The 55,355-nt window shown below is 71.0% G+C and carries 54 protein-coding genes and 1 pseudogene (1 of these 55 running past the window's edge); 27 read left to right on the top strand and 28 right to left on the bottom strand.

Annotation, left to right across the window (positions count from 1 at the left end; translation table 11 throughout):
* Nucleotides 1-117, top strand: a 117-nt coding sequence (locus tag AB0F52_RS43720; RefSeq protein WP_360175011.1) for a fasciclin domain-containing protein, incomplete at its 5' end; no start/stop codon positions are given.
* Between the two features lie 112 nt (nucleotides 118-229).
* Here the strand turns inward: AB0F52_RS43720 and AB0F52_RS43725 are convergent.
* Entirely contained in the window at nucleotides 230-1,687 is a 1,458-nt protein-coding gene (locus AB0F52_RS43725; protein WP_360183986.1) for a cellulose binding domain-containing protein, read from the bottom strand.
* Nucleotides 1,688-1,891: 204 nt separating this feature from the next.
* Here AB0F52_RS43725 and AB0F52_RS43730 point away from each other — a divergent pair, with 204 nt between their 5' ends.
* A complete protein-coding gene (locus AB0F52_RS43730; protein WP_360183988.1) occupies nucleotides 1,892-2,329 on the top strand; it encodes a hypothetical protein in 438 nt (145 codons plus the stop codon).
* Here AB0F52_RS43730 and AB0F52_RS43735 read toward each other — a convergent pair.
* Nucleotides 2,326-2,901, bottom strand: a complete 576-nt coding sequence (locus AB0F52_RS43735) for a TetR/AcrR family transcriptional regulator (protein WP_360183990.1) — start codon at nucleotides 2,899-2,901, stop codon at nucleotides 2,326-2,328. The genes AB0F52_RS43730 and AB0F52_RS43735 overlap by 4 nt on opposite strands.
* Nucleotides 2,902-2,963: 62 nt before the next feature.
* Here AB0F52_RS43735 and AB0F52_RS43740 point away from each other — a divergent pair, with 62 nt between their 5' ends.
* Complete coding sequence (locus tag AB0F52_RS43740) at nucleotides 2,964-3,638, top strand: alpha/beta hydrolase (RefSeq protein WP_360184230.1); 675 nt, start codon at nucleotides 2,964-2,966, stop codon at nucleotides 3,636-3,638.
* A gap of 275 nt (nucleotides 3,639-3,913) precedes the next feature.
* Nucleotides 3,914-4,213, top strand: a complete 300-nt coding sequence (locus AB0F52_RS43745; protein ID WP_360183992.1) for a TetR-like C-terminal domain-containing protein — start codon at nucleotides 3,914-3,916, stop codon at nucleotides 4,211-4,213.
* A 38-nt stretch (nucleotides 4,214-4,251) separates the two neighbouring features.
* Here the strand turns inward: AB0F52_RS43745 and AB0F52_RS43750 are convergent, their stop codons facing one another.
* Nucleotides 4,252-4,548, bottom strand: coding sequence for a cellulose binding domain-containing protein (locus AB0F52_RS43750; protein ID WP_360184233.1), 297 nt, complete (start codon nucleotides 4,546-4,548; stop codon nucleotides 4,252-4,254).
* Here AB0F52_RS43750 and AB0F52_RS43755 point away from each other — a divergent pair.
* Entirely contained in the window at nucleotides 4,460-4,705 is a 246-nt protein-coding gene (locus tag AB0F52_RS43755; RefSeq protein WP_360183994.1) for a hypothetical protein, read from the top strand. The two genes, AB0F52_RS43750 and AB0F52_RS43755, sit on opposite strands and share 89 nt — an antisense overlap.
* 809 nt (nucleotides 4,706-5,514) lie before the next feature.
* On the opposite strand, the gene AB0F52_RS43760 is transcribed toward AB0F52_RS43755, so the two are convergent.
* The gene (locus AB0F52_RS43760; RefSeq protein WP_360183996.1) at nucleotides 5,515-6,093 is read right to left on the bottom strand and encodes an IclR family transcriptional regulator C-terminal domain-containing protein; all 579 of its coding nucleotides are present in this window, start codon (nucleotides 6,091-6,093) and stop codon (nucleotides 5,515-5,517) included.
* A gap of 87 nt (nucleotides 6,094-6,180) precedes the next feature.
* A pseudogene (locus AB0F52_RS43765) lies at nucleotides 6,181-6,393 on the bottom strand (hypothetical protein); the annotation flags it as partial.
* Nucleotides 6,394-6,471: 78 nt separating this feature from the next.
* Here AB0F52_RS43765 and AB0F52_RS43770 point away from each other — a divergent pair.
* The 5 genes from AB0F52_RS43770 (at nucleotide 6,472) to AB0F52_RS43790 (ending at nucleotide 10,239) form a co-directional block, all read left to right on the top strand.
* On the top strand, nucleotides 6,472-6,996 hold the full coding sequence (locus AB0F52_RS43770; RefSeq protein ID WP_360183998.1) for a formaldehyde-activating enzyme: 525 nt from the start codon (nucleotides 6,472-6,474) through the stop codon (nucleotides 6,994-6,996).
* On the top strand, nucleotides 6,993-8,102 hold the full coding sequence (locus tag AB0F52_RS43775) for a mandelate racemase/muconate lactonizing enzyme family protein (protein ID WP_360184000.1): 1,110 nt from the start codon (nucleotides 6,993-6,995) through the stop codon (nucleotides 8,100-8,102). Before AB0F52_RS43770 ends, AB0F52_RS43775 begins: the two co-directional genes overlap by 4 nt.
* A 130-nt stretch (nucleotides 8,103-8,232) precedes the next feature.
* The gene (locus AB0F52_RS43780; RefSeq protein ID WP_360184002.1) at nucleotides 8,233-8,469 is read left to right on the top strand and encodes an NAD-binding protein; all 237 of its coding nucleotides are present in this window, start codon (nucleotides 8,233-8,235) and stop codon (nucleotides 8,467-8,469) included.
* A gap of 11 nt (nucleotides 8,470-8,480) precedes the next feature.
* A complete protein-coding gene (locus AB0F52_RS43785; protein WP_360184004.1) occupies nucleotides 8,481-9,617 on the top strand; it encodes an iron-containing alcohol dehydrogenase in 1,137 nt (378 codons plus the stop codon).
* Nucleotides 9,618-9,684: 67 nt separating this feature from the next.
* Entirely contained in the window at nucleotides 9,685-10,239 is a 555-nt protein-coding gene (locus AB0F52_RS43790) for a DUF305 domain-containing protein (RefSeq protein ID WP_360184006.1), read from the top strand.
* Nucleotides 10,240-10,448: 209 nt separating this feature from the next.
* Here the strand turns inward: AB0F52_RS43790 and AB0F52_RS43795 are convergent, their stop codons facing one another.
* Complete coding sequence (locus AB0F52_RS43795) at nucleotides 10,449-11,291, bottom strand: DUF1996 domain-containing protein (RefSeq protein WP_360184008.1); 843 nt, start codon at nucleotides 11,289-11,291, stop codon at nucleotides 10,449-10,451.
* Between the two features lie 943 nt (nucleotides 11,292-12,234).
* On the opposite strand from AB0F52_RS43795, the gene AB0F52_RS43800 reads away from it, so the two are divergent.
* The gene (locus AB0F52_RS43800; RefSeq protein ID WP_360184010.1) at nucleotides 12,235-12,924 is read left to right on the top strand and encodes an SDR family oxidoreductase; all 690 of its coding nucleotides are present in this window, start codon (nucleotides 12,235-12,237) and stop codon (nucleotides 12,922-12,924) included.
* Nucleotides 12,925-13,048: 124 nt separating this feature from the next.
* Here the strand turns inward: AB0F52_RS43800 and AB0F52_RS43805 are convergent, their stop codons facing one another.
* A complete protein-coding gene (locus AB0F52_RS43805) occupies nucleotides 13,049-16,183 on the bottom strand; it encodes a LamG-like jellyroll fold domain-containing protein (protein ID WP_360184012.1) in 3,135 nt (1,044 codons plus the stop codon).
* 406 nt (nucleotides 16,184-16,589) lie between these two features.
* Here AB0F52_RS43805 and AB0F52_RS43810 point away from each other — a divergent pair, with 406 nt between their 5' ends.
* Nucleotides 16,590-17,903 (top strand): GH25 family lysozyme, encoded by a 1,314-nt coding sequence (locus tag AB0F52_RS43810; protein ID WP_360184014.1) that lies wholly within the window; start codon nucleotides 16,590-16,592, stop codon nucleotides 17,901-17,903.
* Nucleotides 17,904-17,938: 35 nt separating this feature from the next.
* Nucleotides 17,939-18,667 carry a D-Ala-D-Ala carboxypeptidase family metallohydrolase gene (locus tag AB0F52_RS43815; RefSeq protein ID WP_103341817.1) on the top strand — a complete coding sequence of 243 codons (729 nt, stop codon included), beginning with the start codon at nucleotides 17,939-17,941 and terminating at the stop codon, nucleotides 18,665-18,667.
* A gap of 52 nt (nucleotides 18,668-18,719) precedes the next feature.
* Here the strand turns inward: AB0F52_RS43815 and AB0F52_RS43820 are convergent, their stop codons facing one another.
* Nucleotides 18,720-19,676 carry a helix-turn-helix domain-containing protein gene (locus tag AB0F52_RS43820; RefSeq protein WP_360184017.1) on the bottom strand — a complete coding sequence of 319 codons (957 nt, stop codon included), beginning with the start codon at nucleotides 19,674-19,676 and terminating at the stop codon, nucleotides 18,720-18,722.
* 339 nt (nucleotides 19,677-20,015) lie between these two features.
* Nucleotides 20,016-21,986, bottom strand: coding sequence for a BTAD domain-containing putative transcriptional regulator (locus tag AB0F52_RS43825; RefSeq protein WP_360184019.1), 1,971 nt, complete (start codon nucleotides 21,984-21,986; stop codon nucleotides 20,016-20,018).
* 112 nt (nucleotides 21,987-22,098) lie between these two features.
* On the opposite strand from AB0F52_RS43825, the gene AB0F52_RS43830 reads away from it, so the two are divergent.
* Nucleotides 22,099-22,977 carry an alpha/beta hydrolase gene (locus tag AB0F52_RS43830; RefSeq protein WP_360184021.1) on the top strand — a complete coding sequence of 293 codons (879 nt, stop codon included), beginning with the start codon at nucleotides 22,099-22,101 and terminating at the stop codon, nucleotides 22,975-22,977.
* Here AB0F52_RS43830 and AB0F52_RS43835 read toward each other — a convergent pair.
* The 3 genes from AB0F52_RS43835 to AB0F52_RS43845 are packed head-to-tail and all read right to left on the bottom strand — an operon-like array spanning nucleotide 22,916 to nucleotide 24,938.
* Nucleotides 22,916-23,338, bottom strand: coding sequence for a hypothetical protein (locus tag AB0F52_RS43835; protein ID WP_360184023.1), 423 nt, complete (start codon nucleotides 23,336-23,338; stop codon nucleotides 22,916-22,918). The two genes, AB0F52_RS43830 and AB0F52_RS43835, sit on opposite strands and share 62 nt — an antisense overlap.
* Nucleotides 23,339-23,378: 40 nt before the next feature.
* Nucleotides 23,379-24,368, bottom strand: coding sequence for an amidohydrolase family protein (locus AB0F52_RS43840; RefSeq protein WP_360184025.1), 990 nt, complete (start codon nucleotides 24,366-24,368; stop codon nucleotides 23,379-23,381).
* A gap of 6 nt (nucleotides 24,369-24,374) precedes the next feature.
* Nucleotides 24,375-24,938, bottom strand: coding sequence for an NAD(P)H-dependent oxidoreductase (locus tag AB0F52_RS43845; RefSeq protein WP_360184028.1), 564 nt, complete (start codon nucleotides 24,936-24,938; stop codon nucleotides 24,375-24,377).
* A gap of 98 nt (nucleotides 24,939-25,036) precedes the next feature.
* Between AB0F52_RS43845 and AB0F52_RS43850 the strand changes: the two genes are divergently transcribed.
* Nucleotides 25,037-25,576, top strand: a complete 540-nt coding sequence (locus AB0F52_RS43850) for a MarR family transcriptional regulator (RefSeq protein WP_360184030.1) — start codon at nucleotides 25,037-25,039, stop codon at nucleotides 25,574-25,576.
* 59 nt (nucleotides 25,577-25,635) lie between these two features.
* On the opposite strand, the gene AB0F52_RS43855 is transcribed toward AB0F52_RS43850, so the two are convergent.
* The 6 genes from AB0F52_RS43855 to AB0F52_RS43880 form a co-directional block, all read right to left on the bottom strand.
* The gene (locus AB0F52_RS43855) at nucleotides 25,636-26,538 is read right to left on the bottom strand and encodes an endo-beta-N-acetylglucosaminidase H (protein ID WP_360184032.1); all 903 of its coding nucleotides are present in this window, start codon (nucleotides 26,536-26,538) and stop codon (nucleotides 25,636-25,638) included.
* Nucleotides 26,539-26,691: 153 nt separating this feature from the next.
* Nucleotides 26,692-27,339, bottom strand: a complete 648-nt coding sequence (locus AB0F52_RS43860; RefSeq protein WP_360184034.1) for a response regulator transcription factor — start codon at nucleotides 27,337-27,339, stop codon at nucleotides 26,692-26,694.
* A complete protein-coding gene (locus AB0F52_RS43865) occupies nucleotides 27,336-28,565 on the bottom strand; it encodes a sensor histidine kinase (RefSeq protein ID WP_360184036.1) in 1,230 nt (409 codons plus the stop codon). Before AB0F52_RS43865 ends, AB0F52_RS43860 begins: the two co-directional genes overlap by 4 nt.
* Before the next feature lie 94 nt (nucleotides 28,566-28,659).
* Entirely contained in the window at nucleotides 28,660-29,808 is a 1,149-nt protein-coding gene (locus tag AB0F52_RS43870; protein WP_360184038.1) for an ABC transporter substrate-binding protein, read from the bottom strand.
* Nucleotides 29,809-30,005: 197 nt separating this feature from the next.
* Nucleotides 30,006-30,428 carry a nuclear transport factor 2 family protein gene (locus AB0F52_RS43875; protein WP_360184040.1) on the bottom strand — a complete coding sequence of 141 codons (423 nt, stop codon included), beginning with the start codon at nucleotides 30,426-30,428 and terminating at the stop codon, nucleotides 30,006-30,008.
* Nucleotides 30,429-30,430: 2 nt separating this feature from the next.
* Complete coding sequence (locus tag AB0F52_RS43880) at nucleotides 30,431-31,279, bottom strand: MBL fold metallo-hydrolase (RefSeq protein ID WP_360184042.1); 849 nt, start codon at nucleotides 31,277-31,279, stop codon at nucleotides 30,431-30,433.
* Between the two features lie 79 nt (nucleotides 31,280-31,358).
* On the opposite strand from AB0F52_RS43880, the gene AB0F52_RS43885 reads away from it, so the two are divergent.
* Entirely contained in the window at nucleotides 31,359-31,844 is a 486-nt protein-coding gene (locus AB0F52_RS43885; protein ID WP_360184044.1) for a MarR family transcriptional regulator, read from the top strand.
* A 145-nt stretch (nucleotides 31,845-31,989) separates the two neighbouring features.
* Here AB0F52_RS43885 and AB0F52_RS43890 read toward each other — a convergent pair whose 3' ends face one another.
* A complete protein-coding gene (locus AB0F52_RS43890; RefSeq protein WP_360184046.1) occupies nucleotides 31,990-32,589 on the bottom strand; it encodes a helix-turn-helix domain-containing protein in 600 nt (199 codons plus the stop codon).
* Nucleotides 32,590-32,752: 163 nt separating this feature from the next.
* On the opposite strand from AB0F52_RS43890, the gene AB0F52_RS43895 reads away from it, so the two are divergent.
* On the top strand, nucleotides 32,753-33,223 hold the full coding sequence (locus tag AB0F52_RS43895) for a cupin domain-containing protein (protein WP_360184048.1): 471 nt from the start codon (nucleotides 32,753-32,755) through the stop codon (nucleotides 33,221-33,223).
* Between the two features lie 11 nt (nucleotides 33,224-33,234).
* On the opposite strand, the gene AB0F52_RS43900 is transcribed toward AB0F52_RS43895, so the two are convergent.
* Nucleotides 33,235-33,750: a hypothetical protein gene (locus tag AB0F52_RS43900; RefSeq protein WP_360184050.1), complete on the bottom strand. Its 516-nt coding sequence runs from the start codon at nucleotides 33,748-33,750 to the stop codon at nucleotides 33,235-33,237.
* A 74-nt stretch (nucleotides 33,751-33,824) separates the two neighbouring features.
* Here AB0F52_RS43900 and AB0F52_RS43905 point away from each other — a divergent pair, with 74 nt between their 5' ends.
* A complete protein-coding gene (locus AB0F52_RS43905) occupies nucleotides 33,825-34,250 on the top strand; it encodes a MarR family transcriptional regulator (RefSeq protein WP_360184052.1) in 426 nt (141 codons plus the stop codon).
* A 76-nt stretch (nucleotides 34,251-34,326) separates the two neighbouring features.
* Here the strand turns inward: AB0F52_RS43905 and AB0F52_RS43910 are convergent, their stop codons facing one another.
* On the bottom strand, nucleotides 34,327-35,520 hold the full coding sequence (locus AB0F52_RS43910) for a beta-propeller fold lactonase family protein (protein ID WP_360184054.1): 1,194 nt from the start codon (nucleotides 35,518-35,520) through the stop codon (nucleotides 34,327-34,329).
* A 4-nt stretch (nucleotides 35,521-35,524) separates the two neighbouring features.
* The gene (locus AB0F52_RS43915; protein ID WP_360184056.1) at nucleotides 35,525-36,295 is read right to left on the bottom strand and encodes a polysaccharide deacetylase family protein; all 771 of its coding nucleotides are present in this window, start codon (nucleotides 36,293-36,295) and stop codon (nucleotides 35,525-35,527) included.
* A gap of 167 nt (nucleotides 36,296-36,462) precedes the next feature.
* On the opposite strand from AB0F52_RS43915, the gene AB0F52_RS43920 reads away from it, so the two are divergent.
* Complete coding sequence (locus AB0F52_RS43920) at nucleotides 36,463-38,358, top strand: glycosyltransferase family 39 protein (RefSeq protein WP_360184058.1); 1,896 nt, start codon at nucleotides 36,463-36,465, stop codon at nucleotides 38,356-38,358.
* A gap of 129 nt (nucleotides 38,359-38,487) precedes the next feature.
* Nucleotides 38,488-39,204: a hypothetical protein gene (locus AB0F52_RS43925; protein ID WP_360184060.1), complete on the top strand. Its 717-nt coding sequence runs from the start codon at nucleotides 38,488-38,490 to the stop codon at nucleotides 39,202-39,204.
* Nucleotides 39,205-39,292: 88 nt separating this feature from the next.
* Here the strand turns inward: AB0F52_RS43925 and AB0F52_RS43930 are convergent, their stop codons facing one another.
* Nucleotides 39,293-39,889 carry a TetR/AcrR family transcriptional regulator gene (locus AB0F52_RS43930; RefSeq protein WP_360184062.1) on the bottom strand — a complete coding sequence of 199 codons (597 nt, stop codon included), beginning with the start codon at nucleotides 39,887-39,889 and terminating at the stop codon, nucleotides 39,293-39,295.
* 76 nt (nucleotides 39,890-39,965) lie between these two features.
* On the opposite strand from AB0F52_RS43930, the gene AB0F52_RS43935 reads away from it, so the two are divergent.
* From AB0F52_RS43935 to AB0F52_RS43945, 3 genes are all read left to right on the top strand, one after another.
* Nucleotides 39,966-41,126, top strand: a complete 1,161-nt coding sequence (locus AB0F52_RS43935) for a YbfB/YjiJ family MFS transporter (protein ID WP_360184064.1) — start codon at nucleotides 39,966-39,968, stop codon at nucleotides 41,124-41,126.
* A gap of 26 nt (nucleotides 41,127-41,152) precedes the next feature.
* A complete protein-coding gene (locus tag AB0F52_RS43940; protein ID WP_360184066.1) occupies nucleotides 41,153-41,839 on the top strand; it encodes an alpha/beta fold hydrolase in 687 nt (228 codons plus the stop codon).
* 128 nt (nucleotides 41,840-41,967) lie between these two features.
* Complete coding sequence (locus AB0F52_RS43945) at nucleotides 41,968-45,654, top strand: S8 family serine peptidase (RefSeq protein WP_360184068.1); 3,687 nt, start codon at nucleotides 41,968-41,970, stop codon at nucleotides 45,652-45,654.
* On the opposite strand, the gene AB0F52_RS43950 is transcribed toward AB0F52_RS43945, so the two are convergent.
* The gene (locus tag AB0F52_RS43950; protein WP_360184070.1) at nucleotides 45,641-46,252 is read right to left on the bottom strand and encodes a LuxR C-terminal-related transcriptional regulator; all 612 of its coding nucleotides are present in this window, start codon (nucleotides 46,250-46,252) and stop codon (nucleotides 45,641-45,643) included. The two genes, AB0F52_RS43945 and AB0F52_RS43950, sit on opposite strands and share 14 nt — an antisense overlap.
* Complete coding sequence (locus tag AB0F52_RS43955) at nucleotides 46,189-46,665, bottom strand: helix-turn-helix domain-containing protein (protein ID WP_360184072.1); 477 nt, start codon at nucleotides 46,663-46,665, stop codon at nucleotides 46,189-46,191. The genes AB0F52_RS43950 and AB0F52_RS43955 overlap by 64 nt, the downstream gene beginning before the upstream one ends.
* A 411-nt stretch (nucleotides 46,666-47,076) precedes the next feature.
* Between AB0F52_RS43955 and AB0F52_RS43960 the strand changes: the two genes are divergently transcribed.
* From AB0F52_RS43960 to AB0F52_RS43975, 4 genes are all read left to right on the top strand, one after another.
* Nucleotides 47,077-49,380, top strand: a complete 2,304-nt coding sequence (locus AB0F52_RS43960; RefSeq protein ID WP_360184074.1) for a glycoside hydrolase family 3 N-terminal domain-containing protein — start codon at nucleotides 47,077-47,079, stop codon at nucleotides 49,378-49,380.
* 213 nt (nucleotides 49,381-49,593) lie between these two features.
* A complete protein-coding gene (locus tag AB0F52_RS43965) occupies nucleotides 49,594-50,361 on the top strand; it encodes an AfsR/SARP family transcriptional regulator (protein WP_360184077.1) in 768 nt (255 codons plus the stop codon).
* A gap of 114 nt (nucleotides 50,362-50,475) precedes the next feature.
* The gene (locus tag AB0F52_RS43970) at nucleotides 50,476-51,330 is read left to right on the top strand and encodes a G1 family glutamic endopeptidase (RefSeq protein ID WP_360184080.1); all 855 of its coding nucleotides are present in this window, start codon (nucleotides 50,476-50,478) and stop codon (nucleotides 51,328-51,330) included.
* Nucleotides 51,327-51,986 (top strand): hypothetical protein, encoded by a 660-nt coding sequence (locus tag AB0F52_RS43975; RefSeq protein ID WP_360184083.1) that lies wholly within the window; start codon nucleotides 51,327-51,329, stop codon nucleotides 51,984-51,986. The genes AB0F52_RS43970 and AB0F52_RS43975 overlap by 4 nt, the downstream gene beginning before the upstream one ends.
* Before the next feature lie 156 nt (nucleotides 51,987-52,142).
* On the opposite strand, the gene AB0F52_RS43980 is transcribed toward AB0F52_RS43975, so the two are convergent.
* The 3 genes in view from AB0F52_RS43980 to AB0F52_RS43990 are tightly spaced (each overlapping or abutting the next) and all read right to left on the bottom strand, a layout consistent with a single transcriptional unit that may run on beyond the window.
* A complete protein-coding gene (locus AB0F52_RS43980) occupies nucleotides 52,143-54,362 on the bottom strand; it encodes a xanthine dehydrogenase family protein molybdopterin-binding subunit (protein WP_360184085.1) in 2,220 nt (739 codons plus the stop codon).
* Nucleotides 54,359-55,354 carry a xanthine dehydrogenase family protein subunit M gene (locus AB0F52_RS43985; RefSeq protein ID WP_360184088.1) on the bottom strand — a complete coding sequence of 332 codons (996 nt, stop codon included), beginning with the start codon at nucleotides 55,352-55,354 and terminating at the stop codon, nucleotides 54,359-54,361. The genes AB0F52_RS43980 and AB0F52_RS43985 overlap by 4 nt, the downstream gene beginning before the upstream one ends.
* A protein-coding gene (locus tag AB0F52_RS43990) for a 2Fe-2S iron-sulfur cluster-binding protein (RefSeq protein WP_360184091.1) crosses the window boundary here: on the bottom strand, nucleotides 55,351-55,355 show its 3' portion. The gene runs 484 nt beyond the window's last position; the window shows 5 of its 489 coding nt (coding positions 485-489); its start codon lies off the right edge, out of view; its stop codon occupies nucleotides 55,351-55,353. Before AB0F52_RS43990 ends, AB0F52_RS43985 begins: the two co-directional genes overlap by 4 nt.

Raw genomic sequence — 55,355 nt, forward strand, 5'->3', positions numbered from 1 at the left:
GGCTCGGGCGACAACATGACGATCAACGGCGCGAAGATCCTGTGCGGCAACATCCCCACCAAGAACGCCACGGTCTTCGTGATCGACAAGGTGCTGACGCCGGGCACCAACAAGTAAGGCGCCCCGCCGATCGCCGCCACGGCCGGTTCACTCCCACGCCGTGGCGGCGATCGGCCTCGGGAAACGGCCGCCATCTGCCGCTCCGGCCCGACGTGCACCCGAGCGGGCCTCACCAGGTGAGCGGGAGGGTGGCGACGTAGTCGGTGAGCAACCCGGAGATGATCCGGTGGTCGTTGCGGGAGAAGTGCCAGTCGCACCCGAGGTGGTCCAGGCGCGGATCGTCGAAGTTCCAGAACCGGACCCGGCTGTCGCCTTGGGCGTCGCGGTCCGAGACGACCTGCTGAGCCGGGCCGGCGAACAGGTTCGTCGCGCCGACGACGATGATCGTGCCGGCGCCGTACTGCGCGCGCAGCTTGTCGAGGAAGCCTTGGTAGGCGCTCTTGTACGCGGCGACCAGGCTGTCGGCGGTCCACGGTTCGCCGGGGTTGATGGCCGTGCTGAAGTCGTTGGTGCCCAACGCGACCACGACCAGCTGCGGTCGCCACGTGGCGGGGTTGTGCCACACGTCGCCGGACACGTTCTGGAGCGTGCGGTCGTAGTAGGTGCGGAAGTCGGTCCCGGGGTCGCCGCCGTTGTAGTTGCGCACCATGCCGCGGCCGGAGTACGCGTTGACCTGGTAGTCGGCGTTCAGGCCGCGGGCGGCGAGGGCGCCGTAGCTGATGTCGGTGTTCGTGTTGCGGTCGATCCCGCCGTTGGCCGAGCAGTCGCGGGTGGTGGAGAGGTCGCCGTAGCCCGCGGTCAGGGAGTCGCCGATGAACTCGATCTGCCGGCTGCGGGCGGCGGGTTTCGCGAGGATCTCCCCGCCGGGTGCCGCGACGAAACCGTCGAACTCGCCGGCGACCCACGGGCTTTCGGTCCGTTTGACCAGTCGTACGGTGTGTTCGGCGTCGGTCAGCCCCCGGATCTGGCGGGTGGTGCGGCCCGGGGTGACCAGCGTGGCGACCGTGGTGCCGTCGACCTGGATGTCGTAGTCGTTCTGGGCGTCGTTGAGCGCGACGTCCACGCCGGTGCCGCGGAAGCGGCCTTCGAAGGAGATGCCGGGCCAGGTGTACTGCGCGGCACTCGCCGTGGGCTTCACCCGGCCGACCGTGTACGCCCCGGCCAGCGCGTCCACCGGTGGTGGCGACGTGGTCGTCGTCGGGGGCACCGGACCGTTGCACGGCGTGCCGTTGACGGCGAAGCCGGTGGGGACCGGGTTGGCGGAGCCGGTCAACGAGCCGGTGAACCCGAGCCGGGTGCTCGCGCCGGTGCCGAGGGAGCCGTTCCAGGCGGCGTTGCCGACGGTCACCCGGTCGCCGGACTGGGCGACGGTGCCGTTCCAGAGCTGGGTGACGCGCTGACCGGCGGCGAACGTCCAGGTCAGCTGCCAGCTCGCGACCGGATCGCCGAGGTTGGTGAAGTCGACGTTCGCGCTGAAGCCGCCCGGCCACTGGCTGGCGACCGCGTAGTCGACCCGGCAGCCCGCCGAGGCTCGGGCGGCGGGAACCGCACCAACGGTGACGGCGGCGGCCACGACGGTCAAGACACCGGCGACGGCGGTCAGGCGGGATCGGCGGATGGTGTGCATCTGCGTTCCTCCGAGAACAGGCGATGGGACGGGCACGGCGGTGGGCGTGGTGATCAGGCCGGTTCTGGAAGCGCTCTCAGGTCGAGTTTACCGGAGGGGCGCCCTCGCCGGCATCTATGAGACGGTTGACTCACAGCGTCACGCATGCCAGAATCGCCCACTGTGAGACATCCGTCTCGCAGTGGGCGCCCGAGGGGATTGTCGTTGTCCGTTCAAGCATGGTTACTGGTCTACGGCATGCTGTCCGCTTATTGCCTGGCTGGCTGCCTGATGGAGCATTTCGCGGTTTTCTCCGGCTGGCCGGCTGTCGGCGCCAAGGAGTTCCAGTCCGTCCAGACGGCCCAGGGGCATGGCAGCGGCATCGTCTATGTGGTCCCGAAAACACTGTTGACCGCGCTGGTGGTCGTCATGCTCGCCGGAGCGCCGGATGCCGTCCCGGATTGGCCGTTGTGGGCCGGTTTGGCGGCGTTGACGACGTCGTGGGTTTCGTTCGTCCTCATTCAGCTTCCGATTCAGCTGCACATCCGGAAAACGGCCGATCGGGCCGCCATTGCCCGGCTGGTGCGAACCGATTGGATCCGGGTCGCCGCGATGGTGGCTCATTTCGCCTTCGCCGTCATCGCCATTGCGGGGACGAGCTAACCCGCCTGGTCGTGCCAGGTTCCCACGCTGTCCACGAGCCGGCCGATGAAATCGTCGGAGGCCGCGGCGCGCTGCATGGTCGTGCGGTAGACGATCGGTCCCACGAGCACCGCCGTCAAGTCGGCGGGCTCGATGTCGGCCTCCAGTTCGCCGGCGGCGACGGCCGATCGGATGGCGGTGTGGATCCGCTCGGTGATCGTCTTGACGGACTCGTCGTGGGGGTGCGCCGCCTGGGCGTCCGAGAGTGCGGATTGTGCCAGTGTCAGCGAGACGGCGGCGACGGCGGGGATGGCGAGCTCGTCGGCCATCTGCCGAAGCTCTTGACGCAGCCATCGGCGAACGGGCGTCTTCGGGGTGCGGAACAGCGGGAGGTCGGCGCCGCCCATGGCATCGAGCAGCAGCTGGTCGGTCCGGGCCCAGTGCCGGTAGACGGTGGCCCGGCCGACACCGGCTTCCTGAGCGACTCGCTGGTGCGTGACCGCGTCGAGGCCCTCCTCGGCCAGCAGCCGTCGGGCGGCGACGAGCATCGCCTCCCGGCTGCGCACCGCTCGCGGATCCGCTGAGTAGCTCATCTTCGCATCGTACGAGACAAGTGCCTCATTGATGGGGAGCACGATCCCGGCCGCCGGGCCGGATCGCCTCGACCCGCAGACTCGCCCCGGCCTTGGCCGCGGAGGGTTACCAGGTCGCCAACTTCGATATCCGCGGTTGCGGTGACTCGAGCCTGGGCTGGGACGGCTACAGCCGCACTGACATCGCCGGCGACCTGGTCGCTGTCGTCCGCCGGCTTGGCGGCCCGGCCGTGATCATCGGCCAATCGATCAGTGGGGGCGCCGCGACCATCGCGGCCGCCACCGCGCCCGAGGTGATCGCCGGGGTGATCGAGCTGGCGCCGTTCACCCGCGCGCAGTCCTTCGACCTCGGCGGCCTGGTGCGGGTGAAGCGCTTCCGAGCCGGTTACACCCAGCTGGCCCAGGTCATCGTGCGGGGAAGACTCGCGAACTGGACGAAGTACCTCGACCTGGCGCTGCCGGCCAAGCCGGCCGACTGGGACAGTGAGCTGGCCCGGATCGAGGCGAAGCTGAATGAGCCCGGCCGGATGAAGGTGCTGCAGGCAATGTGCAAGACCAGCCCGGCTGACGCCGGTGAGCAGCTGCGCAACGTCAAGTGCCCGGTCGTTGACCTGCCTCACGGTCTTGGTGAACTGGCGGTCATCGAAGGGGCCGGGCACTACCCGCACGTCCAGACGCCGGATCAGGTCGTCGCGCTGGCACTGCCGTTCCTCGGCAAGACGCTGACTCGTGCCTAGGGCAGGGCTCACCCCGGCCATCGTCACCGAGGCCGAGGCCGGGGCCGCGCTGGCCGACGAGGCCGGGTTCGCGCAGCCCAGCATGGGCCTGGTTGCCGAGCGGCTCGGAGTCAAAACTCCCTCGCTCTACAAGCACGTCACCAGCCAGGCCGACCTCGTCCACCGCATCGCCGTCCAGGCCGCGAACGAACTCGCCGACAACATCCGCGACGCGACACAAAAGCCGGGCCGGCAGCGAGGCCTTCACCGCCGGGGCGCAGGCGATGCGGCGGTACGTGAAGGAACATCCCGGCCGGTACGCGGCAGGCAACGCCGCCCGCCCGGCCGGGCCCGGCGACCCGCTCACCGCGGCGCTCGACCGGGTGCTCGCTTCGTGGACGGCCATGCTGCACGGGTACCGGATCGATCCCGGCCAGGAGATCCACGCCCTGCGGATGCTGCGCACCATGCTCCACGGATTCGCGACACTGGAAGCGGCCGACGGGTTCCGGATCGACTCGGACGTCGAAGACAGCTTCACCTGGTTGATCGACTTCGTCGATCGCGGCCTGCGGTCCTTGGACGGGTTCCGGTGAGCCGCCGCCGGTGACGTGCCGAGCGCGAGGAATCCCGTTCATCCCGCCGGACAGGCGGCCCCGTTCACCGTGAACCCGGTCGGAGCGGGGTTCGAGGCGGCGGATGATCCGTTGAAACCCGTCGTGAAAGCTTCGCCCGGCCGGAGATCCGTTTTCCAGGACGGAGCCAGGGCTGTCAGCCGGTTTCCGCGTTGGGTCCAGGTGCCGTTCCAGCCTTCGGTCAGTCGCTGACCGGCGGTGAACGTCATGGCCAGCGACCACGAGCGAAGAGTGTCGGGGCCTCGATTCGTGATCGTCGCCGAAGCGGTGAAACCGTTCGGCCAGGAATGTTCGATCGCGAAGTGGACTGAGCAGCTCGGCCGGGCCGGCGGGGTCACCGGCGCGCTGCCCGAGCCGGCGGCGGAGTTCGGAGCGCTCGGTCGGCTCCGCTCGGTCGACGGCGGTATTGCCGGGGTGGGGGTAGCGCTTTCCGAGACCGGCCTGGCTGGGTGAGAGGGTGATGACACGGGGGAGCTGGTCGTGCTCGACGAGTCGGCGGCCAGCACCGTGTCCGCGGAACTCGGGGAAGGCGTGCCAGGCGTCGCGGTCGCCCGCGGCAAGGACACGAAGGGAAATCCCGCGTGTGGCGGGTTCGACGGAGCCGCCGTAGCGCCGATCCAGGCGACGACTCCACATACGACAGCCGTGACGCCAAGGGCCACCGCGGCTTGTACGCTCCTACGCCGCTTCGCGGGAGTCCGATGAGTCAGGTCTTTCCCTTGGCGGCTGCCGAGTTCCCGCCCTTCGGGAGAGGCGTCGGTGACACCGCGGCCAGGTGCTTCCGCACCGGCCGGCCTTCGCGCGCGCTGTCCTGCGGTACGAAGAAGTTCGTCCACCGAGAGCTGTTCGTCCTTCCGGTGCCCAGGGGGCATCACCACCGAACCTCCAACGTTCGAACAGCCCTTTCGATTGTTTGCCGTCGACCGGCGCGAACAATTCGACCGCAGCACGGACCGCCTTCCCCGCGGCGGGCGCGGAGAAGGTGACTTCCGGGGGATTGCTCCGTCTGGGGGAGTGGGGCTGACGGGGAATCTTGCGGCTCCCATGATCGCATACTCGTCGCGTCAAGGCAGCGACCGACCTGCCGATCCGTTGCGGCTTCGACGAGTGACGTTGAAGGATCATTCGAACCGTGATCGCCAAGCCGGTGTCCATTGCGGAATTCGGCTCATTTCACGAGCGGCGATCAGCCTAGCCGGCACTGGGCCAACGAAACGTACTTGTGTCGAACCGCTAAAAATAACAACGCCACAACGGGCAGCTCAGGTGAGCCGGGCCGCGGGCGGTGGCTTCGGGCGGCCTTCCCAGCCGAGGTCCGCGGACACCTCCGCCGCCGCCTTCGCGGTGACCCGGCCCGCGGTGTCGAGGCGTTCGTCGAGCCGTTCGGCGGGAGCGGAGATGTTCAACGCGGCGACGACCCGGCCGCGGAAGTCGCGGATCGGCGCCGAGACCCCGACCAGGCCGGCCTCGAACTCCTCCCGGACACGGGCGTAGCCGTCCCGCCGGGTTTGCTCGATCTTCGCCCACAGCTCGGGCAGTGAGTGCACTTCGGACCGTGGCCGGTCGTCGGCCAGGGCCGGGAAGCGGACGTAGAGCTCGTCGGGGGTGGCGTCGAGCAGCAGGACCCGGCCGGCCGACGTGCAGTGGGCCGGCACCCCGCGGCCCTCCCAGCCGTGCACCCGGAAGGAGTGCCCGGACACCGACGGCAGCGTCAGGACCTCCTGGTCGCGCAGGACGCAGAGGTGGCTGGTTTCTTCGAGCTCCGCCGACAGGTCCCGCATCACCGGCTCGGCGGTCCGGGCCAGCCGGTCCTCGACCGTCCGGGCGACCAGGGAGAACAACCGCCGGCCGAGCCGGTAGCCCAGCGTGTCCGGGTCGCGCTCGACGACACCTTCCTCGCCGAGGGCCTTGAGGGCCCGTGAGACCTGGCTCTTCTCCCGGCCGGTGAGCTGGGTGAGGCGGACGACACCCAGTTCGCCGGCGCGCTGTGCCTCGGGGAGGCGAGCGCCTCCAGCAGGTCCAGGTCGCGGCGCAGCCCGTGCCCCTGGTGCCGGGCACCGTCGTCCGGGAGTGTCATGTCCCCGAAATGAGCAACCGCCCGCGAGAGCGCGAGTTGGCGTCAGCGCAACCCGCGTTGCAATGTCCGGCCGGACCTTGTCCGCGGTTTCCGCGCGCTCCTACCGTCGGTCCCGCCGCACCCCCATCGACCTGGAGCACCCATGACCTTCGCGTCCACCGCGCTCATCGGCGAAGCCTTCGTCGGCGAGGGCGCCAACGCCGCCCACACGAACATCGTGCCGGGTCGCCGGGACGGCCCGGTGGAAGCCGCGTGGGCGACCGCGCCGGCCACGCCGAGCGCGGGCCACGTGCCGTTCGTGACCGTGCTGCGCCCGTCCGTGCCGGTGCAGCCGCCGACGCTGTTCGTGCCCAAGGCCGCCGCCGGGACCGACCTGCACCAGCGGTCCACCTGGGGCGCCGCACAGGCCGGGCTCGCCCAGGGCGTGGCCGACGCCGTCGAGGCCGGCACGTTGCCGGTCATCGCCGCGATCTGGGTCGACCCCGACGTGAACGACCTCGACGAGGCCTTCGCGAACCAGCGTCTCGCCGCCTTCCGTGCGACCCGCGCCGCGGGGCTGGGCACACCGACGATCGACGCCGCGCGCACCGGGCCGGCCAACCCGTTCTACGCACCGGACCCGGAGGTCCTGGCGCGGACCGCGCCCGAGCCGGCGGCCATCCGATGAAGATCACCGCCATCACCCTCGACCGGTTGCGGCTGGAGCTGGACCCGCCGCTCGCCGCGGCCTGGGACCCGGTACCGCGGCGGCACTTCGACGCCACGATCGTGCGGGTGCACACCGACGACGGCGTCACCGGCATCGGCTCCGGCGACACCATGGCCGGCTTCGAGGCCGTCGAGCACCTGTTCCTCGGCGAAGACCCCCTGGACATCGTGCGGCACGTCAAGGCCATCGAAACCGCCAACTTCCACGGCGGCCGCTACTGGCCCCTCGAAGCCGCGCTCTGGGACATCATCGGCCAGGTCGCCGGCCTGCCGGTCGCGACGCTGTTCGGGAACTCCGCCCGCTCGCTGCCCGCGTACGCCTCTTCGGCCGAGCTGAAACCGCCGGCCGAACGCGCGGAGACGGCCCTGCGGGCCCGCGAAGCCGGGTTCCGGGCGATGAAGATCCGGATCGACCGCGACCGCGTCGACGAGGGCGTCGCCGCCGTGACCGCCGTCCGCGACGCCCTCGGCCCGGACTTCGGCATCATGGTCGACCTCAACCAGTCCTGGCGGATGGCCGGCGACACCGCGCCCGCGTCGGACCTGGTCAAGACGCGCAAGCTGGTACGCCGGCTGAGCGAGCTGGACGCGTTCTGGGTCGAGGAACCCTTGCCGTACAACGACATAGCCGGCTTCAAGGCGCTCCGCGCGGAAAACCCCGGCGTGCGGATCGCGGCGGGGGAGATGCACCATTCGGTGCCGGAGCTGCTGCGCTACCTCGAAGAAGACGTCCTCGACGTCTACCAGATGGACGTCGTGCTCGCGGTCGGCATGCACCGGGCCCGGACGCTGGCCGAGCTCGCCCAGCTCAAGCGCCGCGCGTTCACCCCGCACAGCTGGACCAACGGCATCGGCGTGCTGGCCAACCTGCACGTCTCGGCCGGGGTCGGCGGTGGTCCGTTCTTCGAATTCCCCTGGGACCCGCCCGGGTGGACGCCCGAGCGCCGGGACTTCATGCTGGCCGAGCCGGTGATGATCAACACCGACGGCGAACTGGAGGTCCCGCAGCGACCCGGCCTGGGGATCGAACTCGACGAGAAGGCGGTGCAGCGGTGGCGGGTCTGACCCACCAGGACTGGCTCGCGGCGGCGGAGGGGCTGACGCCCGAGACCCGGCCCGCGGTGGCGCGACGCATCGCCGAAGAGATCCTCGACGCGCGCGCGGAGTCCGGTGGCTCGACGCGCCGGTCAGCGGTATGGCTGATGATCAACCTGCTGGGGCGCTGCTGGCCCGCAAGGACCTCGGCCTGGCCGTCGACCTCGGCCGCGACGTCGGGGTGCCGGCCGAGCTTTCCGCGCTCGTCGAGCAGATCTTCTGTCGTGCGAAGGCGGCCTACGGCGACCTCGTCGGGGACATGAGCCCGATCCGTCTGTACGAAACGTGGGCCGGCCAGGACTTCCGGCTGCCGCTGCCCAGCTTCCCGGCCGTCTGAAGGAGACCAGCATGCGCCTGTCCGTCGAGCCGACCGGCCGCACCGAATACGGCCCCGGCGTCGTCGCCGAGCTGCCCGGTTTCGTCGACGGCCTGGGCCACCGCCGGGTCTTCGTGGTCACCGACCGGGGGTTGCGAGCCACGGGGATCGTCGAGCGCGTCGAGAAGATCCTGGCCGCCGCCGGGATCGAGCACGCGGTGCACGAGGACATCGGCCCGAACCCGTCGACGGCGGAACTCGACCGCGGCGCCGCCGTACTGCGCGGTTTCGGTGATTCGGCGGTGCTCGCGCTCGGCGGCGGCTCGGCACTGGACGCGGCCAAGGGCATCTCGCTGCTCGCCGGAAACCCGGGCGCCGGGGCAGCGGACGCGGAGCGGCTGTGGGACGCCTCCGACGGCTTGCCGCTGATCGCCGTCCCGACGACGGCCGGCACCGGTGCGGAAACCAACGGGTTCGGCGTCACCGAGGACGTCTGCGCGCGCCGGAAGGTCTACATCGGACACACTTCGGTCAAGCCGCGGATCGCCGTGCTGGACCCGGAGCTCACCCTCGGGCGGCCCGCCCGGATCACTGCGGCGACCGGCTTGGACGCCCTGGTCCACGGCATCGAATCCCTGGCTTCACGGGGATCCACGCCGTTCTCGGCGGCCTACGCCGCGCAGGCGGTCGGCCTGGTCGGCCGCTGGTTGCCGGTCGCCTACCGCGACGGCGGAGATCTGCAGGCGCGGGCGGAGCTGATGCTCGGCGCGCACCTGGCCGGGCACGCGCTCACGTTGTCCGGCCTCGGCCTGGTCCACGGGATCGGCCACGCGCTGACCGCGCACGCGGGCACCCCGCACGGTGTCGCGCCGGCCGCGGTGCTGGAGGAGGTGATGGCGTTCAGCGCAACAGCCGCCGCGGCGGCGTACGAGGTGACGGCTCGCGCGCTGCACGTGGGACCTTCGGCGGATTGGGCCGACGCGGCGATCCTCGCGGTCCGGGAGATCTCGGGCGCGATCGAGATCAAGCGCCCGTTGCGAGAACTCGGCGTCACCCGCGAGGACATCCCGGCGATAGCGGCGGCCGCGGTCGCCGACGTCGTCACCGAGAACGCGCCGCGCCTGCCCTCGGAGGCGGAAGTCGCCGAACTGCTGCGTTCGGTGTACTGAACTCCTTTTGCGGTGAAAGAACGAAGACATGTTGACTCAGCCGGACGGGATGGCATGTAATCGACACATGCGCATTTTCCTTGGATTGGGCATCATGGGCATGGTTTTCGTGGGCGGCTGCGCCACCGGGCTCCACGGTCACTCCGGAAATCCATCCGTGAATACATCCGCGCCTGCTGCGGCGTCGTCGTTCACCACCACGGACCGCGCTTGGATTGAGATCAACACAGCCATGGACGAGCAGCTTGTTCCGATGCTCGACCTCGTCGACAGTCACACCGGAACCGCGGCTGTTCGCGACCTCGGTAAAAAAGCCGACGCCTCGGCGAAATCGGAGCTGCTGGATCTGCGGCGGCTGCACGATCAGGCCGGCCTCCCGGCGGAGAACCCCCACAAGGGGATGGAGATGCCCGGGATGGTTTCCTCGAACCAGATCGCGCACGCCGGCGCTTTGCGCGAGGCGGACTTCGACAACTACTTCAAAAAGTGCCTGCGCGATCACCTGGATCAAAAGGAACGGTTGGCGCTCGGCGAGAAGTCGGCCGGCAAAGAGTCGCAGACCGTGAGCCTGGCCTCGCGAGTCCTGCAAGAACAGAACCAGCTCTCCGCGCTGGTCGAATAGCGGCCCGGTGGGGTGTCGTGCGGGCGCGATCAGGTCGAACGTCGAGCCGTCACCACGCGGCGTTCGGTCGCGAACTCACGCTCACGAGAGGCCAAGTCAGGAGTGATTTTTTCGTGTGAAATCACGGCATTTCTCCCTGAAGTCCGAGACGAAGGCCGCCGTGCCGCCCGGTCGGGACGACACGGCACGGCGGCCGCTCGCCGTCGCTCTCAGCCGCCGGTGAAGCTCGGCGTGGTCCCGCACTTCGCGTTCTGGTTCAGGCAGGTCTTGACCAGTGCGGCCAGTTTGACGTGGTCCCAGCCGTTCATGAAGTCACCGTGCATCGACGACGCCATTCCCGAGGACAGCGCGAGACCGTCGCCGCCCAGGATGTCGTAGTTGACCATGTACGAAAGGTTCGGCACCGCGACCGGGTAGTTTCCCTGGCACTTGCCGGCGACCGGGTCACCCATGTGCGACTTGTGGTCGGGTGAGTCGATGTGCTTGCCGTCCCAGCAATCCTTGAACGTGAGTTGGTAGATCAGATTCCCGCCGGGGGCACAAACAGGCCAGTTCCCGTCGGCGCTTCGCCCGACCTCGGCGCTGCCCGCGCACCAGAATTGGTTTCCCTGGCCCTTCTGGGTGGGTACCTGCAGCTTGGCATCACCCTGCACCATCACCAGCCCGGGCGGGAACGGCCGGACGGCCGACGGGTCGGGGAGCCGGGAACCGTAGTAGACGCGCATGCTCTTGAACGGAACGGCCGCACCGTTCCTCTGCAGCTGCGGTACCCAGTAAGCGGCGTTGTCACCAGGGGAGTTGCACGTCGTCGCCCCGGCGGCCCGAAGCGTTTCCGTTGTCATGAACGCGTCGTTCCTCGGCCCGAAGAACGTGTGCATGTGGGAGGCGCCGGACAGGCGGGGGAAGACGATCGCATCGTCCTTGGCTTCGTTCGCGATCGTGCAGTCGGTGTGGAACTCGGGGACCCTCGTCGTCCCGGCCGGCACGGGTGGCGGCACGATGCCCTGGTAGTCGGTCAGTTCGCGCTGGTACCGCGCTTGGTCCACGTCCACCCAGCCGGCATCCGCCGCGATGGAGTTGCCCGAAGCTCCGGCTGCAGCGGAGCCCGGTTCGCTCGCGCCGGCCACGAAGGCTGTGCTTCCGGCCAGCGCAAGAGCGAGGGCAGCGGTGAGAACGGCCCGGGTCCGGAGCCGGGACTGTCGAGGTCGACAACCAGTAACCCGATTCGGCGTATTTCGCATATGAATCTCCTCGATTTCCTTGCGGAATGTTGCACAGGTACTACGAAGATCTGAAGTAATGCGGTCGCGGAGGCGTCACAGTTGCCGAGGGGTCGCACGGTCGCGCTGACATCGCTGAGCGGCTGAACGCGTGCGCTTCAGGCAGCCGCGGCCGCAAAGGTTGTTGTCGTCGCAGTGGTAGCGCGGATTGTCTGGGATGCCTGGGCGCCGTTTGGCATCGCTCGCGAAAACGGCAACCTACTGCCGAGAAGTTGTGTTACCGCTCGTGCCGGCGAACACGGTCAACCGTGACGCGGTACTGGGGGTACGCAGTCGCCGATCTGGAGAGGCGCAGAATGAATCCGCGCAAGACCCGCGCCCGGACCGGTGCCGGCGCACCTTTGTTCGCGGTAAACCCCGCGACCGCACCGGAGTCCCGTGGGAATGACTCGATTCCGCGGACACGGGACACCACTCGGCCGGAGGAACGGCCGATGTGCCCCTCGGCTGCGGTCGGTGGTGCTGCGGTCTGGGGTGCTTGGTGCTGGCGCGTCGTGGTCGGGAGAACGTCCTTGATCTCATCGAGCCCACCTGGTCAGTCGTGATCCATCGTGTCGCGCACTGCGCGCGTCACGATGCCGAGGCGAGCGCACGGCTCGCACCGGCATTCGGGTGAGGTGGCAGATTTACCACTGAAGCTTCGTCACGCCCCGTGAGCGAATCGACGGGTGTGACGTTCTAAGCAGTGGAGCATCAACCAACCCGAGATGCTGGAGTGTTCCAGGTGGCGGCCGCGGAACCGGTTCCATCGAGGCAACTGCCAGTAAACCGCCCGGATTGGGGTGACGTCAAGACGCTTGACGGCAAATTTCCACCACCACGGACCGTGGTGGTGGACCTGGCCACACCGGCGCGAGGCGATCGCCGGGGTGATGGAACGGATGGCCGGGGACAACCGCAGTGGGGGCTGCAAGAGGATGCGGACGTGGCGGCAGTTCCCGCGCACGCAGGCTTCGACGAGGCCGACGTGCGACTTCTTCCGCGTCGACTGTGCGCTCACCCCAACCGGATCTACGTGTTCTTCGTGCTGGGGTTCGGCAGCCGCTCCGTCCACGTCCTCGGCACGACCACGAATCCGGACCGCGGATGGATCACCCGGCAGATCCGCAACCTCCCCGCAGGGGCGACTGCCAAGGCGGCGATCCGGTCCTTCGCCCGCGGTCTGGCCGTCGAACTGGGAGACCGCGGGATTCGCGTGAACGCCATCAGCCCCGGCTACATCCGCACCAGGCCGGGGCAAGCGGACGCCGCAGCCTTTCAAGCCGCCGGCGCCGCCGGCATCCCGCTGCGCCGCGTCGGACGACCCGAGGAGGTCGCCGCGGCCACCCTGTTCCTCGCTTCCGGCGACAGCAGCTACATCACCGGCAGCGAGTTGTTCGTCGACGGCGGCCGCACGCAGGTCTGACCCGCACCGTCCACACCGGACGCCGCTGGTGCCGACAATTCGAGGGCAATGTCCGCACGGCGAGCGGCGGGTGACCGGACGGCCGGCTTATCGGCCGTCCGGCCACCACGTGCGCCTTCCGGGATCAGGAGAGCTGACCGACCTCCGCGTCCGTCAACGCTTTGCCGGCCACTGCGACGTCGTCGACTGCGCCGCTCCAGAAGTCGACGTTGCGGCCGTCGTACTTGGCCCGTCCGACGGTGAACGCGCCGGTGCCGGCGAGGGCCGGCCCGGCCGGGGCCGTCGCGACCTTCACACCGTCCACGTAGAGCCGGATCTCGTTGCCGGCCCGCACACCCGTGAGCTCGTACCAGCGGCCGAGCTCCGGCACGACCTCGTACCGGGCCCGGTTGCCGCCGGGCGTGCTGAAGGCGAACGCGCCCTGCCCGTACTGCAGGTAGAAGGGGCTTTCCCGCCCCCTGCCGTCCTGGCTCACCGCGGTCGCGTAGTTGCCGGGCAACTGGTCGAGCCGCACCTTCGCGGACACCGTGTAGTCACCGGTCGTGTCGACGACCGGGCCGTAGGTGTCGGCGGAGCCGCCGGTGAACTGCAGCGCGCCGTCCTTGAACGCGGCACCGGCCGGGGTGAGGGTCAGCGGGTTGCCGCCGCCGCTGGAGTCCCTCGCGGTAGTTCCCCGGCGCTCGTCGAGGTTCCAGGCCCCCTTGCCCGCGTACGGGTAGGGCTTGCCCGCGTCGGCACCGGCCGCGATCACCCGGCGGTTGATCTCGCGGACGGGACCCGGGTCGACCTTGATGCGCTTGCGGTCGTACGTCCAGAGCCCGTTCAGCTCGCCTTCGAGGTCGGTGACCTGCGTGTAGACCGACGCCGACAGCTCGGCGCGAGCCTGTCCGAGGTAGAACGTGCGGGTGTTGTCGACGTACTTCGCCGTCAGCGCCGCCTTGTCCGCCACGCCGCTGTAGATCGCGATCGGCGCACCCGGCCACTGGTGACCCGGCGTGCGCAGCGTGAAGCCGCCGTGTTCGCCGTCCATCGCGACGCGCTTGCCGTCGGAGCGGGCCGGGTCGGTGTTGTTGTAGTCGTGGTGGTCGATGACGTCGCCCGCGCCCGAGTCGCCCTTGGAGGCGCAGCAGTTCACCCCGCTGTGGGCGTTGACGATCCGGCTCGGGTCCGCGGCCTTGACCTGGTCGGTGATCCGGCCGGTCGCGGCCTTGTCCCACTCGCCCCAGCCTTCGTTGAACACGATCCAGGCGTAGACGGACGGGGAGTTCTGCAGCTGGTGCATCTCTTCCAGGCCCTGGCTGAGCCACGCCTGCTGCGCCGCGGGGTTGTTGCCGTCCTCGACGGACACGAAGTCCTGCCACACCAGCAATCCGAGCTGGTCCGCGTGGTAGTACCAGCGGGCGGGCTCGACCTTGATGTGCTTGCGGACGGCGTTGAAGCCGAGGTCCTTCTGCGCCTTCAGGTCGAAGACGAGGGCGTCGTCGCTCGGCGCGGTGTTCAGGCCGTCCGGGTAGAAGCCCTGGTCCAGCTGCATCAGCGAAAAGAACGGCTTGCCGTTGAGCGTCAGCTTCGGCGTGCCGCCGACGTTCGTGATGCCGGTGGACCGCATGCCGAAGTAGCTCTTGACGTTGTCGCTGCCCAGCTTGATCTCCAGCTGGTAGAGGTACGGGTCGTCCGGTGTCCACAGGTGCGGGTTCGGTACCGCCAGCTTCAGGTTCGCGTTCGCCGGCCCGGTGACCGTGCCGACCGGCCGGCCGCGCGCGTCCTTGGCGACCGCCGTGACGGTGGCGTTGCCCGCGGACTTGACGGTGAGCGCCAGCGAGCTGGTGGTCAGGTCGGGAGTCGTCTTGATCTCGTCGATGCCCTGGGCCGCCACCGGCTCCAGCCACACCGTCTGCCAGATGCCCGACGACGGCGTGTAGAAGATCCCGCCGGGGTTGGCGGACTGCTTGCCCTTCGGCTGGTACGGCCCGGTCGTGTCGGTCACGGCGACGACGATCTCCTGCTCGTCACCGCGCTTGAGGGCGTCGGTGATGTCGGCGCTGAACGCCGTGTAACCGCCGGTGTGCTCCGCGACGGGCTTGCCGTTCACCCACACCTTGGCCTGGTAGTCGACGGCGCCGAAGTTGAGCTTGAGGCGCTGCCCGCCGCCGATCTTCCAGTCGCGCGGGACGGTGACCGTGCGGCGGTAGAACATGTGGTCCTCGTGCCGTTCGAGCCCGGAGAGCTGCGACTCGATCGGGTAGGGCACGATCACCTTTTCGGGCAGCCGCTTGCCGAACGTGGGCTGCTGGCCCTCCTTGGCGGAGGAGAACTCCCACGGGCCGTTGAGGTTGACCCACTTGTCGCGCTCGAGCTGCGGCCGCGGGTACTCCGGCAGCGGGTGGCGCGTGTCGACGTTCTCGCCCCACGGCGTCCGGAGGCGTTCCGTCGAAGCGTTCGCGACGATGCGCCCGGCTTTGCCGACCTTCGTGCCGTTCACCGCGAGCGCGCCCGCGCCGTCGTAGTAGAGGGTGACCCGCTGGCCCTTCAGGACCTTTTCGGCCAGCTGGATCGTGGCCCGGGTGCGGGTCGTCGTGATGACCGAGACCGGCATCGGCGTCGCGTCGACCTCGATGCGCAGGTGGTCTTTCAGGTCGCCGGTCCCCGAGACGCGGCCGTCGAAGTCGGCCGTGAGCGTGCGGCCGTCCCGGGAGATGTCCGCCGTACGCGGCACGACCGCGAAGCCGGCCGGAGGCGTGAACGCCGACAGCGGCACGATCTGCTTCGCGATGGTCGGGCTCGACCAGCGCAGGAACATGTTGGCGCCGCCGGTGTCCTGGAACACCTCCAGCTTGAAGTCGTACTGCTTGCCGGCGGCCAGCGTGACCGGCGTGCTGGTCTGCTCCTTGTCCCAGTCACCGACCCAGTGGTCGATCACCGGTGTGCCGTCGATGAAGAGCCGGAACCCGTTGTCACCGATGGCGTAGAAGGTGTAGTCGCCGGTCTGCGGCACGGCGAGCTGCCCGGTCCACCGGGCGGTCGTGTCCTCGGTGCGCCCGGCGACCAGGCCGAAGACCGAAGTCAGGTCGGGGTGGTCGACCTCTCCGTCGAGCGCGGTGCCGGCCAGGTTCGCGAAGTCGTGCGCGCCCGGCGCCGACGTGGTGAAGTACTCGGCCTTCAAGCCGTGCACCGGCTCGGCGGCACCTGCGGGTGGCGTTCCCGACGCCACGCCCAGCCCCACGAGCAGGGCGAGGAAGACGGAAGCGGCTCTTCTCATCGGCGGGACCCTTCATTTTTACAACGTTGTAAAACGTGCTGGGGAGATCCAATCAGACAAGTCGGACCGCCATCTACCGCCGAATGTCGGTATCTCGGCGACCGACTGCCGAATCACGCTGCCGCCGGTGGTCCGGGGTTCGTGGGCGAGCAGGGAGGCGGGGGTCCTTCCGCGGCCGTCCGAGGTGGAACGCGCAGGCGTCGCGGGCCGCCGGTCAACTCCCGCTGCGCGCCGTGGATTTCGATGATCCGGCGGTACGGATCGAGCCGGGCCGCCCGGCTCAGCGTCCCCGCCGTGTCCCAGGCGGGTGGCGTTCCCGCTGGTCCGGTGGGGTGCGACCGTCCCGGCGTCCCGGGTCGGCCGCCGAGGGGCGATCGGGGGCCCGGCCGCTGCCAGCCTTCTCGCCATGCAAAGACTCGCTCTGGCCGTCGCGGTGCTGCTGGTGTTCCCCGCCACAGCCGCGGTTGCGGCCGAACCCGTTGCGGTGTGCGGGCACACCAGTACCCAGCCCACCCTGAAGCAAGGTGCGACCGGCGCCGCGGTCGCCGAGGCGCAGTGCGAACTGAACCTGGCGACCAAGGCGAGCCGGTACACGCCCGTCGGCGCGGACGGCTCCTTCGGCCCGGCGACCGAGGCCCGGGTCCGCGTGTTCCAGAAGTGTGCCGCCCTGAGCGTCGACGGCCAGGTCGGGCCGAACACCTGGGCCGCCCTCAACTCCTGGTCCGCGCGGCCGCGCAAGTGCGCCACCCAGGGCACCGCCGACGCCGCGCAGAGCGTCGTGTGCGGCCTCTCCACCGCCCGCCCGACCCTGCAGAGCGGCTCCAGCGGCACGGACGTCAAGGAACTCCAGTGCCGGCTCAACCTCGCCATGGAGCCGGGGCACTACCCGCCGCTGACGATCGACGGCCAGTTCGGAGACGGCACCCGCACCCGCGTGATCCAGTTCCAGCACTGCGTCAACGCCAGTGCCGACGGCGTCGCCGGGCCCACCACCTGGGCGAAGGTCACCGACTGGTCCAGCCGCAACACCTACTGCACGCCGCCGAAGCCCGCCGGGCACCCGATCGACGGCGTCGACACGGCGAAGTACCAGCACCCCGGGGGCGCGCCGATCGACTGGAGCGCGGTGAAGGCGTCCGGAGTCGAATTCGCGACCGTCAAAGCGACGCGCGGCCTGAACGTCACCGACGACTACCTGGCCACCGACCTGCCCGCCGCGCGCAACGCCGGCCTGGCCGTGGGGCCGTACCACTTCTACACGGGCACTGCGGCCGGCACCGGCGGTGCGCAGGCCGACCGGTTCATCGCCGCCGTGAAGGCCACCGGGTACACCGGCAAGCGCGCCGGCGACCTGCCGCCCGTGTTCGACCTGGAGTGGAAGGACGACGGCTCCGGCGGCTGCCCGCCGCACGTCACCGTCGCCGACGCCAAGGCGTGGCTGGACAAGGTCCAGGCGGCGTTCGGCCGGACCCCGATCATCTACACCCAGAAGTCGTTCCTGGACGCGTGCCTGGGCGGCACCACGGCGCTTTCGGCCTACCCGATGCAGCTCGCCGACTACCGGCAGTCCGTCACGCAGCCGGCGCTGCCCGCCGGCTCGAAGACCTGGCTGATGTGGCAGTACACCGACGCGGCCATCCCCGCCGGCATCCCCGCGCCGGCCACCGGCGACGTCTTCAACGGCACCCAGGCCGACCTCGACCAGCTCGCCAACCGCTGAATCCCCGCTAGGAAAGGATGAGAATGAGTCTCCCCATGAGCCGCCGCTCAGTGCTCCGCGGCGCGGTCGTGCTCGGCGCGGCCGCCGCGGTGAGTCCGCTGCTGCTGACCGGCACCGCCCAGGCCTACCCGTGGTCCCGCACGCTGAAGGAGGGCAGCACGGGCGCCGACGTCACCGAGCTCCAGATCCGGGTCGCCGGCTGGGCGGCCGACCACGCCGCCCAGAGCCGCGTCTCGATCGATGGCGAGTTCGGCCCCGGCACCGCGGCGGCCGTCCGCAGGTTCCAGGCGGCCTACGGTCTCGGAGCCGACGCCCAGGTCGGCCCGGGCACCCAGGCCGCGCTCAACGCGCTGGAGCAGAGCGACGGGTCCACCGTCCACTTCAACTTCAGCGAGTTCACCGACCGCGACAGCGGCACCTTCAACGGCGGCAAGGTCAGCGCGGCCACCGCCAAGGAGAACGCCCGGCGCTGCATGTACAAGCTCGAGGCGCTGCGCAAGAAGCTCGGGAACAAGCCGATCACGGTGAACTCCGGGTTCCGCAGCATCGCGCACAACGCGGAGATCGGCGGCGCGAGCGACAGCATGCACCTGTACGGCACCGCCGCCGACCTGAACGTGCCGGGCGTGGCCAACAAGACCGTCTACCAGAAGGCCGAGACGTGCGGGTTCTCCGGCCTGGAGACCTACAACACCGACCACCAGCACGTGGACAGCCGGGCCGATCTCGGCCGGTCGTGGTGGTGGGAGAACGGCACGGTCTGACCGGCCGGCCGGCGCCGGGAACCGCGCGGGGTTTCCGGCGCCGGCGGCGTCCTCAGTGCGACTGCGGGCTCGTCAGCGCCGCCGAGCAGGCCGGCCAGTCGTGGAAGTCGTGGCGCACGCTCCACAGGCGGTGCGCCGCATCGATGTTCCAGACGGGGTCGAACGCCTGCCGCGGCGTGCCGCCCAGCTCCAGCAGCCGGGCGTCGGAGATCTGGAAGACGCCCCAGTTGCGGCTGCCGTTCGTGTTCGGCAGCACCCAGAGCGGATCGAGGAACGAGGCGCAGCGCGCGATGGCGACCGCGGTGTCCGGCGCTTCGGTGAACACGGCCCGGACCCGCTGCTCCACCACGGCCGCCGACCAGGTCGCCATGCTGGCCCGGCGGTCGTACAGCGCGGTCTTGGTGGCCTCGTCGACCACACCGCGGGCGGGCAGGCCCGCCAGCACCTGGAACGCGGTGACCCGGCGCAGCGTCTCCGGCCCGAACGAGCCGTCGACCGAGAGCCGCCCGTGGGCCGCGACCAGCAGGTTCTGCACCTCGGTGACGCACTCGTCGTGCTGCCCCATGCTGACCGGCGGCTGGCACCCCGGGGAGAACAGCATCCGGTCGGCGTACCGGCCGGTCGCCGGTGCGGACGCGTCGGCGGTGAGCCAGACCAAACCGGCCGCCAGCAGCACCACGACCGCGATGGCCGTCGCGGCGTAGGCGCGCCGCCGGCGTGGCGGCGCGGCGTCCTCACCGGTCCCGGTCTGCTCCGCTTCGTCGACGCGGCCGGCGTCGGCCAGGGCCCACAGCTGGTGCAGTTCCCGCAGCTCCGCCGGGGAGGCGCCACAGACCTTCCCGAACGAGTGGACGACGCGGTAGTCGGCGGGGACGCTCTTGCCGGAGCAGTACCGGTGCAGGCTGGAGCCACTGGCCCCGGCCTGCTTGCCGAGCCGTTCATAGCCCTGCCCGCTGCGGTCTTTCAGCATGCGCAGGTAGGCGGCGAACTTGTCCGTGTGCAGTGTCACTGTGACTCGAACACCTCGCTCGGGCAGCGGATGACGGACGGAAGTTAACACCGTCCTGCCGCACTCCGGGCAGAAACTGACGGATTACGCCACCCGGGGGAGCACCGCCCGGGCCGGATCGCCGCCACGGCGTCGACCCCGGGCGTCGCCCCGGCACGGCGCAGCAAAATCGCGTGCTTCACGGCTGCCCGGTGGGGCGGTGCCGGGCCGGCGGCGGCGCGACGGCCGCGCGTTCCTGGCGCTGACCGGCCGCATGGGCAGCCGATGGGGTAATCGCGGCCGAGCTCGCCGACGGCCGCCTGGGGTGAGCCGGCGCGCCTTGGCCGGAAACCGGCCGGCTCACCGCAGGCGACCGTGTTCTGCGGGAGCGTTCCTCCGATCGACCTGACCGGCGAGTGTCTCCGCGTTCGCCAGGTACCGCGCCACCGGGCCCAGGGTCAGCATTCCGCCGGCGCCGCCGGCGTCTTCCGCGTGCGCGGCGTGCAGGGCGGCCGCGGCCCGGGCGGCGGCTTCGCGTTCGCCGAGGCGGACTGCGGTGTGGGCGGTCAGGCACCACATCGCCTCCTGCAGGTGGTCGGGCGGTGGTTCCGGCGCCGCGGCCAGTGCGGTGCGGGCGTCCTCGTCACGGCCTTGGGCGAGCAGCACGGGGGGACGTGTCCAGGGCAGGTACGGGCCCCAGTCCAGGTGCCGGTCGGTGGGTGCGGGACGGTCGTGCAGCAGACGCAGCCCCAGCAGGGCGAGCGGGAACAGGCCACGGTGCAGTCCGGGCATTCCGGCGGACCGAAGGGCCTCTTCGGCGGCGCGGTACTGCGCCGCGGCCGTGGCGGGGGCCGGTCCGCCGGGCTCGGTACTGAGGGCGGCCGTGACCCGGGCTCGGAACCAGGCGGTGAGGACGCCGACGAGGGGGGCCTCGGTGGTGGCGGCGAGCTGTTCGGCCGCCGTCGCGTGTGCGGCCGCGGTGTCCAGGTCGCCGAGGGCCGAGGCGGATTGCAGGCGGGCCAGCCGGCCGAGGACCGCGAAGTTCGGCAGGTCGTGCCTGGTCGCCACGTCGAGGATCTCGGTGCCGATCCGGTCGCGCGCCGCCGCGAGGCCGGGGTGGGTGAAGGACTGCAGGAACACGCCGTTGAGCGCGAACGCCAGCAATGCGGGATCGCCCAGCTCCCGGGCCAGCGCTTCGGCTTGGTGCGCGGCCTGCCGGGCGCGGCTCAGCGCGTCCGCGGCCAGGTCGGCGGTGCGGCTTTCGACGGCGATCGTGGCCAGGAGACGCGCCCGGAGGTCGGCGGGCTCGTCCGGGCCGAGCCGGGTGAGCGTGCGTTCGGCGGCGGTGACGACCGCCCGGGACTGCTCGGGGTCGTCGGCGCGGCTCCAGATGGCGGGCACGTCGTAGGCGCCGATGATCCGGGCGGTCAGGCGCAGGTCGCCGGTGCGTTCGGCGGCGTGGATCGCGGCGAGGCGGTCGCGCCGGGAGTGGATGAGCGCGTCGCCGCCGGCCAGCGCGAGCGTGCGGGCGAGGTCCACGGTGGTGCGTGGGCCGAGCCGGACACCGGGGCCGGTCCACGTGTTCGGCATGCCGTCAGCGGGCCCGGCCAGGATGTCGGTTTCCAGGCGTTGCAGGTCGGGGCCGGGATCGAGGCCGAGCTGGTCGACGAGCATGGTGCGGGCGCGGCGGAGGGTCGACAACGCGTCGGCCTGGCGGCCCGCCCGGTGCAAGGCGCGGGCCAGCAGTCCCCAGGCCGGCTCGCGCCACGGGTGTTCGGTGACGTGCGCGCCGAGTTCGGCGACGAGGTCGGCGCCTTCCCCGGCGTCGAGGAGGATGCGGGCGCGCAGTTCCAGCGCCGCCAGCCGGAGCTCCTCCAGCCGGGTCCGTTCGCGTTGCGCCCACGGCGAATCCGGCACGTCGGCGTAGGCGGGGCCGCGCCAGGCCGCGAGCGCGGCACTGAGGTCGGTCACCGCGCCGGGGGAGTGGCGGGTGCGGGCGAGCGCGTCCTCGAACCGGTGGACGTCGACGTCTTCGCGGGGCAGCCGCAGTGCGTAGCCGGGGCCTTCGGTGACGATCACCCGCGGCGGGGTGCGGGGTGACCGGTCGGGTTCCAGGGCGCGGCGCAGCGCGGCGACGAACGTCCGCAGCGCGCCGACCGCGCGTGCCGGTGGCTCGGCCCAGAGGTCGTCGACGAGGGTGTCGGTCGTGACCAGCCGCCCTTCGGCGGCGACGAGGCGGGCGAGCACCTCGCGGTGGCGGGGTCCGCCGAGGCCGACCGGGCTGCCGTCGTCGCGCAGCGCCCGGACGGCACCGAGCACGTCGATTCGCATACCCCCATCATCGGTGCCGGAGGCCGGGTGCGCCCGGGCGCACTGATTCGTTGCTGATCGCCGTCGCCCAGGCTCGGCCGGGTCAAGTTCCCGACCCGGAAGACGGCCTTCGATGACACTCTCGATTCCCGGTTTCGACCACGTCCGCCTGCCCGGTGCCGGTGGCGTCGAGTTGGCTGCCGCAGTCGGCGGCAGCGGCAGCCCGGTGGTGCTGCTGCACGGGTTCCCGCAGACGCACCTGATGTGGCGGCACGTCGCCGAGCGGCTCGCCGGCGAGCACACGGTGATCTGCCCCGACCTGCGGGGTTACGGCGCGAGCGACAAGCCGGCGGCCACCGGCGAGGACGTGTACGCCAAGCGCACGATGGCCGCCGACGTGGTGGCTCTGGCGGCCGCACTGGGCCACGAGCGCTTCGCCCTCGTCGGGCACGACCGGGGTGCCCTGGTCGCCTTCCGGGCCGGCTTGGACCACCCCGAGACGATCTCGCACCTCGGCATCCTCGACGTCGTCCCGACGCTGGACATGTGGAACGTCCTGCACGGCGTCCCGGCGGCGGTCGGCTACCACCTGTTCCTCATGGCGCAGCCGCCGGGTTTGCCCGAGACGATGATCGCGGCCAGCGCGGACGCGTTCTTCGGTTCGTTCCTCGACGCCTGGGCCAACGACCCGGCCGCGATCCCGGCGGAGGTGCGTGCCGAGTACCTGCGGGCGAGCGCGGCGGCGGTGCCGTCGATCGTCGCGGACTACCGCGCCTCGGCCGGCATCGACGTCACTCATGACCAGGCCGACCTGGATGCCGGGTCGCAGCTGGCCATGCCGGTGACGGTCGTCCAGCAGGACTGGGGCGCGCAGCTCGGCTACGACGCCGCCGGCGTGTGGAAGGCGTGGGCGCCGGACCTGGACCACCGGCTGACCCGGGCGGGGCACTTCATGGCCGAGGAAGCACCGGACGAGATCGCGGGGGCGATCCGGGACCTGCTGGTCCGCTGATCACGCCCTGATCATCCGGGTTGCCGCCGCCGCGACGGCCTCGCGGTGCGCGGCGATCCGCCGGGGATCCCGCGCGCCGGAGCTGTCGGCTTCGAGCCAGCCGACCGGAGTCAGCTGCCAGACCTGGCTGATGTCGTAGATGAGCTGGGTCGCCGTCGAAGTAGATCTGAGTGGCCGGCGGCAGGCACCCGTCGGCGGAGACGATCGAGTGGATGTGCAGCGGGCGCACGCCCCGCAGCTGCAACGCCCGGGTCAGCGTGGCGAGCGGGCTGTCCGTGGCCAAGCCGAAGGTCTCGGTGCGGGGCAGCACGGTGCGGAACTCGTAGTGCCCGGCGCCGTCGACGGCGCCATCCTCAAACACCAGGCAGGAGCGGCCCGCGGTATCCCTTCCCCCATCGTGATCAGCGCCGGATACCGGCGACGAGCTCTTCCCAGTTCCGGTGCGCGATGCGCTCGCGGCCGGCCTCGTCGATCGGCGCCGTGTCCAGGAAACGCTGCGCGGATCCGGCGCGCTCGGTGTTGAACGGGTAGTCGGAGGCGTACATGATCCGCTCGGCCCCCACCGTCTCCAGGCTCCACCGCAGGTACTTGTGGCTGGAGATGCCGCCGGGGGTGATGAAGATGTTCGAGCGGAAGTACTCGGCGATCGGCCGCCGCAGGGCGACGAGCTTGTCCATGGCCGCGACGCGGTCGAGGTAGAACAGCACGACCTCGCCCCAGTGCCCCAGGATGACCTGGAGGCCGGGGAACCGGTCGAAGACGCCGGCGACGATCATCCGGAGGATGGTCAGGCCGGCGTCGTAGTGCCAGCCGAACGCACCGGTGGCCAGCATGCTGTCCACCGGCTCGCCGAAGCCCCGGTAGTAGGCCTCCGTGACGACCGGGACCGGAACGCCGGGGTGCAGGTAGACGGGTGCGCGCAGGTCCTCGGCGGCCTCGTAGACGTCCCAGAATTCGGGCGCGTCCAGAGCGCGGCCCCGCGAGCCGGCGTTGACCAGCGTGCCGTTGAGCCCGAGTTCGGTGACCGCCCGCCGCAGTTCGTCGGCCGCGGCGGCCGGCGCGGAGGTGGCGAGCGCCGCGAATCCCTGGAAACGCCCGGGGTGCCGGCGCGCGGCGGCGGCGATCAGGTCGTTCGTGGGCGCCTGCAGGGCGACCGCCTCCGCCGCGTCGAGGTTCTGCAGACCCGGCGTCGTGAGGGACAGCACCATCGTGTCGATCCCGGCGTCGTCCATGGCCGCGATGCGTCCGCCGCCGACGTCCAGCAGTGCGGGGGTGAGGTCACTGGCGACGGCCCACTTCATCATCGGCTCGGCGAGACCGGGGTCGCGCCGCCGCCACGCCTCGACCACGTCCGCGGTGACGAAGTGTTCCTCGAGTCCGTACAGCTTCATCGAGACTCAGCTTCGGACGGTCTTGAGCGCGCCGGCCCACGACTCGAGCTGGTCGAACAGGACGGAAGCGGCGCCGTCGTGCAGTGCGGAGGGCTCGAAGGCGGAGAAGTTCTCGAAGTCGGTGAACAACGAGAACGACAGCTGCTGGCGCACGTGGGCCAGTTGCAGTTCGCTCGAGATCGCCCGCAGGTGCTCGATGGCTCGCGTTCCGCCGAGCGCGCCGTACGACACGAAGGCGGCGGCCTTGTTGTTCCACTCGGTGTAGAGGTAGTCGATGGCGTTCTTCAGCACTCCGGACGTGGAGTGGTTGTACTCCGGGGTGACGAAGATGTACCCGTCGAACTCGCCGATCTTGGCGGACCAGGCCTTCGTGTGCTCGCCCGCGTACGCGCCCCTGCTCGCCGGCACGGCCTCGTCCAGGTGCGGCAGCGGGTAGTCGACCAGGTCGATCAGCTCGTAGTCGGCGTTCGGCCGCTCCTTGGCCTTGCCCAGCACCCAGTTCGCCACCGCTTCGCCCTTGCGGCCGGGACGGGTGCTGCCGAGGACGATGGCCAGCTTCAGGTCGTTCATGGAGGTTCCTCACCGTCTTCTCACTTGAATGTTCAAGTGTCACGCTAGCCGCATTGACATGAATATTCAAGTCAGGGCTGGATCAGTACACTGCGCGCATGTCTGCCTCACGGGAGCCCGGGGCGTCCGGGCCGCGCTGGCTCAGCGGCGACCAGCTGGCGGCGTGGCGCGGGTTCATGAAGCTCGCTCAGAGGCTGCCCGCCGCCCTGGAGTCACAGCTCCAGCGGGACTCGAAGCTCAGCTTCATCGAGTACTACGTGCTGGCACACCTGTCCGATCAGCCCGGGCGCCGGATGCGGATGAGCGAGCTGGCGGTCCTGGCCAACACGGAGCTGTCGCGGCTGTCGCACCTGGTCGGCCGGCTCGAAAAGCGCGGATTCGTGTGCCGCGAGCCCGACCCGCACAACGGCAGATACACGCAGGCGATCCTGACCGACGCCGGCCACGCCTACCTGGCGGACGCGGCGCCCGGACACGTCGGCCAAGTGCTGGACCTGTTCGTCGACGCCCTGACCCCGACCGAACTCCGGACGCTGCACCGGATCTCCGGCAAGGTGCTCGCCCGCGTCGAGCGCGCAGAAGGGAAAACGACGCGCGGCCACGGGGGGAGTCGTTCCGCGAAGGACGTGCGTGACTGAACCGCGCGGTGCGACAGCAGCAGAGGTGCGCGGACTGCCGGCTTCGACAGCTGGGGTGGCTAGTTCGTGTACACGGCGTCCTTGCCGTACAAGGGTTTGGTGAAGCTGGAGATGTAGGTGTGTGCGTCGGCGGCGCCGAGGTTGTAAGTCAGGTACACGCCGTAGCCTTCGTTCACGGTTCGCTGGGCGAGGCCGGCGGCGGTGCCGGTGGATGTCGCCGCGATCTGGACGGCCGCGGGGGAGAGCCCGGATTTGGGGAGGGCGATGTTCGGTACGCCCCAGGTGCCGTAGTAGGGGTTCCAGGCGTAGTTGAACTTCGAGGTGATGTCGGTGCCGCCGTAGGACAACCTTGATGCTGCCGGGCCGATGTTGTACAGCGAGATCAGCTTGGTGGGCATGGCCGCGCGCAGGGCCGTGACGAGGTGGACGAAGGAGCCGGCGTTGGGCTGGCCGGTGCCGTTGTTGCCGTACTCGGCGTATTCGTCGTCGAAGTCGATGCCGTCGAGCCCGTACTTGGTCACGGTGTCGGACAGCTGTTTGGCGAAGGCGGCGGCCGCCTGCTGGGACGGGAAGTTGGCGAACCCGGCGCCCTGGTGGTTGCCGAGGATCGACAACATGACCTTGATGCCCTTGGCCTGCAGCGGGCGGACCTGGGTGCTGACGTTGCCGAGGACGTTCTGCACGTTCGGGTTGAAGTACAGGTACGCCGACTTCGTCGCGGTGTCGTAGTTGATGTTGGCGGCGAAGATGACGCCGATGTCGAACACGTTGCCGCCGCCTTGGGCGAGCGCGTACTTGCCCACGTTCAGCATGCTGTTGTTGTTCACCTCGACGTAGGCCACGGTGATCGGCCCGGTCTTGCGCGGTGCGGCGGACGTACTGGCCGCACTCGTGCCTGTCGTCATGCCCGCCAAGAGGGCGGCGCCTGCCAGCAACGCGGTGATCCGGCCAAGCTTGACCACGGTAGCTCAACTCCTGCCGAGTGGTATGAACCATTGTCCATGTATGTGCTTTTCCGGTCGCTTGTCAAGAGTGGTGATCGACCAACGGGCTCGGTACCTCGATCGGCCTACGCGGTTCGTCGCACTGACCGCAGGTGAGCGACGGCGCGAGGCTCAGGTGAGTTCCAGCAGTCCCCGGCGCACGGCTTCGGAGACGGCGGCCGCGCGGTTGTCGGCCCCGAGCTTGCGGTAGATGCGCACGAGGTGGGTCTTCACCGTGGCTTCGCTGAGGAACAGGGCTTCGGCGATGGCCCGGTTGCTGCGACCACTCGCCAGCAACCGGATGACCTCGATCTCTCGTGCGGTCAAGTCCGGGTCGGGGCTCACCACCTGGCCGACCAGGCCGTCCACGATCTCCGGGGCGAGGCCCAGGCCGCCGGCCGCGGCGCTGCGAACGGCCCGGAACAGTTCCTCGGGCGGCCCCGCCTTCAGCACGTAGCCCCGGGCGCCCGCCCCCAGGGCGCGGACGGCGTCGGCGCGGCCGGCATAGCTGGTCAGCATCACCACGGGCACCCCCGGTGCCGCGGTGGCCAGCCGGCGGATGGCCTCGACCCCGTCGATACCTTGGTTGACCCCGGCGAACCGCAGGTCCATCAGGACGACGTCCGGCACCAACTGCGCGGCGAGCCGCACGGCGTCTTCGCCGCTGCTCGCCTCGCCGGCCACTTCGAAGCCTTCCTCGCCCTCCAGCAAGGCGCGCAGCCCGGCCCTGACCACGGCGTGGTCGTCCGCGATCAGCAGGCGCAGCCGCGCCGTGGTCATCGGACGCCTGCCGGGATCGCCGGACCGACCCGGGTGGGCACCATGGCCGTCACCCGGGTACCGCGGCCCGGGGAGCTGTCGACGTCGAGGGCACCGCCGAGCCGGTCGAGCCGGGTCCGGGCGGCGGGGAGGCCGAGTCCGCGGCCGGTCCCGGAAACGCGCCCGGCCGGGTCGAAGCCGGCGCCGTCGTCGCTGATCTCCAGTTCGACGAGCTCCGGGTGCCGGCGGAGCGTGACCCGCACGTTCACCGCGTGCGCGTGTTCGCGGACGTTCGCCAGCACGCTCTGGGCCACGCGGAACAGGGTGGCGGCGGTCTGTTCGTCGAGGGGGCAGTCCGCCGTGCCGGCCGTCTCGAACCGCACCTGGGCCGCCGTCTCGTCCTGGTGGGCGCGAGCGCACAGCAGCCGGAGCGCTCCGTCCAACCCGGACTCGCCGAGAGCGGACGGGGCGAGGTCGCGGATGACCCGGCGCGTCTCGGCGAGCTCGTCCTGGAGCCGGTCGACGACCTCCCGGACCCGGGCGCGCGCCGCGTCGGTCCGGTCCGGCCAGTTCCGTTCGGTCGCCTGCAGCATCAGCACGCTGCCGGAGAGCTCCTGCGCGAGGGAGTCGTGCAGGTCACGGGCGATCCGGGCGCGTTCCTCCAGCATTCCGGCGCGGTGCTGCTCTTCGGCCAGCACGTCGCGCGTGCTGCGCAGGTCGTCCACCAGACGCTGCCGCTCGGCGGCGTTTCGCTGCTGAACCCGGTGGAGCGCCAGGGTGGTCCACACGGCCACCACCGGGACCACGGCCGCCTCCAGCGCGAACGGGCCGGCGGCCGCGACCTGCCTCCCGACGAGCACGACGGTGATCGCGGCGACCGCGATCGGGCCGGCACGGTGATCGAGCACGTGCAGACCGGCATACGCCAAGGGGACGGCGCACCAGACGTACGCGTCGGTCAGCGTCACGGGCGCGACCACGATGATCAGGGCCCAGAGGACCACCAGCGTCGCGACCCAGGCCAGGCCCCAAAGCGTGCTCAGCCCGCCCCGCCAGGTCTGCCCCAGGACGTAAACGACCGCGAGCAGCCCGCTGAGCGTGACGATCGCCCAGCACAGCGCCCCGTAAGCGGTGTCGAGCCGGATCAGGGCCACCCCGACGAGCACGAAGAACGCCAGGTGCGCGCCACTCGTCAGCGCGAACCGCCGGTTGCGTGGCGGAGCTCCGGTGAGGCCGAATCCGAGCACGACGGGTCTCCCGGCGGCAGATGGTCCAGGCGGATGATCACCATCCTAACCGCCGCGCCGGGACCGGCGAGGTGAAGTTCCTCTCGCCCGCGGATCATGGCCTCGCTGCCGGCCGGGCACCGGGGTGCAGGCCGAGCCAGCCGGGGGTGGGAGCGCCCTGGACCTCGCCGAAGTAGAGCGCGAACGTCTGCCGCAGGCGCTCCAGCTCCGCCCGGTCCGCCATGAACCGGGGGAAGCCGTCCAGGTGCGCGTTCGGGTACTCCCAGATCGGCTTCAGCCCCGTGGGCGGCGTGACGTCGGTGCGCACGGACCAGCCGTTGAACGAGGACTTCTGGTTGTCGAGCGCCAGCGCGAAGTTCAGGAACAGCTTGGCCGCGGCCGGGTGCTTCGCCTGGTTCAGGATCGCGGCCCGCTGTGCCCAGGCCATGAACGGGTGGCCGTCGGGGACGACCCACTTCACCGGCGACGAGGACGCGACCGCCGAGCCGGAGCCGCCGACACCGATCGCCTTCAGCCCGCTGCTGACCGCTTCGCCCGGCGAGTTGGTGCCGCGGGCGAACCGCACGTCCTGGGCGGCCAGCTTCGCCACCCAGTCCCATCCGTACGTCTGCGCGTACAGGGAGTAGAGGAAGAGCACCGCGTCGTCGTCGTGGGGGTAGGAGGAGGCGATCTTGCCCTTCCAGGCCGGATCGACCAGGTCGAGCGGGGTCTTCGGACCGTTCGAGCCGAGTGCCGTGGTGCTGTAGGAGTAGCTGAAGGCGATCACCGCGACCGCGACCCACGCGGCCTGCGGGTCCCGGAAGCCTTTGTAGAGCTTCGAGAAGCCGGCGGGCTTGTAGCGCATGAGGCGTCCCAGCGCCTTCCAGCGGTCGAAGTCCTGCAGGGTCTGCAGCTGGACGACGTCGGGGACGAGCGTGCCGGTGGCCAGCTGGTTGTCGACGCGGACGTCGTGGTACTTGCTGTAGTCGACGATGTAGTCGAAGTCGATGGCCGGGAAGCGGTTCTTGAAGGCCGCCCTGACGCCGTTGCCCTGGGCCGCGGTGTCGCCGCCGGCGTAGACGACCAGCTTGCCGCCCTCGGCGACGGCGTCCTGGTAGAGCTCGTCGAGGGACTTGGTCTCCTCACCCGCGCTCCCGGCGGGGGAGGCCGATGCGGGAGCCGAGGTGGCCGCGAGCACCCCGAGGCCGAGCGCGGCGCCGGCTCCGGTGGTGAGGACACGTCGTCGGCTGAGTGAGTTCGACACGGTGGGAACCTTTCTGCTGACGGGGGAAGATCGCGCACCCGGCACCACGGGCACTGTCCACATTGGCGTGCCCGTGGTGCCCGCCGCGTCACTCGGAAGCTGCAATCGGGTGCGGTAACGGTCGAATCCACGTTCAACCGAACGGTTGAACGGATCGTTGTTGTCGTTGCTGCACTTTCTCGGCAAAGCGGGGTGCCTCAGCTGTCGGGGGTCGCGGCGTCGCGCACCAGGGCGGTGTCGACGAACTGCTCGAAGCGCACGATCAGCCCGCCGCGGACGGTGAAGTGGTGGGCGACCCGCGCGTTCAGGTGCTTGCCGGTGGTTTTGTGGACCGCGGTGTAGCGGGCCAGGACCACGACGTTCTCGCCGTCGACGACGTAGGTGTCGTCGTGCGCGGCCCAGCCGTCCCAGTCGGCGCCGAGCCGCTGCATGACGTTCGCGGTCACGCCGTCAGGCGTGCGGTAGGTGCCGGCCAGCGGAAAGCCGGCCATCTCGGTCCATTCCACGTCCGGGGCGAGCGTGGCGCGCAAGGCGGCCAGGTCGCCGGCGGCCGAGGCGAGGTACTGGCGGCGCACCACGTCGGCCGGTGCGCTGCTCGTGGCGAAATCGGTCTCGGTCATGGTCAGCCCCACGCCATCTCGCCCTTGACGACCTTCGGGCCGAGCTGCGCGGCGATCTGCATGCCCGCCCGCGGATACGCCTTGAGCAGCGCCTCGGTGGCGGCGGCACCGTCGGCGGCTTCGGCCACGATGCGACGGAACGCGGCGATGTACTCGCGGGTGTAGGCGATCGCGCTCGCGTCCGCGGCGGCCGAGGGCTGCCGGTGGCCGGGCACCACGAGCGCGGGCTCGAGGCCCTGCATCTCGCTCAGGAGTGCGTCCCAGGCGTCGAGCTGCTCGTCGCGCGGGGTGTCCGCGATCCAGACGTGCTCGTCGGCGAAGACCAGCACGCCGCCGAGGATCGCGCGGTCCTCGGCCTGGTAGAGGTAGGCGCGGTCGGGCAGCGCCGTAGGGGCGCCCTTGAGCTCGAAGGTGTGGCCGGCGAACTGCAGGTCGCCGGTGAGCGGCTCGGTCTCGATCAGCCGGGTGGGCAGGTTCGCACCCAGCGCCGCCCAGGCCTTGAGCTTGCCCTCGTACTTCCCGGCCATCGCGGCGGCCACCTCCGGGGTGGCCAGGAACCGCGCGCCGGGGAACGAGTCGGCGATCAGTTCGGCGCCGAAGTAGAAGTCAGGGTCCGCGTGGCTGATCACCACGGTGGTCAGCTGCCTGCCGGAGTCGAGCACGGCGGCGGCCAGGCGGTGCCCGTCCGCGCGGGTGAACCCGGCGTCGACCAGCAGCGCCTCGTTCTCGCTGGTCACCAGGGTCGCGGTCTTGTTCTTGACTCCGGCGGGAAAGTCGCCGTCGATGATCGTGTAGGTCAGGTCGGTCATGCTGCTCGCCGTCTCCTCGTGGCCGGCCGGGCGGTCGGACACGACTCAATATATACCTCGCTGGCGAGTTAAACTAGCTCTCTGGCGAGGTACCTTCCGGTCGTCCGATACCATCGGCACCGTGGATGAGGAGTTGCGCGCGCTGGTGGCCGACGAAGGAGTGGTGCTGTGGGGCCGGGTGGTCAACCTGCACCGGGCCCTCAACACGTTGCTGCACGCCGACATCCGCGCCGCCACCGGCCTGGACGGCACCGAGTTCGAGTTCCTGCTGCGCCTGGCGCGCTTCCCCGGCCCGCGCACCCACGCCAGCATGGTCGCCGCCCGGATGGGCTACAGCTCCGCGGGCACCACCAAGCTGGTCGCCCGCCTGGAGGACAAGGGCGTGATCCGCCGGGAACGCGACCCGCAGGACGGCCGCGCGTTCCGGGTCGCGCTGACCGACGCGGGCCAGGCGGCTCTGCGCGCCGGGCTCAAAGCCCACATCCCGCGCCTGGACGCCGAGATGATCAACCGGCTGACCGCGGCCCAGCGCCGGCAGCTCCAGGACCTGCTGCGCCGCATCGACCCCGGCGAGGCAACCGCCACGCCCGGGCGGGAAACCCGGTGACTTTCCGCAGGTGCCGGCGATCGCGAGGCCGCCGAGCAGCGGTCCGGGCCGTATCGGGCGGGATCGGCGGTGATGGGGAGGTCTTCGATCTCCGCATCGACCGCACCGTCCTGGAGGTGGCCGGGGCTGTCGCGGTCACCGTCGCTCAGCCGGACCCGAGCGTGAGGACCTCGTCGAACGCGGCGCCCGACTCGCTGACGAGGTCGGCGGCGGTACGGGCACGACGTCGGGCTGTCTCGTAGCAGGCGAGCGCGATCTGCGCGGCGAACACGGCGATGGTCTGCGCGGTGCCGCGGCTTCGCAGCACCTCGGTGAGGTTTGACGCGAGCTGCTGGGTCTTGAGTGCTTCACGTGCGCGCAGCTCGAGGTGCTTTTCGACCAGGTCGGTGTGGTGCTTGTACGCGTCGAGGTCTTCCGTCACCTGCGCGAACAGGCGCAGGACGATCGGGCGCAGCTGTTCAATGGCCTCCCGGTGGTCGCGCGCGGCGCCGACGGTGTCGTCTGCACCCGCCAGGGCGATCGTGTCGAACAGCGCCTGTTCCTTGGCGAAGACGACCTCCGTCTTGTCGCCGAAATAACGGAAGAAAGTCGTGCGGCCCACCTCGGCGCGCGCGGCGATGTCGCTCACCGACACCGCGTCGTACCCGTGCAGCGCGAAGAGCTCGTCGGCGGCGTCGATGATGCGCTGCCGCGCGCGCAACTGCTTGCGCTGGATGAGGGAGTCGGGCGCCTGTTCGGGTGTCACCGAACCATCATACGGTCTGACGGCTCTCAGGCTCATTCGGAACTCAGTGTGTTATGGTACTGAGTACCAACTGGAGACGATGCGATCTCCGTCGCGAAAGGACACGATCGTGATCGAAGAGAAGAGCACTGTCGCTGCTGTACCGCCTCATGGTGTGCCGTTCATGACCGGGAGGGACACGGCCCCGGCGTACTGGGCGTTCGGTGTCCTCTGGGTCGTCTTGGCGGATTCCGAGCAGACCGGGGGAGCGTTCTCGGTGATGGAGCAGTGGATGCCGTCGGATGGCGGCCCGCCGCCGCACGTCCACCCGATCGACGAATGGTTCAACATCCTCGAAGGCTCCATCGAATTCCGCGTCGAGGACAAGCCGCCGATGCGGGCGACGGCGGGTGACTCGGTGTGGATTCCGCGTGGAACGGTGCACAGCTTCACCACGCAGAGCGCTGCGCACGTGTTCAACGGCTACACGCCGGCTGGCTTCGAGCAGGTCATCATGGGGCTGGGCACTCCTGCGGAGCGCCGCGAACTGCCGCCGGCGGATCTCGGGTTCGAGCCCCGTGCCGCGGCGCAGTTGATGGACAACTTCTGGTCGGCGAGCGCTGACACGGGCTGGGCCAAGAAGTGGAGCCGGTGAGCGAGCGGGTGTCATGGCGTTGATGCCGTGCCCGCCACTTGTGCCGGCGTCGCCCGGAAGGCTTGGCGCACCAGGCCGATCCACCACAGGAACGTCAGTGCGATGACGGTGGGGTTCTTCAGGAACAGCAGGATGGCCAGATAGGTCTGCCGGGCGGATGCGGGCAGCAGTTCCGGCAGGGCGTCTTCGGCCAGGATTTCGAAGGCCAGGTAGGCGGCGCCGAGGAACGCGGCTTGCCACAGCAGGCTGCGCCAGTGGTTCCGGGCGAATGCGTGGCCTGCGCTCAGGCGGAGGGCCTGGCCGCGCATCGCGATCCGCCAGAGGGAGACGACCAGGGTGATCCGCGCGGCCAGCACGACGACCTCGGAGGCGAGGGCGAGACCGTGGGGGATCTGCGCGGTCCAGTTGACGACGATCAGCCGCTGGATCGACGCGACCGACGACAAGCCGAGCACCAGCCCGAGGTGTCCGGTGTAGCAACCCCAGGTCCATCTCGGCACCTCGAGCGCCAGTTTCAGTTCGCTCATGACCACCCCGATGTCTCAGTTTATGAACATTTTAGTTCAGTGTACTGAAATATCTGGCAAGGTAAAGTGACGGCATGGAAGGTCGGGCCGCCGGACGGGAGCTGAGCACCGCTGTGGTGGCGTTCCACGAAGCGGTGGGGGCGAGCCTGGGCGTGACGGCGGTCGACCAGCGCGCCCTCGCCGTGATCGCGGGCGCCGGGTCGGTGTCGGCGGGCGACCTGGCCAAGGCGATCGGCTTGACCCCGGGCGCGGTGACCGGCGTGGTCGACCGGCTCGAGCGCGCCGGGCTCGCCCATCGCGCCCCGGACCCGGCCGACCGCCGCCGGCTCGTGATCACGGCGGCGCCCGGAGCGTTCGGGAAGCTGTTCGCCGGCCTCGACGCGGCGATGGCGAAGCTGATGGCCCGCTACTCCCCGGCCGAGCAGGCGGTGATCGGGGACTGGGTGGCGAACACGGTCGACGTCCTACGCGAACAGACCCGGCTGCTCACGAAGCGGTAGTCGGCGCCCGGACGTGCCGGCGGCGAGAGCTGCGCGGCGGACGCGGGTGATCGATGGGCTCCGGGGTTCCGGTGGCTCACCGGGTGATGCCGGTGTGGCCCAGGGAATACCGGCCTGGCTGCGGCCAGACGCACAGGCCGTGCGGCTCGTTCCCGACGGGGATCTTCGTCAGCAGCGTCCCATCCTTTGTGGACAGCACGTACACGACCCGGTCGTAGCGGCCGGACAGCCAGAGCTGGGTGCCGTCGGAGGTCACGTTGCCCATGTCCGGGCTCCCGCCGCCCGGGAGGCGCCAGGTCGTCACCGGCGCGCCGGTGTAGGCGTCGAGCACACTGACGCTGCCTTCGTGGCGGTTGGTCACGTACAACTGCTTCGCGTCCCGTGACAAATAAAGCCCGTGCGCGCCGCCGCCGGTCGGGATGAAGCGGAGCACTTTCGTCGCCGCGCCGTCGAGGACCCAGAGGCCGTTCGCGTCGGAGTCCGCGATGTAGTAGACCGAGCCGTCCGGGGCGAGCTTGATGTCCTGCGGGCCCATTTTCGTGTTGCGGTGCGGCATGTCGATCATCCGCAGCAGGTGGTGGGAAGCCACGTCGACCACCGCGACGCGACCGGCGAACTCGCACGTGAAGACCGCCGTGCGCCCGTCGGGGGAGAAGTCCGCGTGGTCGATGCCCGCGCACTCCGGCGTCGGGGTTTCGTCGTGGACCTGCCAGGTGTGCGGGTCGTACCAGACCAGCTTGCGCAGCCGTTCGGCCACCGAGATCGCGTACCGCCCGTCCGGGCTGAAGTACATGTTGTACGGGTCCACGACCGGGAACGCCTTGCCGGGCAGGCCGGTTTTGGGGTCGAACGGCAGCACGTGGTCGCCGCGGTCGTCGGTGGCGTAGAGCGTGCGCAGGTCCCACGAGGGCACCACGTGCTGCAGTTCCTTGCCCGCCGGGTACTTCGCGACGACGCGGAAGGTCGCCGGGTCGATGACCCAGACGTCGCCGGAGCCGCTGTGCGGCACGTAGACCAGGGGCTTGTCGCCGGCGACCGCGGGCGAGAGCATCCCGGTGCCCGCCGCCGCGTCGACGTCGTGCGGGTCCGGGACGCCGGGCATGCCGGGCAGCGGGTTCAGCGCCGGGGCCGGCGGGGTGGGCAGGTGCGGTACGGACATGCCCGGGCCGCCGGACATGCCCGGCATGCCGGACATGTCCGAGCCGGTGCCCGACGAGCAGCCGGCGGCGAGGGCGATACCGAGGACCACGGCGGTCAGCCGGACACGCATCCGCTTACGCCAGCAGGTCCGACGCGGTGACCGGGGTGAGGCCGCGGTCCGCCAGTGCGGTCAGGATGCCGGGGAGCGCGGCCACCGTGCCCGGGTGCCCGAAGTGCATGCTCACCACGCTGCCGGCGCGGGCTTTCGCGACCGCGGCGCGGATGGCGGCCGGCCCGGGGTCCTTCCAGTCCAGGGAGTCGATGTCGTAGGACAGCACCCGGGCGTAGCCCGCTTTGCCGGCTTCGACGAGTTCCTCGGGGGTGGCGTGCTGGCCCTGGGACTGGCGGAAGAAGTTCCCCGGAGAGCCGGTCAGTTCGGCGAGTTTGTCGCGGCACCGCTGGATTTCCGCGTACATCGGCTCCGCCGCGTAACCCGAGAGCGCGGGGTGGCTCCAGGTGTGGTTGCCCAGTTCGTGGCCGCCGTCGCGGATCATCCGGGCGGCGTCCGGGTGCTCGGCGAGCCAGGTGCCCACCGCCAGCACGGTGATCCGGGCGCCGTGCTGGTGCACGACGTCCAGTACCTGGCGGGCGACCTGCGGGTCGCCCGCGCCGTGGAACGTCAGCGCGACCTGCGGCCGTCCCGACGAGGAGCGGACGAGTTCGGTGGCCGGTCCCTGCGGGTGCGGCGAGGAGGACGGTGGTGGTGTGCTCGACGGCGGCGGCACCGCCTGCGGCGGGGTGGAACCGGCCGGAGCCGGGGGTTGCCCGGGTGCCGAGCATGCTGCCAGCGCGGCGGCGCCCAGAGTCACCCCGAACAGGCGACGCCGGGTCAGCGGGTCGTGCACAAAACCTCCCCTACGACGGACGCCGCCGACTTTGGCGCAAACCCGCTGTGAAGACGCTGAGAGACCTCCGGCGCTCAACCCGCGGGTGGAGGTCACTTCAATCCGGAGCTTGAGGATTTCGGCGGTGTGCCGCCCTAGCGTTCCTGTCGGCAACCGGAGGGGGAGACATGGCGGTGACGGCCGAGGTGCGGACCGGGCGGGCTGAGCGGGTCGCGGTGGGAGTGATCGCGGCCGTTGCCGCAGTGGTGTGGGGCTGGGCCTCGGGGAGCCGGCCGCTGCAGCCGTACTACGCGGCGGCCGTGCATTCGATGTCGCGCGACGTCTCGGCGTTCTTCTTCGCGGGCTTCGACCCGGCGGGAGTCGTCACGGTCGACAAACCGCCGCTCGCCTTCTGGACGCAAGCGCTCGGCGTGGCCGTCTTCGGGTTCCACCCGTGGGCGATCGCCCTGGTCCAGGTGGTCGAGGGAGTCGCCGCGGTGCTCGTGCTGCACCGGGTGGTGCGTCGCTGGGCGGGCGCGCGGACCGCGCTGCTCGCCGCGGCGCTCTTCGCGCTGACGCCGATCACCGCGGCGATCAACCGCGACAACCTGCCGGACACCCTCTTGGTGCTCCTGCTGCTGCTCGCCGCCTACTGCGTCACCCGGGCGATCGACAACGCCCGGTGGCTGGTGTGGGCGGGGGTCTTCGTCGGGCTGGGCTTCCTCACGAAGATGCTCGCCGCGTGGATCGTGCTGCCGGGTCTCGCGTTGGCGTACTTCGTCGCGGCGCCCGGCTCACGCGGCCGGCGGCTCGCGTGGCTCGGCGTGGCCGGCGCGGTGACGCTATTCGTGTCGCTGGCGTGGCCGGTCGCCGTCACCGTCTGGCCCGGCGCCAAGCCGTTCGTCGGCAGCACCACGGACGGCTCGGTGTGGCAGCTGGCCTTCGGCTACAACGGCGTGGCGCGGCTGGTCGGCGGCACGACCGGCGTCGGCGGCGGCTACAGCGCCACGGCCGGCGCGGCGCTCGGCGGCGAGGCGGGTCCGCTGCGGCTGTTCGACGCGGAGGTCGGCGGGCAGATCGCCTGGCTGCTGCCGCTCGCCTTGGTGTCCCTGGTCGTCGCCGCGTGCCGCGCTCGCGGAGCCACGCCGCGGACGAAGGCGGGCTGGGCGCTGTGGGGTGGCTGGCTGGTCGTCGGGGCCGTGGTCTTCTCGGTCACCGGCGGTATCTTCCACGCGTACTACACCGCCGAGCTGGCCCCGGCGATCGCGGCACTCGCCGCCGCGGGGCTGGTCGCGGCCTCGAGCTGGTCGCGCGGCCGGGCCCGGTTCGTCCTGCCGGCCGCGGTGGCGGGGACGGCGGTGCTCGCCTACGTCTTGCTCGACCGGACGCCGGACTGGCTGCCGTGGCTGCGGTACACCGTGCTGGTCCTGGCGTTGCTCGCCGTCGTCGCGGCGCTGTTGCGGGCTGCCCGCGTCGCGGCCGCGATCGGGCTGGCCGCCGTCGTGGCCGGACCCGCGGCCTTCGTCGCCGACACCGCGGTGCGGCCGGGGAGCGTCCTGGAGAGCGCCGACCCGGCCGCCGGGCCGCCGTCGACGGCCGCGCTGCACACCGTCTTCAGCGTCAACACCGGTGCGGGCGCCGCGGCCGGGTACGTCCGGTTCGTCGAGAGCGCGTACCGCCTCAGCCCCGGTCAGCGCCAGGTGCTCGCGTTCGCGCAGGCTTCGTCCGCCGAAGTCGCCCTGGCCGTCGAGGGCGGCACCTACGGCGCGGACCCGTTCCTGCTGAACACCGAGGCGCGCGTCGCGCCGCTCGGCGGTTACCTCGGCTTCGACCCGGCGCCGTCGGCCGCGGAGCTCCCGCAGTGGGTCGCGGCCGGGAAGGTGCGGTTCGTGCTGCTGCCGCAGGTGTTCGTCGACATCGGCCGCGCCGGGGCGGGGCGGGCCACCGCGGCGGCGGGCGACGCGGGGGAACTGACCGGGCGGGTCAGGTGGGAGGCGAAGCACTGCCGGCCGGTGCCGCCCGCGCGGATCGGCCCGGACGCGGCCACCGCCGGTGTGCTGTTCGACTGCGGCGGCAGGCCGTGACGTCGACGAGCGCCGTCTGTCCGCCACGAACCGAACACCGCCCTCACCGTTCGTCAGGCACGCGCTAGGCTCGCGGCCCCGACGATCAAAGGGCCGGTCAGCGGCCGTTCCCGAGGAGCCGCCGCAGTCATGCCAGCCGATCGGTCCGAGGCCCGCACCCGTCATCCCCGGCACCAGCGCCGCGGTGAGGCCCGCCTGCCGGCTGCCGTCGCGACCGTCGTGGCGATCGCGCTCTACCTGGCGCTGCCCGAGCAGCTGCTCGTCTTGCCCCGGTTCGTGGTGCCCGCGCTGGAGATGGTGCTGCTGGTGCCGCTGATCGCGATCAACCCGCGGCGCGTCACCCGGCAGACGCGGTTTTCCCGGGTGGTGTCCCTGACGCTCGTCGCGGTCATCGGCGTCACCAACCTGGGGGCGCTCGGGCTGCTGATCCACGACCTGATCGCCGGCGCGGCCGACAGCGGCCAGGACCTGCTGCTGGGTGCGCTGCAGGTGTGGCTGACGAACGTGATCGCGTTCGGCCTGGCCTATTGGGAGCTGGACCGCGGCGGCCCGGTCAAGCGCACCCAGGCCGGCCGCGCCGACCTGCCACTGGCCGACTTCCGGTTTTCCCAGGACGAGAACGCCGACACCGTCGTTGAGGTCGCCGAGGGTTCCAGCGTCAAGTCCGACTGGGTGCCGACCCTGGTGGACTACCTGTACGTATCGGTGACGAATTCGACGGCGTTCAGTCCCACCGACACCATGCCGCTGTCTTCGCGGGCGAAGGTGCTGATGGCGGTGCAGAGCGTCGCGGCGCTGCTGACGTCGCTGCTGGTCATCGCCCGCGCGGTCAGCGTGCTGAAGTAGCGCCTGCTCGAGGACGACCGTTGACCAGCCGACGCGCCTCGGCGGCGTCGTGTTCAGCCGAGGTCACCGTCTGCCCTGTGGTGGCAGGTCAGGTTCGGCGGGCGGTGGCGAGCAGGGTGAGCGCGGCCTGGAGTGCGTGTTCGCCCGCGCGGGTGGGGTTGTGGTGGTCGGCCACGACGGTGGCGCCCTCGACGAGGATGAGTAGTTGCTGTCCGAGCTGTCCGAGCTGGCCGGGGTCGGCGGCTCCGGCGCGGTCGGCGATTCCGGTGAGCAGTTCGAGGTAGCGGCCGAGGTGGCGGGTGGTGATGGTCCGGACGGTGCCGGTGTGGTGCTGGGTCGCGGCGTTGAGGAGTGCGCAGCCGCGGAAGGCCGGCTCGGCGTACCACCCCTGAAGCGTGTCGAACAGGGCGGTGAGCTGGTCGGCGGGGTCGTCTCCGGCAGCCTCGACGGCGTCGGTCAGCCAGCGGACGACCCGGTCGCTTCGTGCTTCGAGCATCGCCTGGACCAGTCCGTCCTTGCTGCCGAAGTGCCGGTAGAGCGTCTCCTTGGACACGCCGAGGCGCGCGCACAGCCCGGCCACGCCGATGCCGTCGAGCCCGCGTTCGTACAGCACCTGGGTGGCCGCGTGCAGGATCGTTGCGCGGGTGCGTTCCGGGTCGATGGTCGCGCCTTTGGCAACGGGCATGACTCGATCGTACCGATCGGTTCGATCATTGTGCTAGCGTCCGGATAGAACTGATCGGTTCGATCTGGGGGTGCGCATGACAGCCACGGGGCGGGCCGCGCGGCTGGCGCTCGGGACCGCGTCCGCACTGGGGCTCGCGCGGTTCGCGTACGGGCTGCTCGTGCCGGCCATGCGGGACGGCCTGGGCTGGACGTTGGCCGACGCGGGGGTGATCAGCGCCGCGAACGGGTCGGGTTACCTGGTCGGCGCGGTGGCGGCGGTGGTTCTGGTGCGCCGTTGGGGCACCGCCGCGGTCTTCCGCTGGGGCATGGTCATCACCGCGTTGGCGTTGGCGGGTACGGCGGCGGGTGACGATTTCGTCGTGCTGCTGGCGGTCCGCACCGTGGCCGGGGCGAGCGGGGCGCTGGTGTTCGTCGCGGGTGGGGTGATCGCGGCCCGGATCGCCGCGAGTGCCGGGTCCAGCGCACCGATCACGGTGTACTTCGCGGGCACGGGCCTGGGGATCATCCTCAGCGGTGCGACCATCCCCGGTCTGGGTGATCACTGGCAGGCGGCGTGGGCCGGTCTGGGTGCCGCGGCGGGGCTGGCCACCCTGATCAGCTGGACGGCGGCGGGAACCGGCGAGGAGTTGCCGGCCGGTGAGGCCGGCCGAGCACGCGTGCGTCCGCTGTGCCGGGTCGCCGTGGCGTACTTCCTCTTCGCCGCCGGGTACATCACCTACATCACTTTCCTGTCCGTCTACCTGGCTGGACGGCACGCGCCGGTCATGCAGGTGGTGCTCACGTGGACGGCGCTGGGTGCCGCGGTGGTGGTCGCCCCGGTCCTGTGGAGCCGCCCGATCGCCCGCTGGCCCGGCACCCGCGCCCTGGCTGTGGTGCTCGGCGTGCTGGCCGGCGGCGCGGCTTTGGCGCTGCTGTCACCCTCACCCGCGGTCGTGATCGCCTCCGCGGTCGCCTACGGGGTGACCTTCATGGCGGTCCCCGCCGCCGTCACCGCCCACATCCGGACCGCTGTTCCGCTCGCGGACTGGACCGCCACGCTGGCCGCGTTCACCACGCTCTTCGCCACCGGACAGACCGTGGGCCCGTGGCTGGCCGGCGTCCTCGCCGACCACACCTCGACCGCCGCGCCCCTGGCCTGGACCGCCGTCCTGTGTGCCGCCGCGGCAGCACTGGCGGCGGTCCGGCCCACGCCACGAGCCGCTCCACCGCTGGAACCCGCCGCCGAAATCCGCTGAACCCGACAACCACACGGAGCACGATCATGGCCACCTTCGTCCTCGTCCCCGGCATGTGTCACGGCGGCTGGTCTTTCGCCGAACTGACCGAGCAACTCCGCGGGCACGGCCACCGCGTCCATCCACTGACGCTGACGGGGCTCGGCGAACGCAGCCACCTCCTGCACGGCGGGGTCAACCTCGACACGCACATCGAGGACGTGACCGCGCTGCTGGCGGCCGAGAACGTCCACGACGCCGTGCTGGTCGGCCACAGCTACGGCGGAATGGTGATCACCGGGGCGGCGGACCGCATGCCCGGGCGCGTGGACCGCTTGGTCTACCTCGACGCCGTCGTGCCCGCGCACGGAGACTCCTGCTGGGCGCTGGTCTCCGACCAGGAACGCCGCTGGTACCTCGACGTCGTGGACAACGGCTACGCCACACGACCCCTGCCGTTCTTCGACCCGCGAGCCACCCCGCACCCGCTCGCCTCACTGCTCCAACCCCTCCGCCTGTCCGGCGACAGCACCGGTTTCCGCCGGGACTACGTCTATGCCGCCGGCTGGGACGGCCAGTCACCCTTCACGCCCGTCTACCAGCGCCTTCGTGCGGACCCCGGATGGACCACACACGCACTCGACAGCGGACACAACCTCATGCGGGACGCGCCCGGCGAGCTGCTGAAGATCCTGCTCGATGCCGCCCGGCCGTCGACTGTGGACGGGACGTGAACATCGGCGACCGGTCGTCCGAACCCGGGCCATAGCCGGTAGCCGGCCGCTGACGAAGATGCGACGTGTCGTGATTCGGACGCGTCCGCCCTAGTGACGGACGACGGCGGCGGCGCGAGCCTGGTGCGATGCACTGGAGATCATCTGTTCCGGTCCTGGCTTGCGTAGGCATCCTGGCCGCGAGCACCGTCGGCGTCGCGAACGCGGCCCCCGGCCGGCATGCGGCACCGCCACCCGCGGGCCTCGAACGTCATTCGGTCACCCTGCTCACCGGTGACGTCGTCCAGGTCGAACGGCAGCCCGGTGGCAAACAGGCCGCCACCGTCCGGGCCGCGCCGGGCCGGGAGAAGATCCGGTTCCACCAGCAGGTGGTCGACGGCCACCTCAGCGTCTTCCCCGAAGACGTCACCCCGCGGCTGGCCTCGAAGCAGGTCGACCGGACCCTCTTCGACGTCACCGAGCTGATCGCCGAGGGGTACGCCGACGAGCGGTCGGCGACCCTTCCGCTGATCCTCACCTACCGCCAGGGCACGGACCTCCGGAAAGCCACCGCGAACGCCGACCTCGGCGCGACGCTGACCAGCGTCAACGGCCGTTCCGCGCGGGCCGGCAAGGCGAACGCCGCCGCGTTCTGGGCCTCGTCGGGAACCATCGAGCGGATCTCCCTGGACCGCAAGGTCCGCGCCTCCCTCGATCGCAGCGTCCCGCAGATCGGCGCCCCCGAGGCGTGGGCCGCGGGCTACGACGGCACCGGCACCACCGTCGCCGTGCTCGACACCGGCTACGACCCGACCCACCCCGACCTGGCCGGCCGCGTGAGCGAGGCGGTCAACTTCACGACCAGTCCCGACACGACCGACCACTTCGGCCACGGCACGCACGTCGCCTCGACGATCGCGGGCTCCGGCGCCGCCTCGGGCGGCCGGCTCAAGGGCGCCGCGCCGGGCGCGAAACTGCTCGTCGGCAAGGTGCTCGACGACGACGGCTTCGGCTACGAGTCCTGGGTCCTGGCCGGGATGGAATGGGCGGCGCACTCCGGCGCCAAGGCGGTCAACATGAGCCTCGGCGGCGGTCCGACCGACGGCACCGACGCACTCAGCCTCGGCCTCGAAGCGCTCAGCGAACAGACCGGCACGCTCTTCGTGGTGGCCGCCGGCAACGACGGCGAACAAGGCGCCTACACCGTCGGCTCGCCGGGCACCGCCGAAGCCGCGCTGACCGTCGGCGCCGTCGGCCGTGACGAGAGCCTGGCGTCGTTCTCCAGCCGCGGACCGCGGTTGGGCGACAACGCCGTCAAGCCCGACATCACCGCACCCGGCGTCGGCATCGTCGCCGCCCGTGCCGCGGGGACCGCCATGGGCGACGTCGTCGACGACCACTACACCGCCGCTTCCGGCACCTCGATGGCCACGCCGCACGTCGCCGGCGCGGTGGCGATCCTCGCCCAGCAGCACCCCGAGTGGACGGGCAGTCAGCTCAAGGACGCGCTGGCCAGCACCTCCCTGGCCGCCACCGGGCTTTCGGTGTTCGAGCAGGGCGGCGGCCGGGTCGACGTGGCGCGCGCGGTGAAGCAGCAGGTCTTCGCCACCGGCACGCTCGACCTCGGCGCGGTCGAGGACGGCCAAGCGCCGGTGTCCAAAGTGGTCACCTACACCAACGTCGGCCCCACACCGGTCTCGCTGAAGCTCGTGCTCGACGCCAAGTCCCTCGCCGGCGTCCCCGCCGGGGACGGGATCCGGCTCGGAAAATCCACTGTGGACGTCCCTGCCGGCGGGCGGGCGACCGTCACGATCACCGGCGACCCGGCGAGACTGGCGCCGGGCACCTACAGCGGCCGGCTCACCGCGACCAACGACGGTGCAATAGTGCACACCGCGCTCGGCGCGGACAAGACCGCGCCCAAGCACAAGGTCACCCTCACCGCACTCGACCTGCGGGGCAAGCCGACGGTCGCGCCGTGGCTGCTGATGTACGGCGAGGACTACCGCTTCGACGTCAACACCTGGCTGGCCGGCGACGGCCTGACGGTCGAGCTCGGCACGGGTGTGTACTACCTGACCGCCCAGGTCAACGGCACCGAGGACGGCCTCACCGCGTTCCAGGTCGTCCAGCCGGAGATCCGGGTCACCGGCGACACGACCATCGTGCTGGACGCCCGCAAGGCGGTGAAGGTGGAGATCCGGACCCCCCGACCGTCCGAACAGGCGGGGATCTGGAGCTATTACACCTACCGGGAGCTCGGCCCGCGCAAGATCGCGAACTACGCCATGCAGTTCGACCACACCCGCGAACTCCGGGTCACCCCGACACCGAAGGTGACGACCGGGGCCTTCGAGTTCGGCTCCCGCTGGTCGAGGATCGCGCCGCCGTTGACGGCGAACGTCCTGGGCGGCCGTGATCCGCTCACGAACCGCTACCTCGCCGGGTCGCCCAAACTGGACGGGTGGCGGCTGCTTCAGGCCGTCTCCGCCGGGCAGGGAAAACCGGCGGACTTCAAGAACGTGCGCGGGAAGGCCGCGATCGTCGACCCGGACCCGGCCGACTACAACCGCGACGAAGTCTCCCGTGCCGCCGCGGAGGCCGGGGCGGCGCTGGTCTTCATCGTCGTGCCCGACGGCTGGAGCACCGCCTCGGTGCCCTCGATCAGCGCGGCGCCGTACCTGCCGATCCCGACCGTCCAGCTCGACCGGGACGAAGGGCTCGCGCTGCTGGCCAGGATCAAGCGTTTCCCGACGTTCCTGAGCCTGGACGGGATCGCGGTCAGCCCGTACCTCTACGACGTCGTGCAGACCGAGCGCGACCGGATTCCGGAAAAGATCGTCCACCAGGTCACCGCCGCGAACACCGCGACCGTCACCACCCACTACCGCCAGACCGGCAGCGGCGGTGAGGCCAAGGAACAGCGGTTCGCGTGGAAGCCGTGGCAGGACTTCGCCGTCAACGAGTACCAGCGGTACGTGGCGACGCCGTCGACCCGGGAGGAGTACGTCAGCTCCGGGGACGTCCAGTGGCAGCACCGGGTCAAGCACGGCCTGGTCTGGGACGAGATGTCGCCCCTCGACGGCGGCATGACCGCGGCGCCGCGCACCTACAAGGGGAGGGAAAACCTCACCGAGGACTGGTTCGCGCCGGTCGTCCGGCCCGCCATCCCGCGGGGCGTGCCGGGCATGGACTCGACCCGCGAGGGCGACAACCTCCGGATCCGCATCCCGGAGTTCGTCGACGGCCAGGCCGGGCACTACGGCTTCAACGAAGGCGACGACCAGGCCGGACCGGCCACCACCTCGGCGAAACTGTTCCGCGACGGGAAGCTCGTGTCGGAACAGCCCTACGCGTACGGCACCTTCCCCGCCGGCGCGGACCCGGCGACCTACCGGCTCGACCTGTCGGTGCGGCGTGATTCGCCGGAGTGGCTGTTCGGCACCAGCACGCAGACGTCGTGGACGTTCCGCTCGGCCCGGTCGGCGGCCCCGGTGCTGCTTCCGTTGCTGCAGCTGGACTACGCGGTCGACGCGGACGCCGGCAACCGGCTCCCGGCCGGTCGCCGGGCCAGGATCGGCCTGACCGCACGGTTCCAGGACGGGATGGCCGCGCCGGACGTGCGGTCGGTGCAGGCCTGGGCGTCCTACGACGACGGCAAGACCTGGCGCACCGTCGACGTCAAGCGCGCCGGGAAGTCCTATGAGGCCACGATCGACCACCCGTCGCTCGGGGCCACGAACTCCTACGTCGCCTTGCGGGTGCAGGCCACCGACAACGCGGGCAACGCCGTCGACCAGACGGTGCTCCGGGCGTACGGGCTCAGCTCGAAATAGCGTCCTCCAAGGGCTCCGGGTGCCTTCCGCCGGTTCGCGGCAGGAGGTGCCCGGGGCCCGGCTCGTCCAGCCAGCCGAGCTTGCTGGCCTGCCAGGCCAGCTGCATCCGGGTGCGGGCGTCGACCCGGCGCATGAGGTCCTGCAGGCGCCGCTGGACGGTCCGGTAGCTGACGTTGAGCTGGGTCGCGATCGACTTGTCACTGACCCCGCCGATGAGCAGGGACAACAGCCGCCGCTCGTCGGGGTCGAGGTGGGCGGTGGGCGCGGTGTCGCCGATCCGCAGCGGCGACGCGCGTTCCCAGTAGACCTCGAACAACGCGACCAACGCGGACAGCAGGCTGCTCTCCCGGACGAGCGCGGCGGTGGGTTCGCCCGTGCTGTCGCGGGTGACCAGCGGGCACAGCGCCACCGAGCGGTCGGAGATGGCCAGGCGCACCGGCAGTTTCGAGATCGAGCGGGCGATCTCGCCACCCTCGATCCCCTCCAGGACGTTGACGATCCGGCCGGGTTCTTCGAGCAGGCCGGTCTCGTAGATCACGCGGTACCGCACGCCGCGGGCCTGCGCCAGCGCCTCCTCGACGTTCTCCGAGGCCGCCATCGCGACGTTGCCCTCCAGGCAGAACCACAGGGATTCTTCACGGGCGCCGCGCTGGATGGCGAGGGCCTGCCGCCGGATCGCGTCCACCCCGGTGATGACCTCGACGAGCTGCGCGGAGTCCCGCCGCCGCGGTACTCCTCGGCGAGCTGGGTCACCGCGGCCCTGGCGGCCTCCAGCTTCTCCTGGCCGTGCACCAGCAGCGGGCCGAGGGAGACGTCCGGCGGCGCGGACACGTAGTGCCCGTCGATCCTGCTGACGAGCCCCTTCGCCAGCAGGGCCTCCAGGATCGGCTCCAGCTCGCCGCGGCCCACGCCGATCATGCCCGCGATCTCGTCGGGCGCGGTCCGGTACCCGCCGACGACCACGCGGTAGACCCGTTCTTCCCCGGGAGTCATGCCCAGCGCTTCCAGCACACTGCCTCCTAGCCACGCGGCCAACGGCTTTCCGTCGGCGTTGACGGCTCTTGGACAACGTACAACGGGGCGACCGGGGCAGTCGCCGACACGGGTCACCTCTTACTTGAAGGTGTGGACGAATGGGCGCCCGGGCGGCCGTTCGGTGCTTTACAGCCCCGGCGGAAGGTGCCTACGGTTCGCTCGCCCCAATGCGGCCGGTCCGTACCGACCAAGGCTGAAGGAGGTCAGGTGTTCCGCAACCACAGACGCAGTACCCGCGCCACCGTCACGGTGTTCGCGGCGGCGGTCCTGCTCGCGGTTCCCGCGTTCGCCGCCAGTAGCAGTGCGGCTATCGAAAACAGTGCGGCTATCGAAAACAGTGCGGCTATCGATCCGGGCGTCGCGCCCTGGGTCGACACCCATCGCCCGGTGCCGGCGCGGGTGGAGGCGCTGCTGCACGCGATGACGCTGCCCGAGAAGGTCGGCCAGATGGACCAGCAGCTGGTCAGCACGCTGACCGACGCGAACAGCGCGACGTGCGGCAACAACGGATTCAACATGCCGAATCCCGAATGCATGCGGAAAATCCTGGTCGACGCCCACGTCGGCTCGATTCTCGCGGGCGGTACCGAGAACCCGGTCGACACCACGGGCAAGGGCGGCGTGGGCAACACCGGCTACGACTGGGCCACCGAGTACAACATCATCCAGCAGTTCGCGATCAAGAACTCGCGCCTGCACCTCCCGGTGGTGTTCGGCGTCGACGCGGTGCACGGCTTCGGCCACCCGTGGCAGGCGCCGCTGTTCCCGCAGTCCATCGGCATGGGCGCCACCTGGGACCCGGCGCTCGCCCAGGCCGGTGGCAAGGCGACCGCGGACGCCCTGCGCGCCACCGGCTGGAACTGGAACTTCGCACCGGTCCAGGACATCGCGCGCGACAACCGGTGGGGCCGCACCTACGAGACGTGGGCCGAGCAGCCGGTCCTGTCGGCCGCGATGGGCGCCGCGAACATCAAGGGTATGCAGACGCCCGGCAAGCGCGGTGAGCTGAACGTCAGCGCGACGGTCAAGCACTTCGCCGGCTACTCGCAGTCGGTCAACGGCCACGACCGGGCCGAGGCGCTGCTCCCCATGAACTACCTCCAGACGACGATCCTGCCGCCGTACGCGGCCGGGATCGACGCCGGTGCCGGCACGGTGATGGTCAACTCCGGTTCGATCAACGGCGTTCCCGCCACCTCGTCGCACTACCTGCTGACCGACGTCCTGCGCGGCCAGATGCACTTCCAGGGTGTCGTGATCAGCGACTACCAGGACGTCACCGCGTTGCAGACCGCCTATCACATCGCGGCGGATCTCCCGGGCGCGATCGCCGCCGCCGTGAACGCGGGCGTCGACATGAGCATGCAGGTCACCGACCCGGCCGGGTGGCAGGCCGCGATCCTGCAGGCCGTCGACACGGGCAAGATCTCGCGCGCGCGGATCGACCAGGCCGTGCGCCGCATCCTCACGCTGAAGTTCCAGCTCGGCCTGTTCGACCAGCCGTGCGTGGCCGACCCGGCGAAACCGTGCGTCGACGCGAACGCCGCCGACGCCGCCGTCACCGCGGGCCGCGATCAGACGGCGAAGGCCGCGCGGGAGTCGATCACCCTGCTGCGCAACGAGAACAACGCGCTGCCCTTGCCGGCCGGCGCGAAGGTCGTGGTGACCGGCCCGAGTGCGGACTCGATGACCAACCAGCTCGGCGGCTGGAGCGTGAGCTGGCAGGGCGTGGCGGGTGCCGGGCACGTGTGCTGCATGGGCCCCGAGAACCAGATTCCGCCGGGCACCACCGTGCTGGGCGGCATCCGGGCCGCGGACCCGGGCGCGGTTTACGCGCCGGACCAGGCCAGCGCCGTCGCGGCCGCGGCGGACACCAGTGCCTATGTGGCGGTGGTGGGGGAGAAGGCCTACGCGGAAGGGCTGGGCGACAACCCGGCTCCGGCCCTGGCGCCCGACCAGCAGGCTCTCATCTCGGCACTGGAGGCGACCGGCAAACCGGTGATCGTCGTGGTCGTCGCGGGCCGGCCGGTCGGGCTGGGCCCGGCGGAGAAGGCGAACGCGGTGCTGATGGCCTACCAGGGCAGCACGGAAGCCGGCACGGCGGTGGCGGAGGTGTTGTTCGGCAAGACGAACCCCGCCGGCAAGCTGCCGATCAGCTGGCCGTCCGACGCGCCGGCCGTCGGCGGTGACTTCGCCGGGACGGCCCCGTCCCCGCTGGGGGACCAGCCGAAGTTCTTCGACCAGCTGCCCAGCACCGCGTCCGGTCAGGGCAACGCGTACAACCCGCAATTCCCGTTCGGTTACGGCCTGTCGTACACGACGTTCACCCACACGAACCTGGCGGTGACGCCGAAGGTCGCGCGCGACGGCACGGCCACCGCGACGTTCACCGTCACCAACACCGGAACCCGCGCCGGCACCGACATCGTGCCGGTGTACGTGGCCCAGCCGGTGAGCCCGGTGGTCGTCCCGCCGCAACGGCTGGTCGGCTTCGCGCGGGTGACGCTCGACCCGGGCCGGTCACAGGTGGTGCACGTGTCCTTCCCGGCGGCGGCGCTGGCTGAAAGCGTGGGCGACATCAACGCGTCCGGCCCGCCCGCCGTGGTGCCGGGCAGTTATGTGCTGCAGCTGGACAAGAACGGCACGACGCCGTACGCGGTCGACGTGTCCGCGCCGTTCGTGATCCAGTAGCACGGTGCCGGTTGCGGGGCGACGACGGCGCGTCGCTCCGCAACCGGCCGTGGCGTCAGGCCTGCGACCAGCCCGGCGCCATGCCGTGGACGGCGCCGTGACGGCGCGACCGACGGCAGTTGAGTACGGTGCAACTGTCGACGGATTGTCGACGGATCATGGCAGCCTTCACCTCGGGGGATCGACTCGTCCCCGCGATGGACGGGAGGCCACGTGCGTGTCAGATTGCTCGGTCCGGTCGACGCCGTCGTCGGCGGTGCGCCGGTGCCGATATCCGGACTCCGGCGCAAAGCGGTTCTCGCGGTACTCGCCTTGCACGGCGAAGGAATAGCCGGCACGGGCCGGCTGATCGAAGCGGTTTGGGGTGACGAGGCGGGCCGGACGACTTTGAACACCCTGCAAAGCCACGTGTCCGCCCTCCGGCGCGTGCTCGGCAACCGGAACGCGATCGTCGCCCGGCCACCCGGTTACCTGCTCGACTTGGGTTCCGGCACGACGGACGTGACCGAGGCACGGCGCTTGGTCGAGCGGGGCGAGTGCGGTGACGACCCGGCGCGGTCCGCCTCGACGCTGCGCGCCGCGCTGGCTTTGTGGCGGGACCGGTCGCTGATCGACGTCGGCGGGGTGGCGTGGCTGGACGAGCAGGCCGCCTCCCTGGAGCGGTTGCGCACGCGGGCCCAGCTGGCGCTGATCCGGGCCCGGCTGGCCCTCGGTGAGCACGCCCGGCTCGAACCGGACCTGGAGCGGCTGGCCCGGGTGCGCCCGTTCGACGAGCAGGTGCATGCGCAGCTGATGTTCGCGTTGTACCGCGCCGGCCGGCAGGCCGACGCGCTCGCCGTGTACCGCAGGCTGCGCACGGCGTTGGCCGACAACCTGGGCATCGACCCCAGCCAGCGGCTGCGTGACCTGGAGAGCGCGATCCTGCGGCAGGATCCGGCGCTCGACGAGTCCGCGTTCGCCGTCCGGCTGCTGGCGGTTTAAGGCTGTGATCACGCGTTTTCAGCGCGACGTCAGGGGCGTTTCAGCTCCGCCTGACAGGGTCGGCGCGGGCCCGGTACCGATGCCGGTGCCGTTCTTCGCAGACGGGGGACTCCCATGAAACTTCGACGGCTCCTGCCGCTCACCGCCCTCGCGGCGGCGGCGGTCGTGTTCAGCGCCGGGGCCGCGGCGCCCGCGAGCGCCGCGAGCACACCCACCGGGTACGCCGGCAGCCCGTTCGCCGGCGCGGCCCAGCACACCACCGTGCCCGGCGCGCACCCGCCCGCGCTGGCCGGTCCGCTGGTCAACGCGACTTCACGGAACTGGGCCGGCTACGCCATCAGCTCGTTGTCCACGCCCGCCGCCACCTTCACCCACGTGCACGCTTCGTGGACACAGCGGCCGATCACCTGCCCGGCGTCGGACGCGTGGGCGGTGTTCTGGGTCGGTTTCGACGGATGGACCAACGGCACGGTCGAGCAGGGCGGCAGCTTGGCCCGGTGCGTCAACAGCACCCCGGTCTACCAGCTCTGGTGGGAGATGTTCCCGACCAACGCGATCCAGCCGGTCCTGAACATCAACGCCGGCGACTCCGTGAGCGCGGACGTCACCTACAACGCGGCCACCGCTCAGTTCACGATCACCGTCGCGGACGCCACCCAGCACACGAGTTTTTCCACCACCCAGACGTGCGCGGCCAACCTCGTCTGCTCGCGGAGCAGCGCCGATTGGATCGTCGAGGCCGTGGGCCGGTTCGGGACGAACGACTTCTTCCCCCTGGCGAACTACGGCCGGGCGCTGATGGGCAACACGGTCGCCACCGACGACGCGGGCCACGGCGGGTCGATGACCTCGAACTCGACCTGGCAGCGGACCAAGATCCAGGAGCAGGACGCGACCACGACCTACGCCACCACCGGCGCCACCAGTACGAACGGCCAGAACTTCGCCGTCACCTGGGCGCACCAATGAAGCCGGCACGTCGCGCGGCGACGGTGGTGTGCGCCGTGCTGATCGGCCTGGTCGCGGCCGGGGTGCCGGCGCCGGCCGCGAACCCGATCACCATTTCCACCGGCCTGTTCAACAACAGCGCCGCACTCGCGTGGTCGTCGGCGCCGACCACCACGATGGGCGACCGGACGGTGACCAGGACCACCACCGGGGTGCGGGGGCTCGTCGTCAGCGGCCCGGCTGGATCGGTGTTCCACCAGACCCTCGGCGTGTCGAGGTACATGTTCATCGGTACCCACAATCACGTCCTGATCCTGGAATCGTCGACCGGCGCCGGCCCGGGTACCCGCTCGGTGTCCCTGGTCGACTTCACCACGACGCCGCCTGCCGAGCGGCCGATCCTGTCCGTCCTGGCCTCCTCGGCGGCGGTCAGCTCACCGGGCGTCCAGTTCAGCGCCGGGACCGGCGACGCGTTCTTCGTGTTCGCTCCCACCGGCACCACGGTCGCCGGGCTCGGCATCCACCGCAGTGACAACGGCACGATCCTCTGCCCCGGGCCACCACCGCTGACGCCGACCGGCCAGCTGTTCGGCGAGGCCACGGCGACCCAGCTCCGGGTGAAGATGGGCGGGACGGTGCTGGCCGCGTGCGCCCGCCCACCCGGCACCAGCGGCTGACCGGCTTCGGCTCGGCAGGGCTGGTGGAGGGGAGTGCCCGCGGCTTCGCGGCACCCCCAACGCCGCCAGTCCGGGCACCACGACACCAGCAACCTGGCCGCCTCGCCGGTCATCCGGCCCCGGTTCCAGGACCGGCCCCGGGCCGAGCCGCCGGTCTCACAACAGCTTGTCGAGGGTGATGGGGAGGTCGTGGATCCGCCGGCCGGTCGCGTGGTGGACCGCGTTCGCGATCGCTCCCGCGACGCCGGTGATGCCCACCTCGCCCACGCCGATCAGGCCGAGCGGCATCGTCGGGTCCGGGTCGTCGAGGTAGCTGACGTCGATCGGCGGGATGTCGGCGTGCACCGGGATGTGGTACTCGGCGAGGCTCGGGTTCATGATCCGTCCCGTGCGCGGGTCGACCAGGGTCTCCTCGGCCAGTGCCATGCCGATGCCCATCACGATCCCGCCGCGCAGCTGGCTCGACGCGGTCTTCGCGTTGATCACCCGGCCGACGTCGAACACCCCGACCCACCGCGACACCCGTACCTCGCCGGTGTCCGGATCGACGCGAACCTCGCAGAACTGGGCCCCGCAGGCGGCCTTCATCCAGCGCCGCTGGTCGCGCAGGAACTTCGCCGCGAACTTCAGCTGCCCGGCCACCCGGCCGAACCGGGTGTCGGAGCCGATGGCGGCTTCGACCGACGGCACGCCGGCCTCGGCCAGGATCGTCGCCGGGCTCATCCCGGCCGAACCCGAGCGTTTCGCCAGCGTCTCCAGCTCGCGCTTCAGCTTCTCGCACGCGGCCAGCAGGCTGTTGGCGATACTCGCCGTCTGCATGGATCCGCCGGCACCCGGGCTCACCGGCAGGGTGGAGTCGCCGTACTCGACCCTTACCGCATCGAACGGCACCCCGAGCGCGTCGGCGGCGATTTGCGCCTGCGCTGTCGCGCTGCCCATGCCCATTTCGTGGAAACCGCACCGCACCAGCACGCTGCCGTCGACCGAGAGCCGGACCGTGACGCTGGCGGCGAACTGCCAGGCCGGGTGGTACGCCGACGCGACGCCCATCCCGACCAGCCACCGCCCGTCACGCATCGACCCCGGTTCCGGCGTCCGGTCGGCCCAGCCGAACCGCTCGGCGCCCTGCGCGTAGGCCTCGCGCAGCATCCGGTGCGTGAACTTCTTGCCGTCGATCGGGTTCGTCGCCGGTTCGTTGCGCATTCGCAGCTCGATCGGGTCGACACCGAGCCGGTAGGCGAGCTCGTCGATCGACGCCTCCAGCGCGTAGGTCCCGATCGATTCGCCCGGCGCGCGCATCGAGGTGTTCGAGAGCAGATCCAGTTCGACCAGGTTGTGCTGGACCAGGATGTTTTCGGCGGCATAGAGGTGCCTCGACTGCGACGTCACCTGCTCGGGCACGCCGCCGACTCGCCCGGTGCGCGTCACGCTGGTGTGGACGAGCGCGGTCAGCTTGCCGTCGGTATCGGCGCCGAGCGCGACTCGCTGCGTGGACGGCGTGCGCCCGCCGACCGTGCGGTAGACGCCTTCCCGGGTGAGCGCCAGCCGGACCGGCCGGCCGGTCGCGCGAGCCGCCAGCGCGGCGAGGATCGTGCCGGGCCAGAGCATCACCTTGCCGCCGAAGCCGCCGCCGACGAACGGGGCGATCACCCGCACGTTCGCGGGCGGGACACCGAATCGCCCGGCGAGGTGCGTGCGGACCCAGTCGATGCTCTGCGTGCTTTCGTGGACGGTCAGCCGGTCGCCGTCCCAAGACGCGGTGGTCGCGTGCGGCTCGATCGCGTTGTGGTGGTGCGGCGGCGTGGTGAACCGCAGATCGAGCGACACCGGCGCCGCGGCGAGTGCGGCCTCGGCGTCGCCCTTCTTCGCTCCGCCGGCCACGATCATGGTGCTCTTCTGCGGCCGGGCGTTCTTCTCCTCGGCAGCGAAGTCCACAGTGGACGCCGACGTCTCGTAGGTCATGGTGACCAGCCCGGCGGCTTCGCGAGCGGCTTCGAGGGTGTCGGCGACGACGACCGCCACCGGCTGGCCGTCCCAGTGCACCTCGTCGGTGTTGAGGTAGTCGACCGAAGTGCCGGAGACCAGCGTGCTCAGGTTCAGCGGGCTCACCTTCGGCGCCGGCTTCAGCGGCGGGGCGTTCAGGTGGGTGAGCACCGCGACGACGCCGGGGATCGCGGCCGCGGCCTCGGTCCCGATCGCGGTGATCCGGCCGCGGCTGATCGTCGAGTGCACCAGCGCCGCGTGCGCCAGGTCGGGGAGGGGGTATTCGGCCGAGAAGCGGGCGGCGCCGCTGGTCTTGGCTTTGCCGTCGACCCGGTCGATCGGCTTGCCGACGACGGGGCCGCCGGTCGCGAGCGCGGGCAGGGTCCTGGTCATGCCGCGCTCCCGTCGGTGAGCAGCTGCCGCAGCGTCGCGACCATCGTGCGCTGCGCCAGCTCGATCTTGAAGGTGTTGTCCGGTTGCCCCACCGCGGGCGCGAGCTCGGCGGCGGCCGCCCGGCGGAAGGACTCCTCGGTCGCCGGTGCGCCGAGCAGGATCCGCTCGGCCTCTCGGGCTCGCCACGGTTTCGCGGAGACGCCGCCGAGCGCCAGGCGGACGCCGGTCACGACGCCGTTTTCGGTCTCCAGCGCGGCCGCGACCGAGACCAGGGCGAAGGCGTAGGACGCGCGGTCGCGCACCTTGCGGTAGCGGGAGTGCGCGGCCATCGGCAGGGCGGGCAGCTCGATGGCGGTGATCAGCTCGTCCGCGGCCAGTGCGGTCTCGACCTGCGGAGTGCTGCCGGGCAGGCGGTGGAATTCGGTCAGCGGGAGGCGGCGGACGCCGCGCGTGCTCTCCACTTCGACGACGGCGTCGAGTGCGGCCAGCGCGACGCACATGTCGGAGGGATGCGTGGCGATGCAGTGGTCGCTGACCCCGAGGACGCCGGCGTTCCGGGTGAATCCGCCGATCGCGGCGCAGCCGCTGCCCGGTGTCCGCTTGTTGCACGCGGCCGCACCGTCGTAGAAGTAGAGGCACCGGGTGCGCTGCAGCAGGTTGCCGCCGACGGTCGCCATGTTCCGCAGCTGGGCCGAGGCGCCGTTGAGGACGGCCTGGGCGAGCACCGGGTAGCGGGTCCGGACCAGGGGGTGGGCCGCGAGCCCGCTGTTGCGGACGAGCGCGCCGATCCGCAGGCCGCCGCCGGGCAACTCGTCGATCCCGGTCAGCGGTAGCCGGGTGATGTCGACGACCACGTCGGGCTGCTCGACGTTCTCCCGCATCAGGTCGACGAGGTTCGTCCCGCCGCCGAGGAACTTCGCGTTCGGCTCGGCGGCGATCGCGCGGACCGCCGTCTCGACGTCCGGGGCGCTCAGGTAGGTGAACGACCTCATC

Source organism: Amycolatopsis sp. NPDC024027 (assembly GCF_040638975.1).
Classification (GTDB): Bacteria; Actinomycetota; Actinomycetes; order Mycobacteriales; family Pseudonocardiaceae; genus Amycolatopsis.

What these genes read in the sequence shown, in the direction of transcription:
- AB0F52_RS43920 (WP_360184058.1), top strand. Translation starts at nt 36,463, where the DNA reads ATGGCGGTGACGGCCGAGGTGCGGACCGGGCGGGCTGAGCGGGTCGCG.
- AB0F52_RS43770 (WP_360183998.1), top strand. Translation starts at nt 6,472, where the DNA reads ATGACCTTCGCGTCCACCGCGCTCATCGGCGAAGCCTTCGTCGGCGAG.
- AB0F52_RS43785 (WP_360184004.1), top strand. Translation starts at nt 8,481, where the DNA reads ATGCGCCTGTCCGTCGAGCCGACCGGCCGCACCGAATACGGCCCCGGC.
- AB0F52_RS43910 (WP_360184054.1), bottom strand. Translation starts at nt 35,520, where the DNA reads ATGCGTGTCCGGCTGACCGCCGTGGTCCTCGGTATCGCCCTCGCCGCC.
- AB0F52_RS43895 (WP_360184048.1), top strand. Translation starts at nt 32,753, where the DNA reads ATGACCGGGAGGGACACGGCCCCGGCGTACTGGGCGTTCGGTGTCCTC.
- AB0F52_RS43860 (WP_360184034.1), bottom strand. Translation starts at nt 27,339, where the DNA reads ATGACCACGGCGCGGCTGCGCCTGCTGATCGCGGACGACCACGCCGTG.
- AB0F52_RS43950 (WP_360184070.1), bottom strand. Translation starts at nt 46,252, where the DNA reads ATGGCGGCCTCGGAGAACGTCGAGGAGGCGCTGGCGCAGGCCCGCGGC.
- AB0F52_RS43975 (WP_360184083.1), top strand. Translation starts at nt 51,327, where the DNA reads ATGAAGCCGGCACGTCGCGCGGCGACGGTGGTGTGCGCCGTGCTGATC.
- AB0F52_RS43775 (WP_360184000.1), top strand. Translation starts at nt 6,993, where the DNA reads ATGAAGATCACCGCCATCACCCTCGACCGGTTGCGGCTGGAGCTGGAC.
- AB0F52_RS43805 (WP_360184012.1), bottom strand. Translation starts at nt 16,183, where the DNA reads ATGAGAAGAGCCGCTTCCGTCTTCCTCGCCCTGCTCGTGGGGCTGGGC.
- AB0F52_RS43815 (WP_103341817.1), top strand. Translation starts at nt 17,939, where the DNA reads ATGAGCCGCCGCTCAGTGCTCCGCGGCGCGGTCGTGCTCGGCGCGGCC.
- AB0F52_RS43840 (WP_360184025.1), bottom strand. Translation starts at nt 24,368, where the DNA reads ATGAAGCTGTACGGACTCGAGGAACACTTCGTCACCGCGGACGTGGTC.
- AB0F52_RS43985 (WP_360184088.1), bottom strand. Translation starts at nt 55,354, where the DNA reads ATGAGGTCGTTCACCTACCTGAGCGCCCCGGACGTCGAGACGGCGGTC.
- AB0F52_RS43845 (WP_360184028.1), bottom strand. Translation starts at nt 24,938, where the DNA reads ATGAACGACCTGAAGCTGGCCATCGTCCTCGGCAGCACCCGTCCCGGC.
- AB0F52_RS43980 (WP_360184085.1), bottom strand. Translation starts at nt 54,362, where the DNA reads ATGACCAGGACCCTGCCCGCGCTCGCGACCGGCGGCCCCGTCGTCGGC.
- AB0F52_RS43725 (WP_360183986.1), bottom strand. Translation starts at nt 1,687, where the DNA reads ATGCACACCATCCGCCGATCCCGCCTGACCGCCGTCGCCGGTGTCTTG.
- AB0F52_RS43780 (WP_360184002.1), top strand. Translation starts at nt 8,233, where the DNA reads ATGGCTGATGATCAACCTGCTGGGGCGCTGCTGGCCCGCAAGGACCTC.
- AB0F52_RS43945 (WP_360184068.1), top strand. Translation starts at nt 41,968, where the DNA reads ATGCACTGGAGATCATCTGTTCCGGTCCTGGCTTGCGTAGGCATCCTG.
- AB0F52_RS43935 (WP_360184064.1), top strand. Translation starts at nt 39,966, where the DNA reads ATGACAGCCACGGGGCGGGCCGCGCGGCTGGCGCTCGGGACCGCGTCC.
- AB0F52_RS43850 (WP_360184030.1), top strand. Translation starts at nt 25,037, where the DNA reads ATGTCTGCCTCACGGGAGCCCGGGGCGTCCGGGCCGCGCTGGCTCAGC.
- AB0F52_RS43905 (WP_360184052.1), top strand. Translation starts at nt 33,825, where the DNA reads ATGGAAGGTCGGGCCGCCGGACGGGAGCTGAGCACCGCTGTGGTGGCG.
- AB0F52_RS43875 (WP_360184040.1), bottom strand. Translation starts at nt 30,428, where the DNA reads ATGACCGAGACCGATTTCGCCACGAGCAGCGCACCGGCCGACGTGGTG.
- AB0F52_RS43755 (WP_360183994.1), top strand. Translation starts at nt 4,460, where the DNA reads ATGGCCAGCGACCACGAGCGAAGAGTGTCGGGGCCTCGATTCGTGATC.
- AB0F52_RS43900 (WP_360184050.1), bottom strand. Translation starts at nt 33,750, where the DNA reads ATGAGCGAACTGAAACTGGCGCTCGAGGTGCCGAGATGGACCTGGGGT.
- AB0F52_RS43790 (WP_360184006.1), top strand. Translation starts at nt 9,685, where the DNA reads ATGCGCATTTTCCTTGGATTGGGCATCATGGGCATGGTTTTCGTGGGC.
- AB0F52_RS43830 (WP_360184021.1), top strand. Translation starts at nt 22,099, where the DNA reads ATGACACTCTCGATTCCCGGTTTCGACCACGTCCGCCTGCCCGGTGCC.
- AB0F52_RS43825 (WP_360184019.1), bottom strand. Translation starts at nt 21,986, where the DNA reads ATGCGAATCGACGTGCTCGGTGCCGTCCGGGCGCTGCGCGACGACGGC.
- AB0F52_RS43735 (WP_360183990.1), bottom strand. Translation starts at nt 2,901, where the DNA reads ATGAGCTACTCAGCGGATCCGCGAGCGGTGCGCAGCCGGGAGGCGATG.
- AB0F52_RS43970 (WP_360184080.1), top strand. Translation starts at nt 50,476, where the DNA reads ATGAAACTTCGACGGCTCCTGCCGCTCACCGCCCTCGCGGCGGCGGCG.
- AB0F52_RS43930 (WP_360184062.1), bottom strand. Translation starts at nt 39,889, where the DNA reads ATGCCCGTTGCCAAAGGCGCGACCATCGACCCGGAACGCACCCGCGCA.
- AB0F52_RS43810 (WP_360184014.1), top strand. Translation starts at nt 16,590, where the DNA reads ATGCAAAGACTCGCTCTGGCCGTCGCGGTGCTGCTGGTGTTCCCCGCC.
- AB0F52_RS43940 (WP_360184066.1), top strand. Translation starts at nt 41,153, where the DNA reads ATGGCCACCTTCGTCCTCGTCCCCGGCATGTGTCACGGCGGCTGGTCT.
- AB0F52_RS43925 (WP_360184060.1), top strand. Translation starts at nt 38,488, where the DNA reads ATGCCAGCCGATCGGTCCGAGGCCCGCACCCGTCATCCCCGGCACCAG.